Raw genomic sequence first — 57,671 nt, forward strand, 5'->3', positions numbered from 1 at the left:
TTCGCCATTGGGAAAGGGGATATCACGAATCTCTACGTTTTCTGTCCCGGAGAATTTGTTGACCTTGATTTGCATTTTTCCATTGAAAAAAACGCGCAGCTCGCCAGCACCTTCACCGAAGTTGGTGGAGAACCCCATGCTAAAAATGCCGGGATGAACGGAGGTCAGCTTGAGATTCATGCCTGTTGTAACGGTAGGGGATGGGAAGACGGTCTTGTACCCTTTGGGATCAAAGGTAAAGGTGAGATTGCTATGCTCCGTTGAGCTTCTCTCGATCATGGATAGCTTTTTGGTCAGCTCGTCTACTTTGTAGACAGATTTTGTGTGCCACGTATTATTGGTAAAGCGTTCGTCAAAAAGAGTTGCTCCTGGCGTTCCAACATAGGTGGCATCGGTTGTGACTCCTGCGCCGTTATTGGAAGAGGCAGCGAACAGATGCTTCGAGCCATTCATATAAGGAAACGGATCGATGACGGCTTGTCCGTTCCAGACCTCAAAGTGCAGATGAGCACCTCTTCCTTTGGAGCGGGGGGAATTGGGATCGTCATAGGTGCCCATGTTCGTAACGCCGGCAGAGCGGACGTCTCCTGTATTGCCGCTTTTTCCGATAATAGTGCCTTGCGTGACATAATCTCCTGTTTTGACGTGGATTTCGCTCATATGGGCGTAACGGGTCCATATGCCATCCGCATGCTGAATTTCTACGCGAAAGCCAAAGCTCGTATATTTTTCAGATACGGTCACTTTTTTTACTTTGCCAGCCCAGGCAGCTTTGATGGGCGTACCGACCGGACAAGCGATATCAATCCCTTTGTGGTTGCGGTTGTCGCCCATATAGGCTGTAATATCTCGAATGCTTTTGCCCTCGACAGGAAAGACAAAAGAAATCTTGGATAGAGCAGTTCCGCCCTCTTTTGAACTATCTTGAATGATGGTGCGGGTCAATGTTTTCTCTTCCCGCCGATCACTCATAATGAAATCGAGCTCTTCGGTACGGCCCGGCACGAAGATGAGTCGATCTATCTCGACGCGGCACGCGGGCTTCGATAATTCTCCCAGTTTGAGTCTTTCGGAGAGAATTCTGCGCAGCTCATTGGACATCGTTTGCATGAAAGCACCTCCTATTTAAACCGTTCCAGGGACCATTTTCGAAAGCGATTCAAAAAAGAGACGGCCTGTGCCCGGGTGAGCAGGGAGTAAGGCATGAACCATTTTTCTTTCTCTTCCGCATTGGATGACGATACCTCGTACATATGGTTAACGACAGCTGCTCCATCGGCGAAATTGTTGATCGCAATGCCTTCGACCAGGTAATCACCGTTGCCAAATCGCTCGTCCTCCATAGAAAGGACGGATGGTGCCCACCATGAAGGCTTGCTGCCTGTCATCCCACCGTTTAGCGCGATTTTTTCCCCGGTGTTGCTGTTGTACATATACTTTTCGCGCCCGACATCTTCAAAGCGGGTGCTCGTCTCTTTGACATAGAAGAAATGAACGTTTTTGCCCGCCTCAAGCGGTATGTTGAACAGTACCGTATGATCATCAAATTCTTGATAGTCGGAACTGTTGACCACTTTTCCATCCACTTTGACGGCAAGTAGCTTTTTACCCGCAGGATAGGTACCGTTCAGACGAAAAACACGTTGCCCCTCGTATGCCGTATGGGATTCATCCAGCCGCTGAGTGGGAGGTTGTGAATCCGTAAAGCGTTGGTAAAAAGAGCGCCGAAGCCGGTCAATGAGCAGAAAAGCCTCTGCCCGATTGATGTAGGCATTGGGAAAGAAGCGATCGTTTCGCCATACGCCAGGACTTTTCACCGAAAAATACCCACCTCGCATAAACAGAGCGCCGTTTTCGTAGCTGTTGTAGATGAAGCGCACCTGTACGCCGTTTAGATTGTAGGGGAGATAAATCGTTGCACCCGGAGCAGGACTGACCATGTAGACGTCTTGCTTGAGTCCAATATATTTTTTGGCGAGTTCTTGGGCAGGTGTCGATTTCCATTCCTCTTCTGGCACATCCATTCGCTTCAAGGAGCGACCATATGCGTACAAATACTCGTTGAATTGGCGACTGAAGGGATTGTAGAAATACGTGTCTCCGTTATCGAGGCGTTTGTTCGGGTAAGCAAAGGAAGAGGAGTTAGGGGGAATCGGTTTGCCAAAACGGTCCAAGGCAGGCTTGCCGAAGCTGGAAAAAGCGACAACCGAGTTGGCAGATGGTGCGTAATACAGCTCGACGTCCGTTTTGTTCGGGTCTGTTTGATTCGGCCGAATTTCTTTGAAAAGGGTTTGCGTGCCGTCAATATAGACAAAGAGAGGGTTATCTGCACCCGGTGTCAATTTGGCTGCGAGCGTAAAAACTTTTTGTCCGGTGGAGCCCTTGTACTCCTCATGCACGTAAGGGGCATTGCTTTCAAAGGAACCATAAGCAATTCCTTGAATGAACGGTTCTCCGTCAGCCATCACATAATTGCTTGCCTCCATTACTTCATTAAAAAACCAGTCTTTTTCATTCACATCAGCCCAGCTGATCATTTTCATCACCTCCTATATAGAGTAGACAGAAACTCGGAACAGCCTCAGCTATTCCCGAATCATCCGCTCTACCAGCCGCCTTGTCCGATTCAAAAAAGCAATAAATTCGGCGCGCGTCACAAAATCATTGGGGCGGAAGTAAATGACAGGCTTCCCATCTCGGGTAATGACTGTGATTAGTCCGAGATCGGCCATTTCCTCAATGTTTTTCTGTGCCCAATGTCCCTCAATATCTTGAAACCGAAAGCGTGATTCACGCTCAATTGAGTCTTTTTTGATGAGGATCAGATCGACGGTTACACTGTAGCGCCGTCCTGCCTCAAGGACTTGGGGGGTAATAGATTCTGCGCTTCCGAGAAAAATGCTTCCCTTTTCATCGTAAAACTTGTGGGTCCAGCCTGCGTAGCTCAAGTAATCGTTATACGATTCCTTGTCTGGAAAAAGCAAGGTCAATGAACATTGGTAGCTGCTAAAACCGGAGTGGTGGATGTGCGAGGGAGCGTTAATGATTTTGATTTCGCGCAAGGAAGGCTGGGGGCTTGGCGGAGAATACGGCTCGATGAGTCGGGCGTTTACTTCCATGAACTCAAAGCCAGTATCAAGGAACAGCTTTTTTCTGTAGCGCTGATTGGCAGTGCCAAAGGTGTATTGTTGGGTCATTTCTGTACCTCCTTACAATCTCGTGTAGCTCGTGGCGATTCCAGAGCGGACTTGTTGGCTTAATTCAGTAGAAAGGCTTGCTTGTGTATTTCGAACGGCTTCGCTGACGGTCGAGCCGAGGCGTTGGAGGTCAGCTTCCGTTCCGCTCATGTTGGCAATGGTAATGTTCACATTGCTGTCGCCGCCATAGGTAAAGTCGTAGGTGCTGTGTGTTCCATTGGCCGTTTGCATGCCCCAGTATGTCAGTGGCTGCAAGCCGTCGGGCATGTTGAAGGTTCCTTTGGTGGGCTGCTTGGACATGTGCAGAGATACGAGATTGTCGTATTTGGCTTTTTCGAGGCCTTTTTTTAAGTTCTCGATGTCTTTCTTGAATGTCTCATTCATTTGGTTCCCGGACAAAAGGCGATCCAATTCAGAACTCGTCGCTTCGAAAGTCTCATTGATACTGCGTAAATATTCTTCATCAAGCTTCTTTACTACTTCAGAGTTTGCGCTGTGGCCTGCCAAGATTGCTTTGTTTCTGTCGATCGAATATTGAAGTTCTTTACTTTCCAGCTCAGAGCTCAGCTTGTCCTTCACGGAATTAATTTTTGTGCCGGAGGTATGGTTGTTTTTATCGAAGTTATTTTGGGCGATAGACGCCTTTATATCAGCGATTACTGAGTCTACTACGTTAGAGGCATCTGAACCCTTAGGGATTTTAGCGAATACCTCTTCGAAAAAGGCTAAGTGTTCATTCCGTTTCGTATTAATACCACTGTAGTAATCATCATAGGCTTTCAGCATTTCTGGAGAATCTTCGGATTTACCTTGATTTCTAAGAGTAGCCTGCGTTCTCTCTAATTCCGATCTTAACTTGCCTTCCTCTAGAGAGAGGCTTTCCAGGTGATGACCAACCACTTCTTTGCCAAGGTCGAGTGTTTTGACCTCTTCCCATGAAGTAATTGGGGTATTGTCCAGCTTGGAGCCGCTGTCATCGATATCGATAAGCAATGAGTTCTTGTCTTTTTCCTCACGTTTTTTGTTCGCAGCTTTGTATTTATCGAATTCGAGTTGAGCTTCCTTCTTGTCTAACTGGAAGGTATTATCTAACTCATTTGTGAGGTCTTTGCCATCATATTTGGAAGCAGCTTCGAAAGCGTTATAGTAATCGCTAAATGAAGGAGTAGTGCCACCCAGTAAGTTGATCAAACCATCTGAAATACCTGTAATGGCGGTATCTACAAAAAAAAGATGCTTTAAACCAGGAGGCATTTTGTCAATACTCGTGATTTTGTCCACGAGGCCTTTTTGATTTTCCAACACTCTGCTTTGCCGCTGGGTATCGGACATAAACATAGGTTGCACCCAATCTGTGTTTAAGCCATCCAAAAATTCTCCCGCTGTCATGGCAACGCGTGCGAGAGCAACACCTTTTAACAATGCCCCGGCTTTTTTTAATCCTTTTCGCCATAGTGGTTCGTTTGGAGGGGGAGGCGGTGGGGGAGGGGGTGGATTTCTGTCTGCGCTCCCTCTCGGTGGGATATCCGGCGTGGAGCTTGACTCATCCGTATCGTCCTCCGTATCGTCCGATTCTTTCTTGTCCTCCTTCTTTTTGAGCTTTTCCTGTATCTTCGTCTTGAGATCACCTGAGAACTCCTCAAAAAGGAGAGCAGCAGCAACTGGGGGGAGTTTGCTTGCGGTAGAGGATGAACTGCTGGCGGCGGGAGCTGAGGGAGCAGCCTGAGGACCCGCTGCGGCACTCGGAGGTTTGGGTACAGCCGTGGACAGTGCTTCTGTCAATTCCCTCAAGGCTTCCCGTGTTTTCTGGAGCTGTTTTTCCTGCTGCTTTAAGTCACTGGTCATGTTCTTGATTTGCTCATCAGTAGCAACGGACGTATCAGAGAGAGCACGCAGTCTCTCGTCCAGCGAGGTGACGGCAGGAATCAAGGTGGTAATCGTGTTTTGCAAACTACCGAATGCCCGCTGAGTCAAATGAATTCGGCTGGCGAGCAAATGTGCCTGACGCTCTACATCGCGCATCTTCAGCCAGAGCAGATGTAACTGTTTCAGCAGCTTTTTCTCTTCTGCAATCAGTGCTTTTAACAATTTGTCATTGTGCGGATACAGCTCTTGGACCTTTTTCTGTTCGAGCCTGTTGCGAATCAATCGAGTGCGGGCTGCCTGATAGGAAGACAGATTTTGCAATTGCCAGGACTGGATCTCCAGCGCTTCTTGTGTAAAGGGAGAAGAGGATTGACCAAGCAGTGCGGTAACACGCTCTTGTCTTCGCTGCTCACTTCCTTCATGAAGGTTGCGCCGGGCTTTGACGTAGGCGGCTTTTCCTCCGTATTGATCCGCAGTATTTTTCAACAGACGAACAGCGAGCGATAATTGGCTCTGACTTTCCCTCATGCGCTGAAGCAGGTGTAACAAAAGCGTGGGAAAGCTACGGGGCTGATTTTTAAAAATATCGAATGCTTCAAGGGAGGCTGCCTGCCAGATGGTTTGCATCCGGGTTTGGGGAGCAAGAGGGTCATTTGGTAACATGGCTGCCTTCTCCCGAATATTGGCTACCGTTACATGCGGGTCATTTGATCGGCGAGAAGACGTATAGTAGGCTTTGGTTACTTCTTCAAGGCTGACGGCATGTGTTAGCGCGATATCTCGCAGGTCTTGTTTGACTCCTGATCGCAAGTATTCGCGCAAGCCATGTGCTTCTTCTTCCACTTGTTTTTGATTCGGCGTTCGCCCTGAAACGCGTGCCTGAGCCAAATCCATCATGTTTGTATCCTTGAACAAAAAATTGCGCTCTGCTTTTTTTATCAGGCGATTCAAAGATTTCGCTGACTCCCAATTTTCGATATCCATCGAGGCGATAAGCGTATGAAGGCCGTTGCTCATCATGTTTTGCAACACATCTACGGCAGCCTCTTCCCATGCTTGTGGGTAAAGGGTGCTTCTTTTGCCGTAGGACGTTTCTGTTCTTTTAACGGGAGCATTAGGGACAGTAGCAAAGCGGAACGGGGAAATGGCTCCTGTGCTTACGGACAGCCGGGAAGCAGGAGCAGCCTGGGAAACTGGCTGAGACTCGTACTTACGGGAAAAGCTGAGTGGCTTCGACTCGATGTCGCGTATCATCTGGCGTAATTCATACAGTTGCTGATTCATTGCTTGAAAAAATGGGATAGCTTGCTCGGCTCGAAATGGGGATGCCGACTGCTCTACAGAACTCCGTGCAGCATTCGTTATAGAGCGGAGGACATCGGTCAAACGTTGAGTTTCCATGAATATCACCTTCCTCAAAAGAAAAATCCCGTTCTGGTCTTAGAATAGACAGAAACGGGTTATAGACCACCTAACACTTTGCCAAGTACGGCAATATCGTCTTCGGAAATTTCCTGATAGTCTTGCGAACTAGATGCATGGGGAGGACTGGCAGCATAATTCGTACCCTTTCTTCTCAAAAAAGGAAAACCCATGCGTGTCTCTACCTCAAATTGAATGTATTTGTTCACTCTCTTCATTAATTCTGCTACTTGGGGAAGGGTGTACTCCCAAATATCCCATTTCTTCAAACCACAATCCTTGTGGAGATGAAAAAATAGATCGCCCCAATCAAGTGGCTCACCAGATTCCGTATCGCGAATGGCGGAACTGTCACCCTCGCCACTCTCTACTTTTTTAAGCCGTTTAGACCAATGAGAATGTTAATAAGCTTTTTGGCCGTCTCCAAATCACAATGTTCATCCAAGTACTCACGAGTAACCGTAGGGTAGTTGCGAAAGCCCAGAAGCAGGATATCGAATAAGTCTTCTTCCTTGTTTTCGTACGGGAGAAAATTAAGGATAATCGCGTCGATATGAACGGTTCCTAGCTTTTTCATCAGGATGCGGGCGTCTTTTAAGGTCACAGGCGGAATCCGGTAGGTTTTGCCGTCACGCAGCTTGATTTCACTATCATCTTCAAAGAAAATAGCCTCTACCAGATCAGCCTCCTGCTGTTTTTTGATCCGCTCTACAGCTTCCTGGTTCATCATCTCTGCGTGTTTTTTTTCCAAATCTTCTTGGTGGTTTAGCACGGAAGAATCCCTCCTAGAACAATGCTAGATTGTATTTGTTAAATATATCTACTTGCTAAAATGCGTTGTCGTTCGCTATGATTCGTTGTAAGTTATTCCCTTTGAAAAAATACAAGGCAAGAGCGAAGAGCACGGAGCTCTCCACTCAGCCTGATTACCCTCGAAAGAGTTACACTTTTTTGTTAGATACGAAGCGTTTCACACTGCCTAGCTTGCCATCTGCTCGCTCTGGATCAATAACGGACAAGGAAATAGCGGAAGTGCTGGCTGTGGAGCGTGCCGCATCGATCGAGAAGCTGCCTTTTGCCATGCAGGAGAACAGCTCTGTTTCAATGCCTGCATAGGTTCCGTCCTTTTGCAGGAAGGAGCCGTGATGGACAACATGAACCGGGAATGGCACTTCATCCATCAAAATGTCGACCACGTCTACGGTTTCGATTCGTTGATAGTTAAAGACCACATCTTCATTGAGCAGGGCAGGAGAGAAGATGAGACGAGCTTTATCTTCGCTGCCATCCTTGAATGTATCTACCATGAATTCGTCAGCTTTTGGAGCAGCAGACGTGCTCAGGTTTACTTGCTTCAACAGGCGATTGCTATTTTTCAGACGAACAGCAAATCCGCCGCCGTTGAAGAGGGTACCGCCAAAGTCAACTTCACAAACACCAGCGCCACCAGTGGATGCTGTACGATCCAGGCTGCCAGCAGTGACTGCTTTTTGCTCACCCAGTACATATACATAGTCGCTCTTTTGCTCTTGCAGCTTGGAGCCCATCATCAGCTCGAGAGCCGCCAAATCAAATTTGGCATCCGTTGCGGTAATCTCAATGCTTTTCGATTTGACGAGAGTGTCAATGGCGAAGAGTCCATCGCCGCCAAAGATATCCTCCATTTCAACATTCATGTCAATTTTCAGGTCCTGCATATTACCAAGCGTAATGACTTCGACGCCATTTCCATCCTTGGAAGCGCGTTTGGCAAGAAATTGACCGACACCTTTGATAATCATTTTTTTAGACAATGAAAGTCACTCCTTCTAGATAGGGGATTTGTGTGCTGTTGCTGAATCATGTGAAAAGGGAATCGCGATCAGCTTGTCATAGGATAGACGGGGTTTTGAAATGTCTAACAAACTTGCAAAGTAAACTTCGTGACCAGTGTGAAGCAGTACGCAGAGGAATGACCCGTATCGGATTCCTGCTGCGAGACAACGTACATGTCCAAACCTTCTATTCCATTCATCGATAAGCTTTTGCCGTCTAATAGATGGAAAAGGTGGTTCGCGATTTGATGCGCTAGCTCGATATTGCCAGGAGCGATTACATCTAATCGGAAAAAGCTGGTGAGAAGGAGCGGATTATCGGTGTCGCGCTTTCCAGAGGTTGCGTAGAAGGAAAGGAGCGGCTTCGCAACATCAGATAGCGGAGCGAGTTTTCTTCGCTTGATAATTTGCTTGGATAGGGAGTCCTTGTCTTCTGGAGCAATTCCGAGTAATGCGAGCAACTGACTATCCGTAGAAAGTAGTTCATAGAGATGGTGGTAGAGGTCGACAACCATGAATGATTCACCTCCTTTTCTAGGGATTTTTGAAACAAGATGTGCTCCTTCCACGTTCATAGATTAGACAGATAGGGAGGATGTCTCCCTTGAAATATATAATTGGTTCGTATAGAAGCCAGGAGGTCATAACATTGCGAAGTGATGGAATACAAATCATCATTAAACAAACAAAGGAAAAAGTTTCTGCGAAGGCGCTCGAAGATCATGAAGCCGTAGTTGGGATTATGGCGATGGCAAAGAACTTCATGCTGAATGAAGAAAGTGTGCGTCACATTATTCACGAGGTTTTTGATGGAGATAAGGAACGAATGGCAAAGGCTTTGACAGTAGCCAGCCATTTGATTGATGAAAGTTTGATTCAAAAAATCATTGCAGATGTAAAGTAACCCGTCCACAGCGGGCTTTTTCTTTTGAAAGGGAGATAACTCATTCCAAACTGTCTATTCTATTTCCAACGAATAAGAATGGAGGGGAAAAGAATGAGAGAATCCAAAAAAGCCGTATTGTATGTCGTAATTGTTGCTGCATTAGCTGAATTTCTGCTAGGAGAGGATATCGATCGCGAAGGCTGGGAGGAGCTCAGTGACGCGCTTGGCATGTTGGGAATGGATCTGAACGAGGTTTTCACAGAAAATGCTTCCTTACTGCTTGGACTTCAAAAAGTTTGTCAGGAATTTGGGAAGATGAATATCACAGAGGAAATGATAGAGGAATTATATGTAGAGGACCAGCTGGAATAAACGGCTGGTTTTTTTGTTTTTAAATTCCGCTTAATTCATCCCAAAGCGCTTCGTATAGATTCAACAAGAAGCAAAAGGAGGGGAGAAGCCATGTACTATCAGATTAGTTTTTCGGCAGATGGAGAGCAGGTGCAGGTCATGAAATATACGTCGACCCAAGACACCCCCATAGCCGTTTTGGAAGAGTTCTTTCGCGAGCATGTTCAAGTGAATCCTGCGTCCCTAAAAGGAATTGGGATCGTCAGGATCGGTGAGTAGCATGGCCTGTCAGGGATGTGATTATGAAAAAGCCTGCCAAAAGAAAATGACAGTCAACGACATCTTGATGTCAGCAAAGGAACAGGATGTCGTGCCCATGACTTGTCGCTGTGTGGTTCATGACATTTGCCGCGATTGCCAATGGTACATCAAGCGTCAGTGTGCCTCCTGGAAGATTTTGAATGGAAAAGTATTCACGGCTGGAACCTTGCAAACTTGCCCAAAAAAAATTTTGAAAGCTGGTTGCTAAAACCCTCCTCCCATTACCTAGTGTGATAGAGCAACTATGAATAGGAGCATGGGGAGGGGATGAAGTTCATGACAGATCAACTTCACCAAATGGACGAGTTATTTTTCGCAGGGAAAGTCGATGATTTTTTGCAGAAGGCCAAGGAAAACTGTGAAGCCAAGCTGACAGGGATGACGTTTGCTGGAATGACTCATGATGATGTCGTCCAGGAGGTTCTTTTAAAGGTGTATCGCACGATGAAGGATTACGATCAGGAAAAAGCCAGAGTGACTACCTTTGTCGATCATGTGATTACGAATAAAATTCGCGACTGCTTGCGAAAAGCTGGCACGCAAAAAAACCTGACAAACAGTAATGCAGTTCTAGTCTCTAGCGGAGATGAGAATGAAGAGGAAACGATGATCAGCCGTATTGCCGCTCCGAGTGAGGAGTTTCGATATGAGGAAGTAGAGATGATGCTCGACATCATGGAGTATATGAAGCTGTCCACGCGAGACAAGCTGATTCTCCAGATGAGAAGTGAAGGCTATTACCATGAGGAAATTGGCCAGAGATTCAATATCAGCAAGGAAAGAGTGTGTCAAATCATCAAGGCAATTTTGAAGCAGTACGGTGAGCTGTAGACATACACAAATAATCGATGAAAAGGAATGATCCAGCATGGCAGTTTTGTTGAAAAAGATGAATGAGGAATTAACCGAGGAGCTCTCCCATCAGGTCATTGGAAAATATGTACACGTTCCGACCAATATGCATACAACACCTACAGCAGAAGGTGGAGAAGAAGAGGTAAATATCTGGTTCGGCGGTTGCGTAGCGGGCATTGAAAAAGCAGTCATTGCTTTCGATTACGAAAAGCAGGAGTTTCGTGAGGAGCCGTTGACCTACACAAACTTTTTACTGACCGACGGTATGGGATACACGGTAAACCCACTCGACTCCGAGATTTATGAGATTACAAAGGAAGAATTCGAGCAAATGCTAGCAGATCATCTGGCTACTCAGGCTGCTGAGTTAGAAGCAGAGAAAAAGCTTCGTGAAGCAGCAGAGGAAATCTCGACAAATGAGGAGACGGAGTAGTGCCATGAGACAGCCCACGATTGTCGCTTTCGAAGGAATTGATGCCAATGCGAAGGAAGCCCAAGCGGCGTTGCTGGAAGAAAATTTGAGATGCCTCGGATATAAAGTGAAAAGAGTATCATTTCCGCGTTTAGATACTCCGATCGGAGCGGTCATTGGCATGTGGCTTCGCTGCGAAATTGAGCTGGATGAGAAAGCGGTAGGAAAGCTTTTTGAAGCGGACTTTCTGGACTATCAGCGAGAAATGGCGAGGCTTTCGAAGGAGAACGTTGATTTTATCATCATTGATCATTATGAACTGTCCAATTACTACTACTTCTATATAAAAGATACTCCCCTTTCCTGGTATGCCACGATGAGTGATTTGACGAAGCGACCTGATGCAACCTTTTTTCTGCGAACCGAAGTAGATGCGAATCATGTCATGCTGCTAAAGGTACAGGAAGCCTATCTTTCTCTTGCCCATGCTTCGCGCCGATCGGTACATACACTGGATACGGCAATCGGCGTGGAAAGAATGCAGAAAAACATTCTGCAAGCAGTCCATCAGCTACATCTGAAAAAGCGAGTTACGTGCTAACAAAGTTCATCGGCATTGTTGCCGCAGTGTTCATTCCCGTAAATGCTGTACTGCCAGTCGTAGAAAAGGGACTGTCGGAAGTTCATCCTGTGGTGAAGCTGGCCGGGGACATAGATAGGCAGTGGTATAGAAAAAAGGAGCTTTCCAACGTAATCACACAGGTTGCACCGAGACTTGATAAAGCTACAGTCGAGCTTTATACAGAAACAATTTTTGGATTATCTGAGCAATTTGAAATAGATCCGGTTTTGATCATGGCGATGATCTGGCAGGAAAGCCGTTTTCAGCACGACGCGATCTCCGGCAAGGGGGCAAGAGGATTATTACAAATCATGCCGCGCACAGGAAGCGGGCTGGGAGTTCACCCTGATGACCTATTTGATCCCGTGATCAATCTACAGACGGGTATCAAGTATATAGATCTCTTGCAAAAGAAATATGGAAATCTTCGTTTAAGTATCATCGCCTATAACCAAGGCGAGGGAAATGTCGACCGAAATCGTTATCACGATGGCTACTATACAAAAGTCATGGCCCACTACAAAAAAATGAGCGGCTTATTAAGAGGATCATAAAGATAGGCTGGGAGGAGGTATTATGAGTGAGCATGCTGTGTTCGTAAATCAGAGATTGGGTAAGAAAAAAGAACAATATTCCTTGTATAACATGGAGAATATTCGCCGCTGCAAGGAAGATAGTGAGTATCTTGGTGAAGTTATACTCGCAAATGAAGAGCTCATTTGGCATTCTGTGCACAAATATATCGGAAAGCCGGAGACATTAGTGAAGCAATATTGTTTGGAAAAAGCGGATATTTTGCAATTGGGGAGAATGGGCATCATCAAGGCAATCAAAGCCTTTGATATAGCAAGAGGCGTGAAGTTTTCGTCCTTTGCAGTCATAACGATTGTGAGGGAGATCAACTGCTTTTTGCGAGATAGCGGAAATATTGTACGACCGACTAGAACGGCAACAACGATTCTCCATCACATCAGTAAAATCGAAGCAGACATGGGATATCTCCCTACCATAGAAGAATTGTCCCAATTGTTGGGTGAAAATGTGGAACAGATCAAAAAAGCGCTGGATGTCGGGAGACCAGTGAAGTATTTACAAGAGCCATTTTTGAAGGCATCCGCTTCTAGCCATGAAGCTGCCACCGCTCTGGATGTCTTGAAGGACGAAGGACGAGACGTGGAAGAGTACGTGCTGGACAAGCTATATGTTACTGCTTTGCTTGCGCAACTGCAAAATCAAATTTCATTAAAAGAGTGGCAAGTCCTGCAACTAAGGATGGCAGGCTACAATCAGACACAAACCGCAGAATTTTTAAATGTATCCCAAATGTGTGTATCAAGAACTATGAAAAAAATACAGAATATTTCGAAAAATAGACTTTCCTAATCTTATTTTTCAATCCCCACCCAAATAGGAGATAATAGAGGAGCACTCCTATTATGAAAAGAGGTCGATCACAAAATGAAATACTACCGACTCGGTGGCAGTGGATTGAAGGTATCGGCATTGGGATTAGGTACGAACTCATTCGGGGGGCGTGCGGATGAGCTAACGTCAGTAAGCATCATTCATACCGCAATCGAAAACGGGATAACCTTTATTGATACGGCAAATATTTACACGCAAACAGAATCGGAGCGAATCATTGGGCTGGCTCTTGAAGGGAAGCGGCACGAGGTCGTTTTGGCGACGAAGGCTGGTTTGGTAAAAGGCGAAGGACCAAATCAGAGAGGCTCATCGCGATACCACCTGATGCTGGAGCTGGAGAACAGCTTGAAGCGTTTGCGCACCGATTATGTGGACTTATATCAAATTCATACGTTTGATCCAGAGACGCCTTTGGAGGAAACACTCCGCGCACTAGATGACATGGTTCGATCCGGGAAAGTGCGTTACATCGGGGCTTCCAACTATGCGGCCTGGGAATTGATGAAGGCAATTGGCATCAGTCAGCGGGAAGGGCTGAATCGATACATATCGACGCAGGTGAGCTACTCATTGGCAGATCGGACACCGGAGCGTGAACTCGTACCGCTTTGTCTTGATCAGGGGGTGGGAATCATTCCGTACTTCCCGCTTGCTGGCGGAATTTTGACAGGCAAATATACCTCCGCAGAACAGGCTCCGGCTGGTTCGCGGGCGGACAAGGAGCCGCGTTTCGTCCGGTTGTTAAGTGAAGACAAGCTGGAGTTTGGACGTAAAATCAGTCGGATAGCGGCGGAGCTAGGTGTATCCTCCAGTGTGCTGTCTCTGGCTTGGCTTATGCACAAGCCGGCTGTCTCTTCGGTGATCGTGGGCGCGACCAGTGTAGGGCAGCTTACGGATAATTTGCAAAGTACAGCGTTGGCGTTGGATGAAGCGACCTTGGCAGAGCTAGACCGATTGAGCGATACGTATCGAAATGGGGAACCATTTGCCGTATATCGTTTGCCGTAACAATGATGACTAACATGTTCAGTCCCAAAGCCTCCTTGAATAGGGGGGCTTTTTTGCGTTCAGCATAGACCCCGCAGCCATGAGGGATAGTAAACATATCCCGAATTGGAAAAAGAGTGATTCGAAATGATTGATACAAAAAAACAATCTGCGCTTTTTCATTGCTCGCTGGACGAAAATCTGGAAAAGGTGAAAAAAGAGCTGGGCAACAGCACGGATCTCGTGACGAGGCAAGTACGTCTGGAAGCAGTTGATCAGATTGTGGTAGGAATTTTGTACACCGAGGGCCTGGTCGATAAAAATATGATTAGCAGCCTCATGGAGTCTCTGATGCTCCATGCAAAAAAAGCGCACATCCCGGCGGAAGCCGAGTGCGAAGAAAGATCATTGATACTAATGAAGGATTTCCTGCTGACGATCGGTGGAGTGGAAGAGGTCTATGACTTTGACCATTTGTATGATGCGCTATTGACGGGGGATACCGTTATTTTGGTAGATGGATGTTCCTACGGCTTTATCGCAAATACGAAGCAGTGGGAAGACCGTGGTGTTCAGGAGACTTCTGTGCAAACGGTGGTTCGGGGTTCCAGAGAAGCGTTTTCGGAAAACCTCCGAACCAATACGGCTTTGGTGCGCAGGCGGATCAATAATCGCAAACTTTGGTTGGAGACCGTGCAGATCGGGGACATGACACAGACCAAAGTCGCCATGATGTATATAAAAGGAGTCGTGCAGGACAGCGTAGTGGCAGAAGTAAAAGAGCGGCTGGGAAAGATTGAGATCGACGGAATTTTGGAGAGCGGGAACATTGAAGAAATGATTCAGGACCATACCTTCACGCCGTTTCCGACCATCTACAATACAGAGCGTCCAGACTCGGTGGCAGCCGGGCTGCTGGAAGGGCGCGTCGCCATTCTGGTGGACGGTACACCGATTGTTTTGTTGGTACCAGCCGTCTTTGTCCAATTCTTCCAGTCTCCAGAGGACTATTACATGCGTGCAGATTTTGGGATCCTGCGTATTTTGCGGTTTATTTCTTTTTTTATCGCGTTGCTTGGTCCATCCATTTATGTTGCTATTACCACCTTTCATCAGGAAATGTTGCAAACGAACCTGCTCATGAGCATAGCAGCCCAGCGTGAAGGAGTGCCATTCCCTGCTGCAGTCGAGGCGCTGTTGATGGAGTTTACCTTTGAAATGCTGCGAGAGGCAGGAGTGCGCATGCCGAGGGCGGTTGGATCAGCCATATCCATCGTGGGAGCACTTGTGCTGGGGGAAGCGGCTGTGCAGGCAGGACTGGTTTCACCCGCTACGGTCATCGTCGTTTCCATTACGGCAATAACCAGCTTTGTCTTCCCTTCCTTTTCCATGTCCATTCCGATTCGACTGTTGCGGTTCGGCTTGATAGCACTTGCCGCCAGCTTTGGTTTTATCGGCATATTTGTGGGGATGATCGCCTTGTGCATTCACCTGTGCACCTTGCGCTCGTTTGGTGTCCCGTATATGGCTCCGCTGGCCCCAGTGAATCTGGCGGATCAAAAGGATACGCTGCTTCGGATTCCTATCTGGATGATGCATACGCGTCCCCATTTTTTGCGCCAGAAAAACAGCGTCAGAGAACGAAAAAGTAAAATATAGCGCAAGTATCGAGCCGAGGTGATGAAAAATGATGAACCGAGGTGGAGACGGCATGAAACGAAAAGGGGTGTTCCTCCTGAGCCTTGCTCTTCTCGTTTTGTTGACAGGCTGCTGGAATCGTAGAGAATTGAATGATTTGGCGATCGTCATGGGAACAGGTATCGACAAAATTGACGGAGAGTACGTGATATCCGCCCAAATCGTCAATCCGGGAGGGGTAGCGTCAAAAGAGGGAGGGGGAATGAACCAATCATCTGTTGCGACTTACAGCATGCAGGCAGCTAGCATTTTTGAGGGAATCCGGAAAATGACAACGGTAACCCCGAGAAGGCTTTACTTTTCCCATATCCAGGTGCTGGTTTTGGGGGAGCAGATAGCAAAAGAAGGGGCAAAGGAAGTGCTGGATTTGTTATTTCGCGATCATGAGGTCCGGCCTGACTTTTATGTCATTCTAGCCAAGGACGCGACAGCACTACAAATTCTCAGCATGATCGATCCACTGGAAAAAATCCCGGCGACGAAGCTTTATAAAAGCTTGGAAACAGCAGAGAGTGCCTGGGGATCGATTGTCTCCATTCAATTGGATGAATTTATTGCGGATTTGCTACGGGACGGGATCGAGCCAGTGTTGGTAGGCGTTAATCCGAAAGGGAAGGTACATATGGGGACTTCCGGGAGTAATTCCCAAAAGGAAAGCCAGTCATCGCTGTTGAGGTATCACGAAATCGGTGTCTTCAAAGGAGACAAGCTACGTGGGTGGTTTAACGAAGAGGAAAGCATCGGATTCAGCTACATCACAGACAGGGTGGACAGTACAGTAGAAGAAATTCCTTGTGATAAAAACAATAAAATTGTCATTGAGATCATCCGAAGCAAAACAACTGTCAATGGCAAGGTGGAAAAAGGAAAACCACAAGTGGAAGTGAGCATTTCCGCAGAAGGCAATGTGGGCGAGGTAGCATGCAGCAACGATTTGTCCGATCCCAAAACCATCTACAAATTGGAAGCTGACGTAGAAAAGCAGATCCGAGGCAAAGTCGTAAGCGCCATCCATAAAGCGCAAAAGCAATACCGATCGGATGTTTTTGGATTTGGCCAGTCGATCTACAAAAATGACCCCAAAGGGTGGGAAAAGGTAAAAGAGGATTGGGATTCTCAATTCCCCAACCTGAAAGTGAAAATCAAAACAGACGTGAAGATCAGGCGAACAGGAAAAGTGGGCAATTCGTTTATTCCTTTCATGAAAAAGGAGTAGAGCATAACTTTTTCCATCCATGGAAATGGTAAAGGTAATCCTGCAAAAAAAGTAGGTGCACTGCACAGCATGTGGACCATCATATTGATTTTGCTGATCAGTCTACTCATTGCCCTCTTTGAGGTGCCTTATTTGAGAAGGAACGCGATGAAAAAGGAAATGCTGGTTTTCTTCATTTTGCTTGTAGTTGGGACGGGACTTGGGATAGCCGAATCGCTTAAGGTGAGTATTCCCAACCCCTTGGACTGGATCACATTTGTCTATAAACCATTCAGCGACTTCATTTTGGGAACTGTGGAATGAAGCAGAAGCCAGCAGCGAGGCGGGGGAGCGAGAGGAATTGATAGACAACGGTCATATTAGCGCAAGGCAATTCATGATACTCGTGGCGCTCTTCGGGATTGGTGATGCGATTTTGTACGTACCATCCCTTACGGCTACCGCTGCCAAACAGGACGCCTGGATCTCCGCCTTCATGGGGTGGGGGGAAGGCTTTCTTTTAACCTACCTGTATGTTTCGCTGAGTATGCGGTATCCGAACAAGTCTATCTTTCAGTACAGCGAGGAAATATTGGGAAAGTGGATAGGGAAAGCGGTGGCTGTTTTGTTCATCACCTACTTCTTCATCGACGCTTCGCTCATGCTGATGGAGATTGGCGATTTTGTCACGACGCAGATTATGCAGGAGACCCCCATTGAAATTATTCTTGTCCTTTTTTTGGTGATCATCGTTATGGGGGTCCGCAGTGGACCAGAAGCCTTTTCTCGGGTGGGTGAGCTGTTGTTTCCGTATTTTTTGTTGCTTTTTTTTGTCTTGATCGCATTTATCTCCCCCCAGATCAAAATAGAAAATCTGAAGCCTGTGGTTGCGCATGGAATCGCTCCTGTTATCGGGGGGAACTTCCGATACGTGGGTTATTTGCTGGAAACGGTCATTCTGATCGTGATGTTTCCCTTGGTAAAAAGACCAGCGCGTGCTGCCAAAGCTTATATCTGGGGCATCCTTTTCGTGAATTTTTGCCTGACGATGATTACTTCTGTGGCAATCTTGGTTTTAGGCGCCGATATTACTGTACTACTCGCCTACCCAAGCTACACACTTGCGCAAAAAATCAGTATCGGCAATTTTTTGGAGCGAATAGAAGTGATGATGGCCGTCATCTGGTTTATCACGCTCTTTGTCAAAATTACTATTTGCTATTATGCGACGAGCTGTGGAATCGCGTATACAATGGGGTTGCGTGATTACCGCCAATTGACACTGCCACTGGGGATGATCATGATTGTGGTGGCATTGGCGACGATGCCTAACCGCTCTTATTTTGATACTTTCGTTTCAGAAATTTGGATGCCTTATTCCTTGACGTACGGTTTGTTCTTGCCCGTTCTCTTGCTGAGTGTGGGGGCCTTAAGAAAAAAACCAGTTTGCTAGCCCTGTGAGCTGCAGACTGGTTTCTTGTGATTACGCGTCGAGTGTCTTACTCAGCAGCCATGCTGCTTTCTTTCAAGATAACGTCATGTGCGCCGCCTTCTACCAAGCTGGTAGCAGAGATGACGGTGATTCGCGCTTTATGCTGAAGCTCTGAGATGGAGAGCGACCCGCAATTGCACATGGTCGATTTGATTTTGCTCAAGGTACGGTCTATGTTCTCGCGCAGGCTTCCTGCGTATGGTACGTAGGAGTCTACACCTTCTTCAAAGACGAGACTGCTTTTGCCGCCAGTGTCATAGCGTTGCCAGTTGCGAGCGCGGTTGGAGCCTTCTCCCCAGTATTCTTTCACGAAGTTGTTGCCGATCTTCACTTTTTTGGTCGGGCTTTCGTCGAAGCGAGCGAAGTAACGTCCCAGCATGACAAAGTCTGCACCCATAGCCAAAGCCAGTGTCACGTGGTAGTCGTGTACGATTCCGCCGTCAGAGCAGAGCGGAACGTAAATGCCTGTTTCCTTGAAGTACTCGTCGCGAGCTGCTGCCACTTCAATGAGGGAAGAGGCTTGACCGCGTCCGATTCCTTTTTGCTCACGGGTGATGCAGATGGAACCGCCGCCGATCCCTACTTTAATGAAATCTGCGCCCGATTCCACGAGATAGCGGAAGCCTTCCTTATCGACGACGTTACCTGCACCAATCGGAACATTGAAGTTTTCTTTTACAAATTGAACCGTCTCGCGCTGCCATTCGCTGAAGCCATCGGAGGAGTCGATGACCAGGATATCAACGCCTGCTTCCACCAACGCAGGAACGCGCTCCTTGTAGTCCTTTGTATTGATACCGGCACCTACAATATAGCTCTTGTTCGCGTCCAAAAGGGACAGCGGATTGTTTTTGCGGGAATCGTAGTCCTTGCGGAAAACGAGGAAGTCGAGATTTTGATTTTCATCTACGATTGGCAAGCAGTTGAGCTTGTGCTCCCAGATCAGGTCGTTGGCTTCGGAGAGCGTGATGCCGGATTTGCCATAGATCAGCTTCGAGAATGGTGTCATGATGTCGCTGACGAGTTTGTCCTGAGAGTCGCGGCTGATGCGATAATCGCGACCGGTTACGATTCCGAGCAGCTTGCCTTTTGCCGTACCATCTTCCGTAATGGCAACGGTGGAGTGGCCTGTCGCCTCTTTCAATTCCAAAATGTCTTTCAGCGTATGGCTTGGCGTCAGATTGGAACGGCTCACGACGAAACCAGCCTTGTAGCCTTTTGCTTTGCGAACCATGGTTGCTTGGCTCTCGATGGACTGGGAGCCAAAAATAAACGAAATACCGCCACATCTAGCCAATGCGACCGCCATATGATGGTCGGAAACTGCTTGCATGACTGCGGATGAGAACGGTATGTTTAGTGAGATGGCAGGCTTTTCACCTTTTTTATACTTGGTAATCGGAGTGGATAAGTCCACATTGTTCGGTGTGCATTCTTTTGTGGTGAGATTTGGCAACAGCAAAAACTCATTAAACGTCCGAGATGGTTCTGGGTAATAAAAAGCCACGATTCTCTCCTCCTAGGTGAAATTGATTTTTGAACTGCCTCTTTTAATAGAGAAATTTTTACCATGTTAACTGTGAAGTACGACAACGTCAATAGGGAATTGTTAGAAGGAGTGATTTCTTTGCTAAAATTGCGAACAGGTCATGAACAACGCCAGCTTTTGGAACAGATTTCGTTAGAAGATTCGTATATTTTATACGGGAATATGTACTTGCGAACGGACAGGAGCGTCGTCGTAACGGACAGCGTCCAAGGAAAATTAACGGCCATCGGGTCTTACTTGAAGGGGATGCCGTTTCACGCATTTTCTCTTCATGTGGTAGAGGGGGAGGAAAATTACGAAGTGGAACCGATGCTCTCCTATATGAAAGAAGTACTTGATGGCAGCCTGCCTGATGGACAAAAGGGCGTGATTGCACTAGCAGAGTCTTGCCAGGCGCGCGTACAGATTCCGAATATACTCGCCACACGTACTATGCATTTAATGAAATTAAAATATCCAGAGCGTCTTTTACCTGCGGGAAAATCACGGATACTGGAGTTATCCGAAGCAAAGATCGTGGAAAATATGGCGGCAGAGCTCGGCATGATTAGTTTCCGGGCGGAGGAAGTCGCAGAAATGCCACACATCGCGCTCTTTTCTGAAGGGGGAGAGCCTATGGCCGTAGCAGGCTTTCATATCTATGACGAAGCCTACGTAGAAATCGGGAACATTGGAACATCTGTTCATCATCGGCAAAAAGGGTTGGGTACGCAAATCAGTTCAGACATTTCCCGGATTGGCTTGGAGAAGTCAGCAAATGTTTATTTGATGGTCTTTGCGGATAATCCCACGGCGATACACGTATATGAGAAGCTGGGTTTTGGCATGGTGTCTTCCTTCGCTTTTATTGAATTTCTCCTTTAGAATAGAAAAAGAGAGGACAAGTGTCCCCTCCTGGTTTTGCTGTCTCCCCAGTCTCATGTTGTATGTGTAGAATCCGATTTGAAACATAAACGAAACCACTGATGATAAGCGTATTTATCTTGTCTACCAGCCGGGATCAGGGTAGTAACTTGGTTTTGTTGGTTTTGGCTCCATTGACGGTTCAGCCGTCAATGGTACTACAAATAGCGCAGAAAATACACATAAAGACAGAATCAATTTTTTCATGAGTACCCACCTTTCATGATTGGAAATTGATTCCATTATACACTTTTGACAATTTTTGGAGTAGATCGAGAGAAAATTTCTTTCCGTTTATGATGTGGTATTCCAGAAGTGTAGTGAAGCTCCGATTTACTTCTTCCAGCGCACCGATTTTCCCAAAATAATTTAGGCTTTCTATAAGACTGTTCACGCCCAACTCTTCAGAGTCTTGTTGAAGATAAAAAACACCTTTAGCTCGGTAATATAGGCCCAATTGTTCATATTTGCTTGGAGTGTTAGGGGCTGCCGGTATTAACGTAGACTCTGTCGAAAAAATATTCTGCATACCTTCTTTGTTATTCATCGTTAAATAGATTGCCAGTAGGTCATTTGCGATAGGAAGTCGGTCATTTTGATCTTGGCGCTCCAAGCACTCGTATAGAGCGGGTATCGCTTTAGTGAACTTTTCAGTCTTTACATATAGTTTCGCTCGAAGATATTGTGCGTTTTTACGCACTTGAGGGAAATTGAACTCATCGTATTTGTCTAGGTACACGTTCGCGAGGATATAGTCTCCGAGTTCCATATACGATGTGATAATTGTTAGGATAGCGGCCGCTTTTCTCTCACTCTGACTCGGATCTTGGTCTATTCCTTGTTTGCAGAGCTGGATACATTCTTCGTACAATTTTCGGCACCATGCATGTACTCCTAACTTGTAATAAGCAAGAATACGCTCGTCCTTATGTAAGTAGCCCATGTAATGCAGTAACTCTTTACCCTCTATGTAGGTTTGATCTAATTCTTTGAAATTCTCGCGGCGAATCATGTACTTTTGGTACAAAGAGCGGGCTAAATATACAGGAATTCCATGTTCACGGGAGTAGTGAGAAATGATATCGTAGATCGCCACGCGCAATTCTCCCTTTTCCATGTTGCCAGCCAGTTGGTATAGGTAATCCAGTGACAAAAATGTATTATTTTTAGGGCATTCAAGTAGTCGCAGCGCAACTTTTTGTATAAGGCTGGTATTCCCCTGTTCTAGTACAACTTCTAATAAAAATTCAAGAGTTTCTATACGCTTGATCTTATCTAAATACGGTGTAATTGCCTGAAATAAAGGTATCTTTAATTCTTTCGCTAACTCGATAACATTACGCATGTTTGGACGAGTGAGAGAATCTGTTTCGATTTTACTAATTGTAGCGGTCGATATCTCTGTCTTGTTTGACAATTCAGCCAATGTTAGATTAGCTCTTTCTCGATAAGTTTTTAGTACGTTGCCAAATGTTTTGACTTCTAACACAACTACATATCCCCCCTCAGTAAATTTCTTTTTATGGATACTATAGCATGTGGTTTTGACTGAAAGTTACATATTTAACCATTTTTTCTAATTGGAATATATTTTCTAGAAAAACCGAAATAAGGTTAATATTGGAAAATGTGATATAGTTATTCCTATCAATATAATAAGGAGTGAAAGGCTATGAAAAGATTCAAATGAGTGTTAGTTCCTTTTGTCACGTTCTTATTGTTACTAGCTCCCGTATTAGTAGTATCGACACCTGCGTTCGCTGAAAGTGCAGAGAAAATCGCTGAGATCTCAGAACATGTAACTGAGAGTACCGAGGACGCAATTGATTTTGAGAAATAAGCAGAGGGTGTAAGTTCAAATGTGTTCAGAATTGAATGGATTTTTATAATTGACTTTAAGTAAATGAGGATTGTAGTTTGAAAAAATGTAAAAAAATATAGGAGGTAAATTTAATGTTAACCAAAAAATTTATTACATTATTTTTGGCTGGTAGTCTACTGGTCTCTGGGGGAAGTTCTGCGTTTGCGGAAGCGCCAACTGTTAAATACGAGCAAGTAAGAAATGTGAAAATTAAAGAAATAACTTGGAATACGCCTGTCGAGTATGATTTTGAACCGTTACCCATAAATAATGGTAGTCCTAAGCCAACGGCAGTTCCTGATGAAACTGAGTATGAAGTAGATAGAAACGTAAGATACAAAGTCCCAGGTAAGACATTCGAATTTAGGAACGAGGGTTCATTACCGGATGCTTTAAGTAGGAGTGTTTCAAGGAAAACATTCCTGACTTTTAAGGGAAGTGCACAGTATGAGGCTAAAGTTAATTGGGGATTGATTGAGGGGAAAGTTGGGGTCAGCGCAGAGGTTTCATTCGGAACAGAGACTACGGAAACCACCACAATGACTTGGAATATTGCCCCTATGACGATCACTACTATCGAGTATGGTTCAAAGGCAATACAATCTATTGGGAACCTTGTCACGTATTCGGGTTCAAAAGTGAAAAAGAAGTCCTATGTAGATGCTAAATATTCGTATATTGAATACAGCGATAAGAAAGAAAGAAAACTCTAATGAAACCCTTTTTTACACTAATTACATCTAGTTTATTTCTGACAGTATCACTCCTCATTAGTGGTTGTGTATCAGACCAACCACCCGATTTAGTAGAAAAAAAAGCAGAGCCAACAGGTATTGGAGAAAAAACAGCTGAAAACGATGCCCCAACTAGCCCGATAAAAAACAAACCCTACCTATCAGTTACGGACTATTCAGAAGAAATTAGCGGACACCATATAAAAAACTCCATACTCAAGATCGTAAAAAAGGATGGCATTGCCAATTTAGAAATGACCATTAACATCTCAGATTATTTAATTGACAAATTGTTAAGTACTGAAAAACCTTACTACTTCACTTTTGGAGATATGCTTGGGGAAAAAACAATCGCTAACTTATTGGTTGAATCTCCGTCAGTAGTTACTATTGTGTTAAACAGAGTAGATAACAACTATATTATTTCACAACAGCTAAAGCTAAAAGAAAATCTATCGCATGAAGAGGAGCAAGCGCTTCTTTCTCCCAAGAACTATGTGTTTCAAGTGTTAAATGAAGAAAAGCTTGCGGTTTCGACCTTTATCGGTCTTGAAATTGCAACGATAATCTACGATCAGTAAAATAATTGCAGTCCGATAGCCTGTTCCCAAAGTTGTATTTCGAAAAAGAAACACGTCAGGTTCATGGACGTGTTTCTTTTATTATACATACACTTTTATACTTGCACGTGTCCTCTTCTATCAGTTCAATCTGCCTTTAAACTCAATAGGTACGATCATTGTAAAGCAAGGTCCATCTGGATCGTTGCGGGCATCAATCGTCCCTTTATGTGCTTCCAAGACGGCACGGGCAATAGCTAGTCCAAGCCCATGCTTGCCCGACTTTCCTTTGCGGAAACGCTGGAACAAATGCGGCAGCAGCGCTTCCTCAATGGGGGGACCATCATTGGAAATCGTGACGACGACGCTTTTGCCCGCTTGTCTCCCTGAGATCGTAAGTCGGCTGTTGGCGTAGCGCAGTTGATTCTCCATGATATTGACGAATGCAGTGCTCAATTGCTCGCCGTCTCCCTCCACGATCAGGTCGTCTGCCAGATTTAACTCCCACTCGATTTGCGGATTGAGCACGGAGAGCCGCTGTTTTAACAAGTGCATCATCTCTGACAGGTCGACACGGTCGACTTGCATCATTTGCGAGACAGACTCGATCTTCGTGATATACAAGAGCTGCCCGACGACCTTTTCGAGGCGCTTGCTCTCCTCCATGATGATGGAAAGCCCTTTTTCAGCCTGAGGGCCCTGGAAGACGCCTTCTATGAGTCCTTGCGTGTATCCTTGAATCGCCATGATCGGTGTTTTGAGCTCATGGGAAATATTTTGGACAAAATGCTGCTGCGACTCGTCGTATTCCTTCAGTTGGTTTTTCATCATATCGAATGAGCGGGCGAGCTGTCCGATCTCATCCCCGCGATCCATTGCAAGCGGGATATCGAACTGACGACGAGCGATCTTTTTGCAAAGCTCTTCAAGTGTGCGGAGCGGTCTGCTCAAATACCCGCTAAACCACACGGCCAAAAGCCAGCTTACAAGCAGCAGCAGACCAAAAACGAGCAAAAACTGACGAGTCAAAATCGAATTGATCTGGTTGAGCTCCTGTTCCTTGGAGAACAGCACCATGTAGTAAGGGAAGCCGTGGTAGTCCATTTTTTTGCTGACGAACAAATAGCTCTCGTCTCCACGGTCCAGCGAACCATGCTGCAGCTTTTGACTTGGGTATGTGGCTGCTTTTAGGAACAGCTCCTTGGAATCCTCATACGGAATGCGGCCATTGCTATTGCTCCGGCTGCCCAGCTCTTGACCGTTCTCGGCATAGACAATCATATCAAAGGAGTACTCATAGCGTTGGAGCAAGAGCTGTAAAAAGTATGGGGCAGCAGCCGGAACAGGCAGGAGCTCATTATGCTCATTGAAGGAGATATGCTGAGATAATGTGTAAAACTCTTCTTCCAAGAGCGAGTAAGTGTTGGATACCAGATACTGTTTGACAGCCAGTGGATACCCGATGCCAAGGCCAACCCCGAGGACGCTTGTCAGGATCATAAACAAAATGAGGATTTGCCTGGAAATCGGCAGGTTTTTCAGCCTGAATTTGCTCATATACGCGTCATTCGGTAGCCGAAGCCATAGACCGTCTCCAATGGAAACTTAGGCATTTTTTTGCGGATGCGCTTCACCAAGTCATCGACAGCTCGATCTGAGCCGATGTAGTCTTCCCCCCAGATGGAGGTTAGAATCTGCTCACGATTCAAGGCCAGACCTTGATTGTGCAAAAGGTAGACAATGAGCTCGAATTCTTTGGTGGTTAAATCAATAAGCTCGTCGCCTTCTTTTACTTGTCTGCCTTTTTCTGAGATGATATAAGGATCGATCGTTACCCAATCTTGGAAAGTCTGGGTAGAGGAAGCAGCGGCACCAGGCTTCTCATAGGTGCGCTGGAGCAGCTTTTTCGCACGGATGACTAGTTCCCGAGGGAGAAATGGCTTCGCCAAGTAGTCGTCGCTGCCTAGTTCCAGTCCGATGATTTTATCGACATCCTGATCACGAGCGGAGATGAAGATGATGGGGACATTCGACTTTTCGCGGATAAGACGCAAAAGCTCATAGCCGTCGATGTCGGGCATCATGATGTCCAAAATCCACAAATGTGGTTGTGTTTCTTCATCAAGTAACGGCAAGACGTCCTTGCCGCTAGAAAACGCTTTCACTTGCAATCCGGCATTTTGCAAATACGATTGTAGCAAGTCCAACAGGTTCGTTTCATCGTCCACCAGATAGACGAGGTAGGGGGTATTCATAGATTTCGGCCTCGCTTTGCATCTGTTTTATATCCGTATTGTAGCATAGCCCAAAACCAGATGTGTGGCACGGACGTATGAGAATCGTGGAAAACGTGTGGAAGCAGGATTCTCCTCTATCCTTCTGGAAAAAGAAACAGGGAAAAAAAGACAACGAGAGATGGAAAGGAGCGATTCATATGAAACGAACAGTCAAATCGTCTCTCATGGTACTAGCCTTCATGCTCTTAACGACGGCTTGCGGTCAAAAGCCAGTGGACACCCAACCTAGTCCGCAGATACCTGATCCGCTTGTGCAAACGCCACCGGAAACGAATCAGCCCATCGAATATGCGTATAAAGCACCGATGACAGGAATTGGAAGTCAAGAAAACCTGGGGAGCAAACGCCCGATCATGGTGATGATCAACAACGCTCCGCCAGCACGGCCACAAACAGGCATCAACAAAGCGGACATGATTTATGAGGTATTGTCAGAAGGGGAAATGACCCGTTTTCTTGCGATATTCCAAAGCCAAAAGCCGGAAGTAATTGGACCTGTCCGCAGTATCCGCCCTTATTTTATCCAGATCGGGACTGGTTTTGATGCAGTCCTCGTCCACGCGGGAGGCAGTCCAGATGCGCTGGAAACCTTAGCGCGAAAAGACCTCAGTCATCTGGATGAAATCCCGAACGGTAAATACTTTTGGCGCGAAAAATTCCGCAAAATGCCACATAACCTGTACACCAAGCCAGAGCTTTTGGAAAAAGCGATGCAGGATAAAGGCATGCGTCAAACGGCAGAGGTGCCTCGCTTCACGTTCCTGCCGGAGGATACCGAGATCAAGGAAGGCGAGTCTGCTACACAGGTAGATTTGACGTTCCACTCATTGAATAAAGCGGCTTTTACATATGATGCCGAGCAAAAAAAATACATGCGCTTTACGGCAGGCAAGCCGCATTTGGACTTGAGCGACAAGAAACAGTTGTCCACGACCAATCTATTGGTCATCTCTGCCAAACACCGCGTGCTGGATAAAGAAGGGCGTCTATCGGTCGATGTAATCGGTCCGGGGGACGGTTATTTGTTCCAGCAAGGAAAAGCGCGCAAGATCAAATGGAAGCGCAGCAATGGTGTCATCCGTGCCTATGAGGACGCGGCTTTGACGCAAGAAGCACCACTTCTTACTGGAAATACTTGGATTTCCATATTGCCGAACTCACCGGGTCTGTCAAAGTCCCTCAAGTTCCAGTAAGGATTAGGGGTTGCGGATGAAGGCGGTTTCTTCTAAGATAATTGGTGAAGCTTTAGTGCTTAAAAATTGTACAGTGAGAAATCGCTCGATAGACGTATATATAACAGAGGTGACAGACATGCAATTGGAAAAATTAAAAGGAAAAGGACTCGAACAGCTGTTTGAAGCTGTTCTTTCCCTGGAAACGATGGAAGAGTGCTATCAATTTTTTGACGATCTGTGCACAGTGAACGAAATGCAGTCACTCGCACAGCGCCTAGAAGTGGCGAGAATGCTCCGCAAAGGCTTTACTTACAATCAGATTGAAGCAGAGACCGGGGCAAGTACGGCGACGATTTCCCGCGTCAAACGCTGTTTGAACTATGGAAATGACGGGTACCAGATGGCACTTGAGCGGATCGGAAAATAGCTAGGAGGCAGGCAACGTTGATTGACTATCGTGGCTGGCGCCATACATTTAAACTAGACCCGGATAAAACAATCGATGACGAGGCCTTGGAGGCGATTTGCGAGTCCGGAACAGATGCGATCATTGTGGGCGGCACGTACGGTGTGACCTATGACAATACACTTGAATTGATGTCGCGATTGCGTCGTTACGCAGTACCGGCTGTCCTGGAGATTTCCTCGCTGGATGCAGTTGTGCCGGGATTTGATTCGTATTTGATCCCGCTCGTATTGAACGCTGGCGATCCAGACTGGATTTTTGCTCCCCATGTATCGGGGCTTCAAGCGTTTGGTGCTTATATTCATTGGGATGAGATCATTACAGAAGGATATATCATCGCCAATCCACAAGCGGGCGTAGCACAGCTGACAAAAGCACGTCCGATTGCGGATGCCACGCAGGCCAAAGCGTACGCGCAGGTAGCGACGAACATTTGTCGTTTGCCGATTGTCTACATGGAGTACAGCGGTACATACGGCGATCCGACAATCGTAAAAGCTGCCAAGGCAGGCGCGGGCGAAGCCCACCTCTTTTATGGCGGCGGGATTCGTAACCCGGAGCAAGCGGCAGAGATGGCTGCGATTGCAGATACGGTTGTTGTAGGGAATGTCATTTATGATGATCTCGCTGCTGCATTGGCTACTGTGAAGGCCGTTAAGGGAACAAGCAACTAAAAAACCACCTCCCCAACTTATGATTGGGCGAGGTGGTTTTTCATGTCTGCTTTAGTTTTTCAAGGGAAGGGTTACGCTCCAGTCGACATCTTTGTTTTCTTTCAATTGCTCTTTAATGGAAATCGTCAGTTCTTTCGGGATGGCTTTCAAATCTTTCACCAAATCGAGTGGACCGCTCAAGACAATATTGCCTTTTGCATCTCTTGTTAGTGAGCCTTTGAAATAGCCGGTGTATTTATTGCCATTTTCATCAACTGCTGCAAATTTATCTACGTCCGCAACACCTGGTGCCAAGGTTGCATCCAATTGCATGGTTGCACTCATTCTCTTCCCGTTCCTAATCGTTTCTTCTTTTACCGTAAAATTCGAGAAGGTGAACACGTTACCATCATACTCAGTCGTGACAGGCTTGTCTTTCAGAGCATCAATGGACAGCTTTTGCTCAAAGTCTGCGGAAGTGGTTTGATAGGTCGCTCCCACTCTAAAGGTCAGGTCTTTATCTGTTGGCAAGGAGTGAAATGTGAGAAAGTTAACTTTTTTGCCTGTGGATGTGTCATCGACAACACGGGCAAAGTAGTTTCTGGCTACATTTTTGTAATATGGCTGTGGGTACCTCTCCTTGTTCCCTCTGTCCATTTCGCTCCATTTCGCAAGCACCGCTCCCGTATCATCCACAATTTCATAGGTAAGATCCTGAGAGGTATACTCTGCCAAGGTGTTCTCGATGACGAGTTCCATCTGGCCTGGTGTCACCATGACTTGTTTCAGATCAATCAATTCGCCATTCGGAGCGGTGTATTGTTTATGGATGGGAACAATTCTTGTGTCTTTTTTCGCTTTGGAAATGTCAACCGGAAAGGTGACCTTCCATTTCCCGTCAATACCTTCGACGTCCTTGATCACAAGATCGATGTTCAATTCATCTGGAATTTCGCTCGTATCACTAAAATAGGTTTGGATGGGACGACTGAGCATAATGAGCTCGCTCTGTCCTTTTACTGACGTCAAATCCTTATGCCCGATTTGAAATTCCTGATCATAGTTTGTAAACGTCTTACCATCCTTATCTGTTATTTTCAATTCATAGGATGTAACATCGTCCTGCAAAACACGCGAGAACAGATCCTCAATTGGTTTTCCATTCTGATCCTTGATGGTAAAAAGAATTCTGACATCCCTTGAGTCCGCCATGACTTCTTTTACTTCAAGGGTCATTCCGTTATCGACAGCTTTCAGATCAACTTTCTGGTTATAGCCTTCTTGAAGGCCACGTTGGATGAGGAGATTTGTGGAGGCCAGTGTTTCAAAAAGGCTACTCTCTTGCGTTTGCTTCAGCTGAGGCTTGATGGTAGATGCATACAATCCATGTACATACGTTGCAAAAGAAGGGGAGGTGAGTGTGCCAAAATAGACGACTGCTGCTATTCCTGCGACGGCGATCGTTGCTTTTTTCACGATATCCAGACTCCTTTTTTTCCAATTGGTTTTTCTTTGTAATTTTTGTCTCTCTGATCGTTTCAGCACGTGTATAGGGTAAGGGGGAAGATTCGCCATGATGCCATGAATGACTGCTTCGGACGGTTCGTCTGTCGCCAGTGATTCTTCTGGGTCTTCCAGCTCGTCCAGCTCCTGTTTCAATCTACGCTGGCAATGACTGCATTCTTCCAAATGGGCGGCCATGACCTCAGCTTCCTCTGGCTCAAGAAGGTCGTACAAATACAAAGCAATTTGTCCTTTATCTAAGCATTTCATAGATGAAAGTCCCCCCCTTGCCCTGCATGCCCGATTGCTTCCCTCAGCTTGTCTTTTCCACGAGACAGGCGCGTCCGCACAGTACTCGACGGGATCGACAGTCGATGACTGATTTCCTCACAACTCAAAGATTCGAAGTAGCGCAATTCGAGGACGATCCGATACTTTTCTTCGACGGACATCATCCTTTGACGCAACAAGCGCTGCCCCTCCTTATTCAGAAAGGCAACCTCCGGCGTATGGCTATCCACTGGTTCTATCTCTTCGCTGGCGGTGAGTTGCAGCTTCCGCTTGCGCTTACGCAGCTCGTCCAGACAGTGGTTGGCCGCGATCCGGTACAACCATGCAGAAAAATCGTAGTTTGTTTTATATTCTGGTAAATGGTAATACGTCTTGATGAAAATTTCCTGCACGATATCCTGTACATCCGGTGTATGTCCCAGCATTTTACGAAGAATGGAACTTACTTTTCCGTGGTATCTGGCAATGATCTCGGAGTAGGCGTCTTTGTTCCCTTGCAAGACCCGCCCGATGATCACTCGATCTTCCTCCATTTGTGCTCCCCCTAAGCAAAAAAGGCTCGCTGCGCAGCTTTTCCTTTTTTGATCAAACAAAAGTGATCTTAGTGAAATTTTCCCGTTACATCCTAATACTACGAATTCCAAAAGGAAAGCGTCCCAAAATAAGGGGTATTTTCCAAAGAGAATCAAAAGTTTTTTCCTAAAAGAAGGAATTTTGAAATTTTTAATAGAAAATGGAAGGAAAATACTATTGCATACGAAATAAATAGTCGAATATTACCAAAATATATAAAACTTTGCTAATATTTGTAGATTTCTGTAAATTTATGAAATATAATCAACTTGTCTTTATTTTTAAATCAAAGAGAGGAGGAACTATCCATGAAAATCCAAGCGAAAAAAGTTGAAAGCGTTCGCACTACTGCAGTAGCAGCTTAATTCTCTTAAGAAGAGGGGGAATAGCACACGAGCTATTCCCTTTTTTCATCTAAAATGAGCCGGGTTAGCGAACCTACTATTGGGAGGTGTTTTGTATGGAACGTCGTCCTTTATTTAAACCAGTGCATCCCGTCTATGAAGTGACAGAGCAGATGCTCCGCTTGGGAGAGGCTCCTGGCTATACATTCGAATTGGAAGACGAGAATGGGTCCATTCGCAAGATGATCAAACTGATGGATGGTACTCGTACTGTCGGTGAAATACATACATTATTGGTTGTCGATTACCCCGAAATTACGTATGAAGAAATAGTGGAAGCAGTGGAATCACTGAGTGGTCTTGGTTTCCTGATGGATCAGGCGAAGGAAGAGGCTTCCGTTTTGACTTCGGAACAAAAGGAAAGATATAAAGCGAATATTCGCTACTTCTCCTTGTTTACCGATCTCAATCAAAGTCCAAGCGAGCTACAGGAACAGGTAAGTAGAAAAAAAGTGACGATCTTAGGGATGGGTGCCTTTGGCTCTACGCTACTGGTCAATCTGGTAGGAGCGGGTATTCAGCATATCAAGCTCGTGGATTTTGATAGAGTAGAGCTTAGCAATTTAAACAGGCAGATGGTCTTTAATGAAAAAGATATTGGTCGCCTGAAGGTAGAAGCGGCACGTGATTTCATCGGAAGGCTTCATTCTGAGGTATTGATTGAAACGGAGACGATGCAAATCAAGTCCAGCGAAGACGTGGAGCGGGTTATTGCGGGAAGTGACCTCGTGATGCTCGCAGCCGATCAGCCCTTTTTCTTTTTGCAGAGATGGGTGAATCATGCCTGCACCAAACTGCAAATCCCGTTCATTGCCGGGGGATTCAACCTCATCGAAGGACAGTTCTTCATGGTAGAACCGGGCAAGACGGGCTGTATCGACTGCATGCATTTGCATCGTTCTACACAGATCGAGGATTATCCGCAGTTGATCCAAAGGCTGCTCGATACCAACTTTATTCTACCTACTGCCACCATTGCACCCAACACCATGATGATTACAGGAATGATGGCTTCCGATGCAATCAGGTATTTGACTGGAATTGCTCCTGTACAATCGGCGGGCAAATTTATCATTTTCGATTTCAACGCGTTGGAAAAGAGCGTGTTTTTTGAGTGGGAACGAAATGAAGCCGAATGCCCGACTTGCGGAAGAGGCAGCGGAACGGAACCGATTTTTCATATCAAGAGAAATGAAGTGCTCGCAAAGTAAGGAATCGTTCCTGTAAGAGAGGAAGGTGTTTGACAAGTGAATATCTCGGGAGATAGCATTCTCAAGATGCACCCGCTTGCGCGTCGGGCGGAAAACGAGGAAGAGATCCTCATTGGACGAACGGATATCAGCAATTTCATTGTGCTTCCGGCCATTGGTGTCGAGATTATCGATATGCTGGATGAAGGGAAGAGCATTCATGAAGTCGCGACGATCATGGAAGAACAGTTGGGCGAACCGGTAGATGTGCTTGACTTTGCGCAGGATTTAATTGCTTCCTATCAATTTGTCCACATGGTAGATGGAGAAGTTGTCAACGAGCCAGTGCCGGTTGTAGATCATTTCTCTTGGATCAAGCAGAGTACGGGGCAGTTTTTCTTTAACCGTGTTGCCTTTGGATTATACGGTATCTTCTTTTTCACGGGTTTTTTCATTTGTTTGTTTACGGGCAAGTATATCCCGGTCTATTCCGATATTTTTGTTTCTTCTTCCGTGACGGTTTCGGTAGTAGTTTCATTCGTGGCCACTTGGGTTTTTCTGTTTTTCCATGAGATGGCCCACTTGATGGCGGCCCGCTCATTGGGGATCGGTAGTCGTATCGGTCTGGGGCATCGACTTGTTTTTGCCGTAGCAGAGACGAATATGTCCAATATTGTTCTTGTTGAGCCACAGCGCAGATACAGGGCGTTTTTGGCTGGAATGTCCTGGGATGCGATGTTTATGGGTATCGGTGTGATTTTGTTGTTTGCCAATGATCAAGGCTGGCTGACGCTTTTGCCCTTCATGGAAGCATTCATTCGCATGCTGAATGTCATTCTTCTCATGGCTTTGGCCTTTCAGTTCATGGTTTTCATGCAGACTGACTTGTACTACGTGTTGGCAACCAAGTTCCAATGCTCCAATCTGATGGTGAATACACGTATGTTTTTGAAAGGGAAATTCCGTTCTTTGACGCAGGAGGAGCAGGAGGAATGGGAGTACGTAGCTGACCATGAGAAGAGAGTCATCCGCTGGTATAGCTGGGTCTATTTGATTGGATCAGTTTGGGGAATTTGGTTCTTTGTCCAGTATCAGCTGCGCATGGCGTTTGATTTCATCTGGATCATCGCTGACGACATGAAAAACGCTCCGCTTCACTCGTGGGAGTTTTGGGACGGCATCTTGTTGATCCTGTTGGTGCTAGTTCCGTTTCTCATTTTGGGCTGGTCGTGGATGAGAGCCTATCGACAACGGAGAAGCGAAAGAGAGCGGACAAAATCCTTGCAAGGCACATAACTAATTTGTGTCTTCACCTTGCCAAGCTGCCCTGTTACGCTAGGGGGAAGAGAGATACCCAGGCAAAGGAAGTGCTCACATGAACCCGATGATCCAAAAAATCATTCATCTGCGAAAAGAAGGGCATCTGGACGAAGCGATCCAGCTTGCCCTTCAGCTCGTCATTCAATCTCCGACTGATCCTGTCGCCCATTATCAGTGTGCTTGGTGCCACGACGCAGCCGGATTGGAGAGGGAAGCTGTTCCCTTTTACGAAAAAGCGATTGAGCTCGGACTGTCTGTCGAAGACGACCTGCAAGGGGCATTACTCGGTCTGGGCAGTACGTATCGCACGCTGGGACAATACGAGCAGGCAGCAGCTACGCTCGCGATGGGGATGCAACAGTTCCCCAGCGACCGTTCCTTTCCGATTTTTCTTTCCATGGCGTATTACAATCTCGGGAAGCATCACGAAGCCATGAATCTCCTCCTGAAAAACCTCGCAGAAACCTCAAGCGATCCTATGATTTTGGCCTATCAAAAAGCGATTCTGTTCTATGCAGATGATCTGAATAAGACTTGGTAGCGTCATACGAATTCCATTTGCAGGAAAACAATCGCCTCCCGTTGTACAAGTACAACAGCGGGAGGTGCCTATGTATAAGCTGATATTGGTAGATGACGAAGAAGATGTAAGAGAAGGGGTTAGTCAAGAAATTGACTGGCATAGCCACGGGTACGAGGTGGTTGCCAAAGCAGAAAACGGCAGAGAGGCATTGGAGCTGGTAGAGAGGCTGCGACCAGACGTCGTCGTAACCGACATCAAGATGCCCTTTATGAACGGACTTCAGCTGGCGGAGTCCATCGGGCGCGATTACCCTGCCATTCGCATCATTATCTTGACTGGGTTTGATGAGTTCGAGTACGCGCAAAAGGCCGTGAAGCTGCAAATTGATGAATATGTGCTCAAGCCGTTTTCCGCGAGTGAGCTGATGGAAGCGCTGGACAAGGTCAAGCGACGGATGGACGAAGAGGCGGCCCATCGGGAAAACGTTCAGCTGCTGCGCGATAGCTATCGAAAAAGCTTGCCGGTTTTGCGGGAGGTTTTTTTATCATCTTTGCTGAGTCGTCAACTCGTACAGCACGATGTTTTTTCAAAAGCCTGCGAATACGGGATTGAGCTCAGGAGTCCCGAATATCTCGTGGCGGTCATCTGTGTAGACCAGCCCAAGCAGGAGGAGCAGCAGTTGTTTCTTTTTGCTGTGAAAAATATCGCAGAAGAGCAGCTGAACGCAGGCAAACAGGCGGGTATTGTTTTTCTCCATGAAGATCAGGTTGTGCTGCTCATACGAACAAAAGCAGACGACACGCAGCGAATCGAAGTGCGAGCACAAAATATGGCAGAAGAAATTAGGCGAATGATTGAAAAATATATGAGCATCACGGTAACAATCGGAATCGGGAACGCTGTGGCAGATGTAGCAGCACTCCCTTATTCGTATGAGGACGCCATGCAGGCACTCGATTACAAAAGCATCTTTGGCTGCAACAGGATGATTGTGATCAATGACGTGGAAAAGCAAGCGAGTGAACAGATACGCCTCGATGAGAGAAGGGAGCATGAATTGGTTCGGTGCATCAAAATGGGGACGAGTACGGAGCTTCGGACCGTGATTGATGAATTGTTTGATCAGGTAGCGGGTGTTCCCGTATCCATTGAGGACTACCGAATTTATTTGTTGGAAATTATGACGACCATTTTGAAGACTGCCCATCGTGCCGAAGTTGACATGGATCAACTATTTGGCGGGCAACGTTATCTGTTGCAGGTCATGACGACTTTTACCGGTATGGAGGATGCCCGAGAACAGATCACAGATATTTGTGAGCGCCTTATGGCGAGTATCGCAAGCGGACGGCAAACGACGTACAGGCGATTGATCACACAGGCATTGGACTACACCCATGCGCATTATCATTCTCCCGACATATCCATCCACAAGGTGTGCGAGCATCTCCACATCAGCCTCGGTTATTTTAGCGGTATTTTCAAGAAAGAGACGAAAACCACCTTTGTGTCCTATCTCCTATCATTGCGAATGGAAAAGGCCAAGGAGCTTTTGCGGACGACCGATTTGAAGTCCTTTGAGATCGCGGAGAAAGTAGGATATACCGATCCCAATTACTTTAGCTTCAGCTTTCGCAAGTATACAGGCATGTCCGCGAAAGAGTACCGAAGTCAGAGCGAGCAGGAAGGTTAACCGATGAAACGATTGCTAGCGGTGATCAAGGTCAAAGGCATTCAATTTATCATTACCACTTCCTTTACACTCGTGACGGTACTCGTCATGCTGTTTGTTGGGGTGATGCTCTACGAAAAATTTGCGAAGACGGCAGAGCAAAACGCCTATCTGCACACGCAGCAAATCCTGGAGCAGGTGAAATACAATCTGGACAGCTATTTGAATGGGATGACGCAAATTTTCGAACTCGTCGATGACAAGATCAGAAGAAGCAAGGGACTCACGGCTAACAAACTGGGCGAACAGCTAGAGACAATCGTAGAAACGAGAAAGGACATCGTCTCCATCGCGGTTTTTACAAGAGACGGAACGTTATTGGCCACAACTCCTTCCAAAGTACTGAGGAAAAACACTCGTTTGACGGAACAGAGCTGGTTCCAAAAGGCGATTGAGGACCCGACGAACCTGTCCTTTTCGCTCCCGCATATCCAGAACTTGTTTAAAGGAGAGTACACCTGGGTCGTTTCGATGAGTCGGGAAATTCTTCTCCACGGACCTGATGGAGAAATACCTGCCGTACTTTTAGTCGATGTGAATTTTAAAGAGATCGACGACCTATGCCAGAGAGTGGGCTTAGGGAAAAAGGGGTACGTCTACATCATCGATTTGGTCGGGAACATCGTCTACCATCCGCAGCAGCAGTTGATTTACGCCGGATTGAAAAATGAAAACCGTTCCTTGCCGCTGAAGCATTCCTACGGTAGCTATGTAGAAGAGACACCGGACGAAACGCGCTTAATTACCATCAAAACGATCGATCAGCTAGGCTGGAAAATCATTGGGGTTTCCTACATGGACGAGATCGTGACGACCAAAAAAGAAATCAGTCGCTTCATTTTTTGGTTGCTCATCTTTGTGATTGTCATGGTGTTGTTTGTACTGCACTATCTTTCTGCAAAAATATCACGCCCGATCAAGCTGCTGGAGCGATCCATGGAAAAGGTGGAGCAGGGAGACTTTTCAGAGAGTGAACCGATCCGGGGAAGCCATGAGGTCGAACAGCTTTCCTTGCGTTTTCATCTGATGGTCGCGAAGGTCAGGGAATTGATGCACCAGATCATTCGGGAACAGGAAGCCAAACGAAAAAGCGAGCTGGAGGTGCTACAGGCACAGATCCATCCGCATTTTCTGTACAATACGCTGAACTCTGTAGTCAGAATGGTCGGCAACGGAAAAAACGAGGATGTCATCACCACGATCACTTCGCTGTCAAAGCTGTTTCGGATTAGCCTGAGTAGAGGCAAAAACATTATCACGGTGCGCGAAGAGCTGGAGCACGTGAGACATTATCTCATTATTCAAAAAATGAGGTACAAACAAAAATTTGAATACGAGATCGTGGTCGAGAATGAGGATGAGGTGCTCAACTGCCTGACGCTGAAGTTACTGCTCCAGCCAATTGTGGAAAACGCTATCTACCACGGTATTGAGCATTTGGCTGATCCGGGCCGGATTCGCATATTTGCAGCGCTCATCGACGGTAAGGTGTTACTTCAGGTAAGCGACAATGGCTTGGGCATGTCCCCAGATGTTCTTGCACAAGTAAAGGCTGGCTTTTACAAAAGCGAAGAAGGCTCGGGCGTTGGAATTCAAAACGTACAGGAACGCATCCGACTGACCTTTGGCGAACAGTACGGATTGGAAATTGCGAGCGAACAGGAAGAGGGGACCGTTGTGCGAGTATGGATTCCGCGGCAGGTTGCAGAGGAGCGAGATCGTTTATGAGGACAGCAGCGGGGAAACGTTTTACCGTATACGGACTGGTCGTTTTGGTAGCGGTGACGCTTTTTTACTCGTGTAGTGCTTCGCTAACGGATGTGGTAGTAGACAAGAAAAAGACAGTGGCGCTGATCGTCCGTATGAAGCACGGTGATTATTGGCGAACGGTCAAGCTTGGCGCGGAGATGGCTGCCAAGGAATATGAGCGAAACTTGAATTTTTACGCACCGGACTATGAGGAGGATGCCCAGAGGCAAATGGAGCTGGTGCAGCAAGCAATCGCAGATGGCTCCGAGACAATCGTGGTGGCACCTAGTGACGAACAAGTTTTGCGAGAAGCCATCAAGCTGACAAGGGAGCGGGCCATCCCGATCCTTGTACTCGACACAGTCGGAAAAGATTCAGCCGTCAAGAGCTACATTGGGACGGATAACTACGATATGGGCAGGAAGGCCTTCGAAAAAATGGTGTATCTAATTGAAAAAAAGGGACAAATCGCATTGCTCGGTACAGATCGGATAAAGGCAAATGCCAAACGAAGAGAACAAGGCGTCCTCGATTTGCTCCCACGGGAAATGCAGGTTGAACTGGTTGCCAACGAAAATGTTCCCTCGGATAAAAAGCAGATTGGTGAGTGGACGCGCGAACTGTTCCGCAAACATCCGCAGTTGAAAGGAGTGATTGCACTCGATTCCAGTACAGCGATCGGTGTGGCCGAGGAAATGGAAAGCAGTGGACTACGGGACAAAGTCAAAATCGTCGCTATCGACAGTCCGCCGGAAGTGCTGGAGTATTTGCAGGAAGGAATCATTTCCGCGACGATCATCCAGAAGCCGTTATCGATGGGATATCTTGGCGTCAAGTACGCGGTCGAAGCGAGCAACGGAGAAGCAGTGCCCAGTCTGGTCGACACCGGAACAAAAGTAATCGATCGGGAGAATATGTTCTGGTCGGAGAATCAAAAGCTCCTCTTCCCCTTCGTTAAATAGGCCTCCGTAAAACAGATGAGAATTTTGATAGAAATGCGCAGGATTTTCGATGGAACACATTATGGAAAACGCTTACATTTGGTTTATATCAGATGTAAATATAGAGGATAAAGGGGGATTATCGAATGAGAAAGCTGATTGCCACTACACTGGTGGCCGCTGTTACGCTATCGGTTGTTGGATGCTCACAGTCAGGCGGTTCACAGCCGGCAGCGTCGGGGGGAGGATCGGCTCCCGCGGGGAATCCCAAAATCGGAGTCGCCATCTATAAGTTCGATGATACGTTCATGACGGGAGTACGCAATGCGATTTCAAAAGCAGCGGAGGGCAAAGCGGAGGTGGACATTGTAGACAGCCAAAATGCCCAGCCTACGCAAAATGACAAAGTGGATTTGTTCATTAACAAAAAGGTGAATGCCCTCGCTATCAATCCAGTGGATCGCACAGCTGCTGGCGTCCTTATCGACAAGGCAAAGCAAGCCAATATCCCTGTCGTCTTCTTCAACCGTGAGCCGATGCCAGAGGATATGCAGAAGTGGGATAAGGTCTACTACGTGGGAGCAAAAGCGGAGGAATCCGGCACGATCTCGGGGCAGCTGATCGTCGATTACTGGAAGGCAAACCCGGAAGCAGATAAAAACAAGGATGGTGTTCTCCAATACGTCATGTTAAAAGGCGAGCCAGGGCATCAGGATGCTGAGCTGCGGACGAAGTTTTCGGTGAAGGCGATTGAAGATGCAGGGATTAAAGTAGAGAAGGTCGCGGAAGATACGGCCATGTGGGATCGCGTAAAAGGGCAAGAAAAGATGGCAGCCTTCCTCGCAGCTTCCGGTGACAAGATCGAAGCCGTTCTTGCCAACAACGACGATATGGCACTGGGGGCAATTGAAGCGCTGAAGGCATCTGGCTATTTCGCGAATGGTAAGTACATGCCCGTTGTTGGCGTGGATGCTACAGCGCCCGCACTAAAGGAGCTCGAGGCGGGAACCTTGCTCGGAACGGTTCTCAACGATGCGAACAACCAAGGAAAGGCAACGCTTAGCATCGCGGCGTCTTTGGCCAAGGGTGAAACGCCAACAAAAGATTCCACTGGCTTTGACATTACGGATGGCAAGTACGTGTGGGTGCCCTACAAAAAAATCACCAAGGAGAACATGAGCGACGCGAAATAAAAAGCAGGAGAGTCGGTGAAGAGACGAATCCGACTCTCCTGTTTCGGTGATGGGGATGATTTTGGTAAAGAGGAGGGCATTCCATGGCCCAGCAGGCGTTTTTGTTGGAAATGAACCACATTCATAAAGAATTTCCAGGGGTCAAGGCACTCGATGATGTCACGCTAAAAGTCCGTCCGGGAACAGTCCATGCACTGATGGGAGAGAATGGAGCAGGCAAATCGACCCTGATGAAGTGTCTCTTCGGAATTTATCGGCCAGATGCGGGAGAAATCGTCTTAAACAATGAGCAGGTGACGATGAGCAGCTCAAAGGACGCGCTGGCGCACGGCATCTCCATGATTCATCAAGAGCTGCATCCGGTGCCCTTTCGCAGTGTCATGGAAAACATATGGCTAGGACGTTTTCCGGTTAAAAGAATCGGTCCTTTTCCGTTTGTGGATGAGAAAAAAATGCTCTCGGATACGGAGAAGCTGTTTGCTGATCTGGGAATGGATCTGAATCCGCATGCTGTAGTCCGTGACTTGTCTGTATCCAAGGTACAGTCGCTTGAAATTGCCAAAGCGGTCTCCTACCGATCCAAAGTGATTATTATGGACGAACCGACGTCTTCACTGACGGGAAACGAAGTGGAGCAGCTATTTGCGATCATCCGCGAACTGAAGAGCAGAGGTGTCGCCATCATCTATATTTCACACAAGATGGAGGAAATTTTACGGATTGCGGATGACGTGACGATCATGCGCGATGGCAAGCTCATTGGAACATGGCGGGCAGCTGAGCTGACGACAGACCTGATCATCTCCAAAATGGTCGGACGGGACCTGACGCAGCGTTTTCCGAGTCGCTCCAATACACCAGGGGAACCAATTTTGAAGGTAGAGGGATTGACCTCCCCGTTTTCCCAGTCTTTTCAGCATGTGTCGTTTGAATTGCGCAAAGGCGAAATCTTAGGCGTAGGCGGCCTCGTGGGCGCACAACGAACAGAGCTGATTGAGGCATTGTTTGGACTGCGTGCAGTGTCAGCAGGAAAAGTGTCGATCAACGGCCAGGAGGTACGGATCAAATCACCGAAGGATGCGAAGAAGTACAAAATGGCGCTCTTGACGGAGGAGCGGCGAGTCACCGGCATCATTCCTGTCTTATCGATTCTGGAAAATACGGTCATCGCGAATTTGGCCAGTTACCAAACACCTTTTCTGCTCCTCAATGAGCGCAAGCGTAGGGCAGATGTCAGCCGAAGCATCGAGATGCTCCGCGTCAAGACTCCCTCTATGAAAGCAATGATCAAAAATCTGTCAGGAGGCAATCAGCAAAAGGTTCTGCTGGCGCGGTGGCTTTTGACTGATCCGGATATTTTATTGCTGGACGAACCTACGCGTGGAGTCGATGTCGGCGCCAAATACGAAATTTACACCATTATCGCGGAGCTGGCGAGTCAGGGAAAAGGCATCATTATGATTTCTTCGGAAATGCCGGAGTTGCTTGGCATGTCAGATCGAATCATGGTCATGTGCGAGGGTAAGCTCTCCGGTTTTTTGTCAGGTACAGCAGCAACTGAAGAAGAGATCATGCGGCTGGCTACCAAGCATCTAGCATGAGAAAGGAGGGGAACAGGCATGTCTTCGTTGTCTGCTAAACAGGTGCAAGGCTTTGTTACGCAAAATGCCATCTATATTGTTTTGGTTTTGTTGATAGCGGGTATTGCGATTTACGATCCCAATTTTCTTTCCATTACAACGCTTCGGGATATTTTGATGCAATCCTCCACTCGCGCCATTATTGCGTTGGGTGCTGCGTTTGTTCTTATTACAGGCGGAACGGATCTTTCCGCGGGGCGAGTGGTCGGATTGACAGCTGTCATCTCCGCCTCGATGCTGCAAACTCAAGACTATCCGCGGAGGTTTTTTCCGGATTTACCCGATTTGCCGTTGCTTATCCCTATTCTCATTGCAATCGCTGCGGGCTTGCTGGTTGGCCTGATCAACGGCATCATTGTGTCTCGTTTTAGTGTGCCCCCTTTTATCGCCACGCTGGGCATGATGGTGATTGTATACGGGTTCAACTCCATCTATTTTGATAGGGAACCCAATCAATCTCAGCCAATAGCTGGATTGCGGAGTGACTTCAATCAGCTTGGGACGGGGTACATCGGCCCGAGTGGCCCGTATTCGATCCCGTATATCGTCATCATTGCGATCATGGTTGCGTTCATCGTCTGGGTGATTTTCAACAAAACACGGCTTGGTAAAAACATGTACGCCATCGGAGGCAACATGCAGGCCGCCACTGTTTCCGGGATCAACGTCGCTTTCAACCTCATGATGATCTATGCCATTGCGGGTGCCCTGTATGGACTCGGTGGTGTTTTGGAGGCAGCCCGGACAGGTGGGGCGACGAACAACTACGGTAACATGTACGAGCTGGACGCTATTGCCGCCTGTGTGGTAGGTGGAGTCTCGACGTCTGGCGGAATTGGTACCGTTCCAGGTGTGCTTGCGGGTGTCCTTATTTTTGGCGTCATCAACTACGGTCTTACGTTTATTGGAGTCAGCCCGTATTGGCAGCTCATTATCAAAGGACTCATCATTGTGGCAGCCGTTGCTTTTGACATTCGTAAATACTTGGCGAAAAAATAAGAAAACCTTTTTCGAGGCTTGCTCATGGATGAGCGACCGCGTATTGTCGGAATGTTTTCCGTAATATCGGGAGGAAACCCGAAGATGTTTACACTTTCCGATATTATAAAAACGAGACCCCGGATCAGCTGTCAACCAAGGCAGCTTTTTCTGGGGTCTCTGATTGTTTATTTTCGCAACGGTGTGATTTTCATATACGTAAATAACCGCCATACCCACTCAAGTGGTCCCATGCGGAAGACAGACAACCAGAGTACGCTTACTACCATTTGCACCACGTAGATACCGAGGCAGATCAGTGTCGTTTGCAGATAGCCGAGATTGCCAAACCAATCGAACACATAGCCTCCCACAAGGATTAATACGGTTTGTCCGACGTAGTTTGTCAATGCCATGCGCCCATAGCTGGTCAGCGGAGAGAGGATGGTCTGGACGGTTTTATTTTGCAGCAGCCGAATCAGGGTCGTCGTGTAAAAGGCAGCCATGACAAGACCAGTGGAGGTCAAGGCAATCGTGTAGTTCATCAACTGCTGGAGGGTTTCTTCTGACACGGTATCGTCTACAACCAGATTCGCGCCACTCATTGCCAGATCAGCTGGAGTCAGTCGGTATTGGATAAACAAGCCGATTAACGAAAGGGCGAAGGTCACGCCCTGCACTTTTTTAATCACGGGTAAAAATTTCGGAATATCTTGAAAGACCCCGTATTGCCCGACAGCGAGTCCCAAAATAAATAAGGGAAGCACCAAAAGCGCTTTAAAGCCAATAGAGCAGACAAGGATAGACAGAATAAGGCCGATGATCAGATTGGTTCGCGCCTTCAAGCGATAAAAGGGCAGTAAGATGAAGCCGAAAATAGCGTAGATGAAAAGTGCTTCACCAGGGTGAAACATTTTATGCACAAAGCCAAGAGCGAGTAGGGCAATCAGACGCCGAATGAACAAAACGGTGCTATTGGCCCCTTTTTCTTTTGCTCGACTGATGAAAATATAGAAGCCTACGCCAAACAAGAAGGAGAAGATCACGAAGAAGCGAGATTCCACAAAGAAATTGAAAAACTGGAACAGCCAGTGGTCTACACTTCCTATCTCAGGTGTTTGCGCATACAGTAATGCCACGATGTTGACGAGGAGAATGCCCATTAAGGCGAAGCCCCGTACAGTATCTACTGTATCAATTCGTTGGTTCAACGTAGATGCGTTTTCTTTCAATCCCATCACTTCCTTCTCTTGTTGTTCGTCGCCCGATCGCGCACTTCTCCTATCCTAGCTCAACCGGGGATGGAGGGACATGGCATTTGCTTACGTCTCGCTTACAAAAGTGTAAGAAGTGAGGGGGGCTCCCGTATTCGACCGCAACTTCATCTCAAATTCCTGCGTCTATTGTAATAATCAGGAAGTTGGGGGGCGCAATGAAACCAATCGCACGGGGAAAGTGGCGTCTGGCAGCGGGCATGGCCTATTTTCGTTGGAAAAGGTATGTACAATGGATATTTGGTCGAACGAGGTTCGCTCATGAGAAAAGAAGCGAGTGGTTGCGCTATGTCCATTATTCTCATCAAACGATTTTGTTACGCCCATTGCAGAACGTGGAAATGTGGATGCAGCATAACAAAGTGATCAATTTGCGGCTGGCCATTGCACGACTGAACGGATTGATCATCCATCCGGGGGAAACCTTTTCGTATTGGAAGCAGATTGGTAAGCCGACCCGAAGCAAAGGCTATGTAGAGGGGATGCTGCTCTCGCAGGGACGCGTCACGGCCGGAGTTGGCGGAGGGCTTTGTCAGCTCTCGAATCTGCTGTACTGGATGACCCTGCATACACCGTTGACAGTGACGGAACGACATCGTCATAGCTTCGATGTTTTTCCTGATTCGCATCGGACACAGCCGTTCGGGAGTGGAGCGACTTGTTTCTATAACTATCTGGATTTACAAATCGCCAACCAGACGCAACAGCCCTTTCAACTGCATGTCTACCTGACCGATACACATTTGGTAGGGGAATGGCGTTCCGACATGCCACCGACACGGACGTACGTCATTATCGAGAAAGAACATGAGATCCTTCCTTCGATTTGGGGAGGGTATGAACGGAAAAATGAATTGTATCGAGATGTCTACACGCTGGAAGGAGAACGGGTGGAGCAAGAATGGCTGACGGAGAATCGGGCTTATTTGATGTACGAGCCATTGCTACCGAAAGGATGATGTTTCCTGTTCGGGATACGAACTGGAACTCCACTGCGATCTGTGCGAAAATAGGAACATATGCTTTCGTCTAGGGAACGTGGAAAGGTGGATTTATACATATGTCTTTTGCAGATCGTATCACAGCTGGACTAAACCCTGAGCAGCGGGAAGCAGTCCTTACAACAGAAGGTCCCGTCTTGATTTTGGCCGGTGCGGGTAGCGGCAAGACTAAGGTACTGACACAGCGTATCGCATACCTGATCGGTGCCAAGCAGGTAGCGCCTTGGAGCATTTTGGCGATCACCTTCACCAACAAAGCAGCGCGGGAGATGCAAAACCGTGTGGCTGCCATTATTGGCGGAGCGGCAGCGCAGGATGCATGGCTGTCGACGTTTCACTCCTTGTGTGTGCGGATTTTGCGCAGGGATATCGACCGACTCGGCATCAATCGCAGCTTTTCCATTTTGGATGCGGGTGACCAGTTGTCTGTCGTCAAGCAATGTTTAAAAGAGTTGAACATCGATCCGAAGCAGTATGAGCCGCGTTCGATTTTGGCTGCGATCAGCGGAGCGAAAAACGAGCTGACCGATCCAGAAACCTATACGCGTCTTGCGGGCGATCCATTTGCACAAGTGGCAGCAAAGGTTTACACGGCCTATCAGAAAAAGCTGAGAAACAATCAATCGCTGGACTTCGACGATCTGATCATGACGACAGTTCGTCTGTTTAAAGAAGTGCCGGAAGTATTGGAGTTTTATCAAAAGAAATTCCGCTATATACACGTTGACGAGTATCAGGATACAAACCGGGCGCAATACCTCTTGATTTCCATGCTGGCAGACAAGCACCGAAATGTTTGCTGCGTGGGGGATGCTGACCAAAGTATTTATAAATGGCGCGGTGCCGATATCTCGATCATTTTAAACTTTGAAAAAGACTATCCCGAAGCCAAGCTCATCAAGCTCGAGCAAAACTATCGCTCCACCAAAACGATTTTGCAGGCAGCGAACCAGGTTATTGCCAACAACAAGCTGCGCAAAGAAAAGAAACTCTGGACAGAGAATCCTGGCGGCGACAAGATCATGTGCTTCCAGGGTGATTCCGAGCACGACGAGGCGTACTTTATCGTCGATACGATTCGCAAGCAGATGGCCCAGTACAAGAGCTACGACAAATTCGCGATCCTGTATCGGACGAATGCCCAGTCTCGTGTGGTCGAGGAAGTTTTCATCAAATCGAACATGCCGTACACCATCGTCGGCGGAACCAAGTTCTACGATCGCAAAGAGATCAAGGACATCTTGGCTTATTTGCGTCTCATCTCCAATCCGGATGACGATATCAGCTTGCAGCGTATTATCAACGTACCGAAGCGAAATATCGGGGATACCACGGTAGACAAGCTACAAGCGTATGCGAACGCAAATGGTCAGTCCCTTTTCCAAGCGATTCAGGAGACGGCTTACATGGGGCTGCCTTCGCGCACGACGAATGCGATCCTGTCCTTTAATGATCTTATCTCGAATTTGATGCAAATGACCGATTACTTGAGTGTGACAGAGCTGGTGGAAGAAGTGCTGAAGCGCTCTGGATACCGCGATTCTTTAAAAGAGGAGAAAACGCTGGAAGCACAGGCACGTCTGGAGAATATCGAGGAGTTCCTGTCTGTAACCCAGGAGTTCGAGCGCAAAAATGAAGACAAAAGCTTGCTTGCGTTCCTGACAGACCTCGCGCTGGTAGCAGACATCGATTCCTTGGGAGATGACGGTGCCCAGGAGGAAGTATCGGCAGAGGGACAGGTTGTATTAATGACCTTGCACAGCGCCAAGGGACTGGAGTTCCCTGTGGTGTTTCTGGTAGGTTGCGAAGAAGGTGTTTTCCCGCATAGCCGCTCTTTGTTTGACGATGCGGAGATGGAGGAAGAACGCCGTCTGGCTTACGTGGGAATTACACGGGCAGAGGAGCGTCTGTACATGACATGTGCCCGTATGCGGACGTTGTTTGGACGGACGAATGTGAATGCGCCGTCTCGCTTTCTGCAAGAAATTCCGGCTGAGCTGTTGGAAGGAAATCCAGCGACAGCGGACCGAGGATTCTCCGGCGGTGGACGCAGTAGTTCATTTGGACAGCGGGATGGCAGTGCATTCGGACGTGACACGGGAGCGAGACCGTTTGGAGCGTCCTCCTCACAAGCAGGTTCTGCTCCGAAATTTGGCAGTGCTCAGCGAACCCCAAGCAGCACACCTGCTACATTTACCCGTCCAGCGGGTGAAAAACTGCCTGGACATGGTCAAGGAGCAAGCGTTGATTGGAAGGTTGGCGACAGAGTGGCACATGGCAAATGGGGCAACGGTACGGTCGTCAAAGTAAAAGGAACAGGTGACGACATGGAGCTCGACATTGCTTTCCCAAGCCCGACTGGCATTAAAAAGCTTTTAGCGAAGTTCGCCCCTATTCAAAAAGGATAATGTGCAAATACAAATACAGGCCAATCGCAAAAAGGTAGTTCAAAAAGTCGTCTTTTGATCACGAAGCAATCCGGGAAGCTTATTCGCATCGATAATGGCGTTCACCTTCGAAGTCCGGTGCTCATGTAGGTACCTACACTCCGCTCCTCCTTCGTGCGGTTCTCGCCACTATCTCGGTGCTGAAAAGCCAACTTTTTGAACAGGTATGAGTATGAAAGGATGAACGAAATGGATCGATTGACGGCGGAAACAAAAATTAAAGAATTAGCGAAACGAATTGAGCGGCATAATCGTCTTTACCATGAAGAGGATCGACCTGAGATTTCTGACCAGGAATACGATCAATTGATGCGGGAGCTAAGGGAGCTTGAAACCAGCTTCCCTGATTTGCAGTCACCTGATTCTCCTTCCTTGCGTGTAGGGGGAGAACCGCTGCCCTTCTTTGAAAAGGTCGTTCATAAGACACCGATGCTCAGTCTCGGCAACGCCTTTAATGAGGAGGACATCAGGGATTTTGACCGCCGGGTGCGTCAGGCTGTTGGCAGTCAGGCTGTCCGATATGTAGCTGAACTAAAAATTGATGGTTTGGCCGTGTCGCTTCATTATGAAAATGGGCTGTTCGTCCGCGGGGCTACTCGTGGAGACGGAACAACAGGCGAAGACATCACACAAAACCTGAAAACGATTCGTTCCATTCCTTTGCGGCTGACGAAGCCGTTAACCCTTGAGGTTCGCGGTGAGGCTTACATGTCCAAGGGAGCATTTGAAAAGCTGAACAAAGAGCGCGAGGAGCGTGGAGAAGCCCTATTTGCCAACCCGCGCAATTCCGCAGCAGGCTCGCTCCGTCAGCTTGATCCCAAAATTGCCGCATCCCGTCAACTCGATACGTTTATTTACGGCATTGGCGATTTGCAAGGGGAAACAGTGGAATCACACAGTGAAGGGCTTGATTTGCTGGAGACGCTCGGCTTCATGGTGAATCAGGAGCGACGTGTATTTGACGACGTCGATGAACTGCTCGCTTTTATTGCGGGCTGGACAGAAAAGCGTCCTCATTTGCCTTATGAAATCGATGGCATGGTGATCAAGGTCGACAGTTACGCTCAGCAGGAGGAGCTTGGTTTTACTGCGAAAAGTCCGCGTTGGGCTATCGCATACAAGTTCCCTGCCGAAGAAGCGGTTACGATTCTAGAAGGTATTGAAGTATCTGTGGGGCGTACAGGGAATGTCACCCCGACTGCTTTATTGAAGCCAGTCAGCTTGGCAGGTACGACCGTAAAGCGCGCTTCCTTGCACAACGAAGACATTATTCGGGAAAAAGGCCTCCTTATCGGCGATCATGTTGTCGTCAAAAAAGCGGGGGACATTATCCCGGAAATTATCGCAGTCTTGCCAGAGCGTCGTACTGGAAATGAAGTGCCATTTGCCATGCCAACGCATTGTCCTGAATGCGGGAGTGAGCTGGTACGCTTGGAGGAAGAAGTGGCTCTGCGCTGCATCAATCCAATGTGTCCGGCCCTAATCCGTGAAGGCATGATTCATTTCGTGTCCCGTACGGCTATGAACATTGACGGCTTGGGAGAAAAGGTCGTGGCCCAGCTGTATCGCGACGGTATCATCCACAGTGTCGCTGACTTGTATTATTTGCACCAGCAGCGCGATGCTCTATTGGGCATGGAGCGCATGGGTGAAAAGTCCGTAGATAATTTGCTTGCGGCTATTGAAGCGAGCAAGGAGAACTCGCTGGAACGCGTATTGTTCGGTCTTGGCATTCGTTTGGTCGGAGCCAAGGCGGCACGTGTTCTTGCGGAGCATTTTGGCAATATCGATACCATTATGCAGGCTTCTGAAGAAGAGATTACGCAAATCGATGAGATCGGGCCGAAAATGGCGGCGAGTCTCGTGAACTACTTCGCACAGCCGCAGGCTCAGGCAGTTATTGAGCGACTGCGAGCGGCCGGAGTAAACATGGAGTACAAAGGAATCCGCATTGAGAGTGGCGCAGACCTCCCATTCTCAGGCAAAACAATCGTTTTGACCGGTACCTTGACGCAAATGTCGCGGCAGGAGGCAGAGGAAGCGATTGCGCGCTTGGGTGGCAAGGTAACAGGCAGCGTCAGCAAAAAGACAGACCTGGTGATTGCAGGTGAAAAAGCCGGCTCCAAGCTGGAGAAGGCAGAAAAACTAGGCGTGGCTGTTATGGACGAAGCAGGCTTCCTGCAAGTATTGGAGAGCAACGCCTAAGAAAACGGTGGCGACAAGGGATGAGTAAGGGAAGGGACGTGAAGAGCATGAATAGCTTCCTGAAATGGGGAATCGGTGTAATAGCCATGCTGCAATTGGTTGGCTGTGGAAATAACAGCAGTACTGGCAGTAAAGAAATCAATGCGAATCCTCCAACAGTTACAGCTGCTGCTCTACAAGGGAACTTGACCTATCAGGACGTATTGGAACTGGGAGCAACCATTCACAATCTGATGATGACTGATGATGCTCGTCAAGTATGGGTTGGTACGAATGCTGGGTTGTATAGCTCAACTGGCGGTGGAACGTGGGGATCTCTCTCGACAGATTTAGAGCAGTATGCGATTGAAGGATGGTTTGTGGACCCGGATGATCCGAAGCGAATATTTGTCGGTGGAATTGATGGGGTTCTTCATTCAACAGATGGTGGTAAAAAGTGGACTTCAGTCAACAAGGGGTTACCAGAGCCAGCGAATATCACCAGCTTTGTGGGGAATCGCCGAGGAGACGAAGTACGTCTGTTTGCCTTTGTCTCGGGTGAAGGCATTTATCAATCGACAGACGGGGCCCAATCTTGGAGTCTGTGGCAGCCAATGGACCAGGAAGTATTTGCCATGGACTTTGATCCCGAACAAGACCGACTCTATGTAGCGGCCCAATTCAGCTTGCTCTATAATGAAGAGGGGCAGTGGAAGACAGAGGAGATTCCCGGAGCACAGCAGATCTATTCGCTCGCCATTAACAGACGAACTGGTACTCTCGCTGTCGCAACCGAAAAAGGTATCTATGAGAAAATCAAGGGCGAATGGCGTTTGCTGGATGCTCGTTCACCAGAAAAGCTGATTGTCATTGCTTCAGGTGGCGAGGATACAAAATGGGTGGGAATTGGCGAATCGGCATTGATCTACAAGCTCGAAGACAATCGATGGATCAAGTGGAACGAATGATTTGTACATCGCCCACCTTTGGATACGAAAAGGAGTAATCTATGAAAGTGAAGTTTTTGGCAGGATGCAGGTTCTTGACAGCTGTACTTCTTGTGATGGCATTGACTGGCTGCTCGCTGATACCTGGGGGCAAGGACAAAGCTCCTGAGCCTACTACACCGTCCTTGTCGGAGGTAGTGGAAGTATCCGAGGATTACTACGGAAGCATTACCCCGTACAAGCAAAACCAGACACGAGGAATGCTTGCTGATACGAAATATCGCGTCGATTTCAGTCACCTTGAATTAGGCTTGATGGAGTTTGCTCGGGAGACATACTCGACGTCCGATTATTATTTCCAAGAAGGTCAAGTGATAAAAAAAGAGCAAGTCACCCAGTGGATTGCACAGGAAAAGACGGCTGGGGCCAACGGGAAAAAGAAAAACGGAATTCTCGTGCACGTATTGGAGCATGATTACCTGAGCAAGAAGGATAAGAGCCTTGCTGGCATGGTGTTGGGCTTGTCGCTTTCGCCGAATTATCAGGATGCAACCGGTCAGGACAAGGTGTACACGGCACAAGAACTACAAGCAAAAGGTCAGCAGGTTGCAGCTCGTATCGTGCAGTCTGTACGTGCAACCAATTCGGAAGTTCCGATCCTGATTTTGATGTATCAAGTACCGGAAGTGAATTCTACTCTGGTGCCGGGGCACTTCATCATGTCAGGTACAGTAGGGGCGAATGAAGCAACGATATCCAAGTGGCTGCCGATCGAAGAAGAATATTTCCTGTTCCCGAGTTCAGAGGTTGAGCAGAAATACCCAGAGCAGTCGTTGCAGTACGACAAGCTCATGCGCCAATCCAAGGGCTATTTCCCTGAATATATCGGAATGACTGGCCTGGGACGTTTCATGGACGGCAAGCTCACTGAGATTACGATTACCGCCACTGCAGAGTATGACTCCAGAACAGAGGCATTGCAGTTTACGCAATTTGCAGCAGGAAGCATCAATCAGCTCTTCGACAAAAGCGTTCACGTCAACCTGTATGTACAGTCGATGAACAAACCATTGTCGATCTACATTCGACCGACAAGTGGAGAGCCGTATATGCATATTTACAGACAATAAGGAAAAGCATAAAACACCCGAATGATCAGGTCGGGTGTTTTTTTGTACACAAAAAATAACAGGTTGAACAAATGTGTGAAATGTTGAACGGTGTGTGAACAAAAGTGTCCGAGATACTTCTTGAATCTTGTCGGTGATTTTTCTGCAAAAATGCAAACACTAATAGAGTCGAGCCTTAAATGGTTTTGTTGGTATGATCCTTGCATATGTTTTATGAGTGATCCGAACATGGAAGATATCGATAAGGAGGCGTCACAAGATGCAAGTGGAATTCAAAAACGAGGCGTTTACCAATTTTAGTCTGCCAGAAAATAAAAAGGCATTTGAAGAAGCTCTCGCTAAGGTAGAAAGTGAGCTTGGGCTTGAGTATCCGCTTATCATCGGCGGAGAACTCATCACAACTGAAAAGAAATCCAACTCCTTCAACCCTTCTAATAAAGAACAAGTAGTGGGCGTTGTTTCCCAGGCTGACCAAGCACTGGCTGAGAAAGCGATCCAAACAGCTGCTAGCACTTTCGAAACATGGAAAAAGGTGCCTGCACAAGCACGTTCCCGCTATCTGTATAAAGCAGCAGCAATCATGCGTCGCCGTAAGCATGAGTTCTCTGCTTGGCTCGTAAAAGAAGCAGGAAAAAGCTGGGCAGAGGCTGACGCTGACACAGCAGAAGCAATCGACTTCATGGAATACTATGGCCGTCAAATGGATAAGCTGTCCCAGCGCCATGATCTGCCTCGTATCCCTGATGAAGACAACGAATTGTACTACGTTCCACTCGGTGTAGGTATCGTTATCCCGCCTTGGAACTTCCCTCTTGCGATCATGGTTGGTATGACGACAGCAGCTCTCGTAGCGGGTAACACTGTCGTATTGAAGCCTGCTTCTACCACTCCAGTAATCGCTGCGAAATTCATGGAGATTCTCGAAGACGCTGGCGTACCAGCTGGTGTTGTAAACTTCGTACCAGGATCCGGTAGCCAAATCGGAGATTACCTCGTAGAGCACAACCTGACTCGTTTCATCAGTTTCACAGGTTCCCGTGACGTAGGTCTTCGTATCAACGAACTGGCTGCGAAACATCGTCCAGGTCAAAAATGGATGAAGCGTCTGGTTGCTGAAATGGGCGGTAAAGACTCCATCGTTGTTGATAACGACTGCGATATCGAGTTGGCTGCACAGTCCATCGTGGCTTCTGCATTCGGCTTCTCCGGTCAAAAATGTTCCGCTTGCTCCCGTGCTATCGTTCACCAAGACGTGTACGACCAAGTACTGGGCCGCGTAGTAGAGCTGACCAAACAACTGACTGTGGGCGACATCAGAACCAACGATTTCTACACAGGTCCTGTGGTTGACGAGAAAGCATACAACAAAATCCTCGAGTACATCGAGATTGGTAAAACAGAAGGCAAACTGGTTGCAGGTGGCGAAAAAGGTCCAGAATCCGGCTACTTCATCATGCCAACTGTATTTGCAGATGTAGATCCACAAGCTCGCATCATGCAAGAAGAGATCTTTGGCCCAGTGGTAGCATTCTGCAAAGCTAACGATTTCGATCATGCAATGGAAATTGCGAACAACACTGAGTACGGCTTGACTGGCGCTGTCATCAGCCGCAACCGTGAGAACCTGGAGCGCGCTCGCGAAGAGTTCCACGTAGGTAACCTGTACTTCAACCGCAAGTGCACAGGTGCTTTGGTAGGTGTACATCCATTCGGGGGCTTCAACATGTCCGGTACAGACTCCAAAGCGGGTGGACCAGACTACCTCCTGCTCTTCACACAAGCTAAAATGGTTTCCGAAAAACTGTAAGCTACACAATAAAAAAAGCTGCCTCTTTACAGGGGCGGCTTTTTTGTTCCTATTTTGTCCACACTAAAGACAAAATGATGGGCAAAGCAGGTGAGGGTAGCTGTTTACTTATATCGTGTCAGGACTCTCCTCGTTTTTTGTTGTGTATTTGTTGATGCCAGCAGCAAATTGGCTAGCTTGGAAAACAAAGCTGCTGGATATGCCAAAGGGGAGAAAGGGACATAGCAGGCCAATCCCATTATCTGGTGGATTGGCGATGTTTGTCGGTCTCTTGTTGGTGTCAACTTTTTTTGCAGGGGCGCAAAAAACCGTTGCAGTTTTGGCAGTTGGAGGGGCCGTGTTGGTGGCCATTGGATGGATAGACGATACGTACAAGTCACAGAAAAAAGAATTTCCGGCACTGCCGAAGCTAATGGTGCAGTTACTGGTAGCGATGATGACATTCCTCATGGATATTCGCTTTCGGGGAATCAATTTGATGTGGCTGGGGGGAGAGGAAGGGACGTATATCTCATTTCCAATCCTTGTTTCCCTGCTAATGACCGTGCTGTGGATCGTTGGCTTGATCAATATGGTGAATTTTTTGGATGGAGTCGACGGGCTTGCTGCTGGTGCTACCGCGATCTCAGCGGTGACCTTGTTCTTTTTGTCGATGCTCAAAGGTCAAGAATTAACCGCATTATTGGCAGTTGCACTGGCAGGTGCTGCACTCGCTTTTCTACGTTTTAATTTCTATCCGGCGAAAATTTTCATGGGTGATGCGGGATCGATGTTTTTGGGATTCGCTCTCGGCGTGATCTCTTTGGAAGGAACGATGAAAGGGGCTACGGTCATTTCATTAGTTGTGACTGTCCTGGCAGTAGGCTTGCCCGTCGTAGACACCGTGCAGGTCATCATCAGTCGGCTTTTGGCAGGCTCCCCCATGTACCAAGCGGATCGCCGACATGTCCATCATCGGCTTATGTCCCGGGGGTTGTCAACGAAGCAGACGGTCATCATTTTGTATATGGTGAGCTTGCTGTTCTCCGTCTTGGCAGTGTTTTTGTTTTACAGTCAATAATCAAATGGGGTCAAAGAAAAAGAAACGATTACGCCCTGTCTTTTTGGCCTGATAAAGTGCTTTGTCTGCATTGCTCAACAGTTGTTCAGCTTCGCTTGCAGATGCCGGATAGAGGGCAATGCCTATGCTCGTCGAAAACGGTATGATCCGGTTCTCAATCATCCATGGCTCTTGCGTCGCCAGCAGGATACGATTCGCAATTTTTTCAACCTGACGTTCAGAGTGAATGCCGGTCAGGACGATGACAAACTCGTCTCCACCCAGACGTGCGACGATATCGCCATCTCGAACAGATGACTCGAGGCGTGTAGCGAGCATTTGCAAAAACAGATCTCCTGTGTCGTGACCCCATGTATCGTTGATTTCCTTAAAGCGGTCACAGTCCAAATAGAGGGCAGCGACCATCTCCTCTTTTGATTGGGCAGCACGTAGAGCTTGCTGGAGCTTTTCGGAGAGGAGGCGCCTGTTCGGCAATCCCGTAAGCACATCATGATACGCCATGTAGGCCAGCTGTGACTCCAGGTTTGTGCGCTCAGTAACATCGCGGGTAATGGAAAAGACATGCGTGCATACACCATTGCTATCGTAGACAGGAGAAAGAATAGATTCGCCAATGATGTCGCCATTCGCAGTAAAGTGGATCGGACTCCCGCTTTTTACTGCTTGTGTGTACATGTGCTGTAATAAGCTGGCTTTTTCATGAGGATACACGTCGTCAAACGTTTTTCCGTAAGCTTCCTCGCTTAATAGGGCGACGTGCATAGCGGATGGATTCATCAAAACATAGCGAAACAGATACTCCCCGCCCGCATCTTGTTCGACAGCCATGAGAAAGAACATGTCCGACATATGGTCGAATAGACTGGTTAGGATATCACCATGCTGACTGATAAGTGTAGTAATATCGAATTTCTTCACCATAACCGATATCTCCTGATAAGTGGCTTCTAAGAATGATTATAGTATAGTAAGACTGCCGAAGAAAATGATGAACCTCTGGTAATAGTGCGGGGTTTACTGGCTGTTAGCAGAAGTGGTAAAGTAAGGGTATTGTTGTTTTACGAAGGAGCATATTTTCTTATGGGCAAAAAGCTGCTCCCAGGTCTCATCCATCGCTTGCCACAAAACGCGATGTCAAGGACTATGGGCAAAATTACCGCTACTCCCTTTAGTCGATTAGCCATTCAACGATACATAAAGCACTATCAAATTGATACGTCGATCATAGAAAAGCCGGCGTCAGAATACCGCACGCTGAAGGAGTTCTTCTCCCGACGCCTGAAGCCCGCAGCGAGACCGATTGCATCTGGCCCAGATACCATCGTCAGCCCGGTAGATGGAACCGTTTCGCAGCTGGGGGATATTTGCGAAGGTACCTTGATTCAAGCAAAAGGAAAAGATTTCAGTGTGAGTGAGCTGTTGGGCGGTTCGGAGGAAGAAGCCAAGCGTTACTACGGTGGCAAATTTATCACCATTTATTTGAGTCCAAGGGATTACCACCGAATTCATATGCCAGTAACGGGCGATTTGAGCAGTTACTGCTATTTGCCTGGCAGACTCTATCCCGTTAACAAGCTCGGGATTGAAAACGTAGACCGTTTGTTTGCTCGCAATGAACGCTTGGTAACTCACATCAAAACAGATAGCTTGGGCGATATGGCTTTGGTAAAAGTAGGAGCCTTGTTTGTAGGCAGCGTGAAGGTCTGCTACAACACAGCTACGACGAACATCAAGCACGGTCGCCAAACCCACGAGAAGATTGCTGGGACACCTCGTTATGAAAAAGGCTCGGAGCTGGGCTGGTTCGAATTTGGATCCACCGTCATTTTGCTGTTGGAGTCCAACGAGCTCGAATGGGCAACAGGCGTTGAAAAAGGGAAGTCTCTCTTGATGGGGCAGGCGCTCGCGACAAAGAAGGCGGAATAGCGAACGAGAAGCACAACAGTCCAGGGCTAATGCCTTGGACTTGTTTTTTCTTAGGAGATGAAGATGTGGCTGCGGTGGGGAGAAGAATATTTCCAGTCTAGGCTCAGTGCTCCGTCCCCGCTGAGGGTAAGTACTGTCCGCTCCGAAGGAATTCGCGGGAAAACGCAAAAGTGGTAGCCGCTACGTCGTATGGGCACGGTTGCGTTTCTTTTGCCCGCGAATCCCTTCTCCGCTTGGTAGGACTTCACAAGTCGCTACGTCTGGAAATATTCTTCTCTGGCGTAACTTCTTACATTCTTCAATCTTTTAAGTTCGTAAAAGATCGGTAAACACGGAAAGCTCGTAGAGGAAACAGGAGAAAACAGCGAAGATCTTAGGGACGCCGACCGAGGCGCAATGAAAAAAAGAGAAACAAGCCCTTAGCGTCCACCTCTGAGATCCCCCTTGAATGGACGACTTTGGACGCGGGTTTCGCTTTTTTTCATGGAGCCGGGCAGTCAATCCCCCAGCGGGTGGACCTAGAAGCTGAGCGTTTTCTCCTGTTTCCTCCCCACCACTACAGCAAGACAAAGTCTTTCTAGGCGAATAATCGATCAATATTTTTTTTCCGAAAACATTATTTGTTTTTCCTGACGAAATCCCCGTGAAAATTGACTGAACCCGCTCTTTTCAAGTAAGATCAAAGTTATGTGATACGATTCGGAGGTGGAAAGAATGAGTGCCATTACTCGCAAAGAAGTGGAACACGTAGCTAATTTGGCCCGTTTGCAGCTCACTGAGGAAGAAGCGGAGCGGTACACAAAAGACCTGAATGCGATTCTCGATTTTGCAGCCAAGCTGAATGAGCTCGATACATCCAATATTGAGCCAACCAGCCATGCTACAGACGTGAAAAACGTCATGCGCGAAGACGTAAACAGACCGTCCCTGCCGCGTGAGGACGTGCTGAAAAACGCACCGGATCACGAAGACGGACAGTTTAAAGTTCCGGCTGTATTCGAATAACCTACTGGATAACGAGAAGGGAGGAACCCACTGTGTCGCTGTTTGACAAGCGATTGTCTGAGATACATAGCGCTCTGCGCGCAAAAGAGATTTCGGTAACGGATCTGGTGCA

General features: G+C 47.3%; 54 protein-coding genes (2 of these 54 cut by a window edge). 38 read left to right on the plus strand and 16 right to left on the minus strand.

Going from position 1 to position 57,671, the window contains the following annotated elements; all coding sequences use genetic code 11:
• The 8 genes from ODZ53_RS20290 to ODZ53_RS20325 form a co-directional block, all read right to left on the minus strand.
• Window positions 1-1,110, minus strand: partial view of a M23 family metallopeptidase gene (locus tag ODZ53_RS20290; protein ID WP_372679521.1) — the beginning only. The gene continues 1,926 nt to the left of window position 1, outside the view; only the first 1,110 of its 3,036 coding nucleotides appear in the window; it begins with the start codon at window positions 1,108-1,110; the stop codon falls past the left edge of the window.
• An 11-nt stretch (window positions 1,111-1,121) separates the two neighbouring features.
• Window positions 1,122-2,537, minus strand: a complete 1,416-nt coding sequence (locus ODZ53_RS20295; protein ID WP_372679523.1) for a hypothetical protein — start codon at window positions 2,535-2,537, stop codon at window positions 1,122-1,124.
• A gap of 48 nt (window positions 2,538-2,585) precedes the next feature.
• Complete coding sequence (locus ODZ53_RS20300; protein WP_372679525.1) at window positions 2,586-3,197, minus strand: S-layer homology domain-containing protein; 612 nt, start codon at window positions 3,195-3,197, stop codon at window positions 2,586-2,588.
• 12 nt (window positions 3,198-3,209) lie between these two features.
• Window positions 3,210-6,464, minus strand: a complete 3,255-nt coding sequence (locus ODZ53_RS20305) for a hypothetical protein (RefSeq protein ID WP_372679527.1) — start codon at window positions 6,462-6,464, stop codon at window positions 3,210-3,212.
• Window positions 6,465-6,523: 59 nt separating this feature from the next.
• Window positions 6,524-6,754, minus strand: coding sequence for a hypothetical protein (locus ODZ53_RS20310; protein ID WP_372679529.1), 231 nt, complete (start codon window positions 6,752-6,754; stop codon window positions 6,524-6,526).
• Window positions 6,755-6,852: 98 nt separating this feature from the next.
• Window positions 6,853-7,257, minus strand: a complete 405-nt coding sequence (locus ODZ53_RS20315; RefSeq protein WP_372679531.1) for a hypothetical protein — start codon at window positions 7,255-7,257, stop codon at window positions 6,853-6,855.
• Window positions 7,258-7,426: 169 nt separating this feature from the next.
• Window positions 7,427-8,278 carry a hypothetical protein gene (locus tag ODZ53_RS20320; RefSeq protein ID WP_372679533.1) on the minus strand — a complete coding sequence of 284 codons (852 nt, stop codon included), beginning with the start codon at window positions 8,276-8,278 and terminating at the stop codon, window positions 7,427-7,429.
• 104 nt (window positions 8,279-8,382) lie between these two features.
• On the minus strand, window positions 8,383-8,814 hold the full coding sequence (locus ODZ53_RS20325) for a hypothetical protein (RefSeq protein WP_372679535.1): 432 nt from the start codon (window positions 8,812-8,814) through the stop codon (window positions 8,383-8,385).
• Window positions 8,815-8,948: 134 nt separating this feature from the next.
• On the opposite strand from ODZ53_RS20325, the gene ODZ53_RS20330 reads away from it, so the two are divergent.
• From ODZ53_RS20330 to ODZ53_RS20390, 13 genes are all read left to right on the plus strand, one after another.
• Window positions 8,949-9,203, plus strand: a complete 255-nt coding sequence (locus tag ODZ53_RS20330) for a hypothetical protein (RefSeq protein WP_173626883.1) — start codon at window positions 8,949-8,951, stop codon at window positions 9,201-9,203.
• A 93-nt stretch (window positions 9,204-9,296) separates the two neighbouring features.
• Complete coding sequence (locus tag ODZ53_RS20335; RefSeq protein WP_372679537.1) at window positions 9,297-9,557, plus strand: hypothetical protein; 261 nt, start codon at window positions 9,297-9,299, stop codon at window positions 9,555-9,557.
• 90 nt (window positions 9,558-9,647) lie between these two features.
• Window positions 9,648-9,815: a hypothetical protein gene (locus ODZ53_RS20340; RefSeq protein ID WP_012684395.1), complete on the plus strand. Its 168-nt coding sequence runs from the start codon at window positions 9,648-9,650 to the stop codon at window positions 9,813-9,815.
• Between the two features lie 318 nt (window positions 9,816-10,133).
• Entirely contained in the window at window positions 10,134-10,688 is a 555-nt protein-coding gene (locus ODZ53_RS20345) for a sigma-70 family RNA polymerase sigma factor (RefSeq protein WP_012684397.1), read from the plus strand.
• Between the two features lie 37 nt (window positions 10,689-10,725).
• Window positions 10,726-11,145 (plus strand): hypothetical protein, encoded by a 420-nt coding sequence (locus ODZ53_RS20350; protein ID WP_087342257.1) that lies wholly within the window; start codon window positions 10,726-10,728, stop codon window positions 11,143-11,145.
• A 4-nt stretch (window positions 11,146-11,149) separates the two neighbouring features.
• Window positions 11,150-11,725, plus strand: a complete 576-nt coding sequence (locus ODZ53_RS20355) for a dTMP kinase (RefSeq protein WP_372679540.1) — start codon at window positions 11,150-11,152, stop codon at window positions 11,723-11,725.
• Complete coding sequence (locus ODZ53_RS20360; protein ID WP_372679542.1) at window positions 11,719-12,300, plus strand: lytic transglycosylase domain-containing protein; 582 nt, start codon at window positions 11,719-11,721, stop codon at window positions 12,298-12,300. The genes ODZ53_RS20355 and ODZ53_RS20360 overlap by 7 nt, the downstream gene beginning before the upstream one ends.
• 22 nt (window positions 12,301-12,322) lie before the next feature.
• Complete coding sequence (locus ODZ53_RS20365) at window positions 12,323-13,129, plus strand: sigma-70 family RNA polymerase sigma factor (protein WP_372679544.1); 807 nt, start codon at window positions 12,323-12,325, stop codon at window positions 13,127-13,129.
• 75 nt (window positions 13,130-13,204) lie between these two features.
• Window positions 13,205-14,179: an aldo/keto reductase gene (locus tag ODZ53_RS20370; RefSeq protein ID WP_372679546.1), complete on the plus strand. Its 975-nt coding sequence runs from the start codon at window positions 13,205-13,207 to the stop codon at window positions 14,177-14,179.
• A gap of 126 nt (window positions 14,180-14,305) precedes the next feature.
• Window positions 14,306-15,817, plus strand: a complete 1,512-nt coding sequence (locus tag ODZ53_RS20375) for a spore germination protein (RefSeq protein ID WP_372679548.1) — start codon at window positions 14,306-14,308, stop codon at window positions 15,815-15,817.
• A gap of 52 nt (window positions 15,818-15,869) precedes the next feature.
• The gene (locus ODZ53_RS20380) at window positions 15,870-17,072 is read left to right on the plus strand and encodes a Ger(x)C family spore germination protein (protein ID WP_372679550.1); all 1,203 of its coding nucleotides are present in this window, start codon (window positions 15,870-15,872) and stop codon (window positions 17,070-17,072) included.
• A 69-nt stretch (window positions 17,073-17,141) separates the two neighbouring features.
• Window positions 17,142-17,375, plus strand: coding sequence for a hypothetical protein (locus tag ODZ53_RS20385; protein ID WP_372679552.1), 234 nt, complete (start codon window positions 17,142-17,144; stop codon window positions 17,373-17,375).
• A gap of 37 nt (window positions 17,376-17,412) precedes the next feature.
• Entirely contained in the window at window positions 17,413-18,504 is a 1,092-nt protein-coding gene (locus ODZ53_RS20390; protein WP_372679554.1) for a GerAB/ArcD/ProY family transporter, read from the plus strand.
• Between the two features lie 46 nt (window positions 18,505-18,550).
• Here the strand turns inward: ODZ53_RS20390 and ODZ53_RS20395 are convergent, their stop codons facing one another.
• Window positions 18,551-20,050: an IMP dehydrogenase gene (locus ODZ53_RS20395; RefSeq protein ID WP_372679556.1), complete on the minus strand. Its 1,500-nt coding sequence runs from the start codon at window positions 20,048-20,050 to the stop codon at window positions 18,551-18,553.
• Window positions 20,051-20,161: 111 nt separating this feature from the next.
• Between ODZ53_RS20395 and ODZ53_RS20400 the strand changes: the two genes are divergently transcribed.
• Window positions 20,162-20,956, plus strand: coding sequence for a GNAT family N-acetyltransferase (locus tag ODZ53_RS20400; RefSeq protein ID WP_343206980.1), 795 nt, complete (start codon window positions 20,162-20,164; stop codon window positions 20,954-20,956).
• 259 nt (window positions 20,957-21,215) lie between these two features.
• Here the strand turns inward: ODZ53_RS20400 and ODZ53_RS20405 are convergent, their stop codons facing one another.
• A complete protein-coding gene (locus ODZ53_RS20405) occupies window positions 21,216-22,484 on the minus strand; it encodes a helix-turn-helix domain-containing protein (protein WP_372679558.1) in 1,269 nt (422 codons plus the stop codon).
• 464 nt (window positions 22,485-22,948) lie between these two features.
• Here ODZ53_RS20405 and ODZ53_RS20410 point away from each other — a divergent pair, with 464 nt between their 5' ends.
• Window positions 22,949-23,569, plus strand: coding sequence for a hypothetical protein (locus ODZ53_RS20410; protein WP_372679560.1), 621 nt, complete (start codon window positions 22,949-22,951; stop codon window positions 23,567-23,569).
• On the plus strand, window positions 23,569-24,171 hold the full coding sequence (locus tag ODZ53_RS20415) for a hypothetical protein (RefSeq protein ID WP_372679562.1): 603 nt from the start codon (window positions 23,569-23,571) through the stop codon (window positions 24,169-24,171). The genes ODZ53_RS20410 and ODZ53_RS20415 overlap by 1 nt, the downstream gene beginning before the upstream one ends.
• Before the next feature lie 120 nt (window positions 24,172-24,291).
• Here ODZ53_RS20415 and ODZ53_RS20420 read toward each other — a convergent pair whose 3' ends face one another.
• Together ODZ53_RS20420 and ODZ53_RS20425 are read right to left on the minus strand one after the other, a co-directional pair.
• Entirely contained in the window at window positions 24,292-25,707 is a 1,416-nt protein-coding gene (locus ODZ53_RS20420) for a HAMP domain-containing sensor histidine kinase (protein ID WP_372679564.1), read from the minus strand.
• Entirely contained in the window at window positions 25,704-26,405 is a 702-nt protein-coding gene (locus ODZ53_RS20425) for a response regulator transcription factor (RefSeq protein WP_012684409.1), read from the minus strand. Before ODZ53_RS20425 ends, ODZ53_RS20420 begins: the two co-directional genes overlap by 4 nt.
• 179 nt (window positions 26,406-26,584) lie before the next feature.
• On the opposite strand from ODZ53_RS20425, the gene ODZ53_RS20430 reads away from it, so the two are divergent.
• The 3 genes from ODZ53_RS20430 to pcrB all read left to right on the plus strand — a co-directional run bounded on the left by ODZ53_RS20430 (window position 26,585) and on the right by pcrB (window position 28,762).
• On the plus strand, window positions 26,585-27,640 hold the full coding sequence (locus tag ODZ53_RS20430; protein ID WP_372679566.1) for a DUF3048 domain-containing protein: 1,056 nt from the start codon (window positions 26,585-26,587) through the stop codon (window positions 27,638-27,640).
• 118 nt (window positions 27,641-27,758) lie between these two features.
• Window positions 27,759-28,049, plus strand: coding sequence for a YerC/YecD family TrpR-related protein (locus ODZ53_RS20435; RefSeq protein WP_007717484.1), 291 nt, complete (start codon window positions 27,759-27,761; stop codon window positions 28,047-28,049).
• Between the two features lie 17 nt (window positions 28,050-28,066).
• Window positions 28,067-28,762 (plus strand): heptaprenylglyceryl phosphate synthase, encoded by a 696-nt coding sequence (gene pcrB, locus ODZ53_RS20440; protein WP_372679569.1) that lies wholly within the window; start codon window positions 28,067-28,069, stop codon window positions 28,760-28,762.
• A gap of 51 nt (window positions 28,763-28,813) precedes the next feature.
• Here pcrB and ODZ53_RS20445 read toward each other — a convergent pair whose 3' ends face one another.
• Together ODZ53_RS20445 and ODZ53_RS20450 are read right to left on the minus strand one after the other, a co-directional pair.
• Window positions 28,814-30,514 carry a DUF4179 domain-containing protein gene (locus ODZ53_RS20445; protein ID WP_372679571.1) on the minus strand — a complete coding sequence of 567 codons (1,701 nt, stop codon included), beginning with the start codon at window positions 30,512-30,514 and terminating at the stop codon, window positions 28,814-28,816.
• Complete coding sequence (locus tag ODZ53_RS20450; RefSeq protein WP_372679573.1) at window positions 30,511-31,068, minus strand: RNA polymerase sigma factor; 558 nt, start codon at window positions 31,066-31,068, stop codon at window positions 30,511-30,513. The genes ODZ53_RS20445 and ODZ53_RS20450 overlap by 4 nt, the downstream gene beginning before the upstream one ends.
• 500 nt (window positions 31,069-31,568) lie before the next feature.
• Here ODZ53_RS20450 and ODZ53_RS20455 point away from each other — a divergent pair, with 500 nt between their 5' ends.
• From ODZ53_RS20455 to mglC, 9 genes are all read left to right on the plus strand, one after another.
• Complete coding sequence (locus tag ODZ53_RS20455; protein ID WP_372679575.1) at window positions 31,569-32,723, plus strand: HesA/MoeB/ThiF family protein; 1,155 nt, start codon at window positions 31,569-31,571, stop codon at window positions 32,721-32,723.
• Between the two features lie 36 nt (window positions 32,724-32,759).
• Entirely contained in the window at window positions 32,760-33,998 is a 1,239-nt protein-coding gene (locus ODZ53_RS20460) for a PqqD family protein (RefSeq protein WP_372679577.1), read from the plus strand.
• 79 nt (window positions 33,999-34,077) lie between these two features.
• The gene (locus ODZ53_RS20465) at window positions 34,078-34,563 is read left to right on the plus strand and encodes a tetratricopeptide repeat protein (RefSeq protein ID WP_372679579.1); all 486 of its coding nucleotides are present in this window, start codon (window positions 34,078-34,080) and stop codon (window positions 34,561-34,563) included.
• A 70-nt stretch (window positions 34,564-34,633) separates the two neighbouring features.
• Window positions 34,634-36,238 carry a response regulator gene (locus tag ODZ53_RS20470; RefSeq protein WP_372679581.1) on the plus strand — a complete coding sequence of 535 codons (1,605 nt, stop codon included), beginning with the start codon at window positions 34,634-34,636 and terminating at the stop codon, window positions 36,236-36,238.
• Between the two features lie 3 nt (window positions 36,239-36,241).
• On the plus strand, window positions 36,242-38,005 hold the full coding sequence (locus ODZ53_RS20475; RefSeq protein WP_372679583.1) for a histidine kinase: 1,764 nt from the start codon (window positions 36,242-36,244) through the stop codon (window positions 38,003-38,005).
• On the plus strand, window positions 38,002-38,988 hold the full coding sequence (locus ODZ53_RS20480) for a substrate-binding domain-containing protein (RefSeq protein WP_372679585.1): 987 nt from the start codon (window positions 38,002-38,004) through the stop codon (window positions 38,986-38,988). The genes ODZ53_RS20475 and ODZ53_RS20480 overlap by 4 nt, the downstream gene beginning before the upstream one ends.
• Window positions 38,989-39,113: 125 nt before the next feature.
• A complete protein-coding gene (locus ODZ53_RS20485) occupies window positions 39,114-40,160 on the plus strand; it encodes a galactose ABC transporter substrate-binding protein (RefSeq protein ID WP_372679587.1) in 1,047 nt (348 codons plus the stop codon).
• Between the two features lie 83 nt (window positions 40,161-40,243).
• Window positions 40,244-41,761, plus strand: coding sequence for a sugar ABC transporter ATP-binding protein (locus ODZ53_RS20490; RefSeq protein ID WP_372679589.1), 1,518 nt, complete (start codon window positions 40,244-40,246; stop codon window positions 41,759-41,761).
• A gap of 18 nt (window positions 41,762-41,779) precedes the next feature.
• On the plus strand, window positions 41,780-42,799 hold the full coding sequence (mglC, locus tag ODZ53_RS20495; protein ID WP_016741215.1) for a galactose/methyl galactoside ABC transporter permease MglC: 1,020 nt from the start codon (window positions 41,780-41,782) through the stop codon (window positions 42,797-42,799).
• 167 nt (window positions 42,800-42,966) lie between these two features.
• Here mglC and ODZ53_RS20500 read toward each other — a convergent pair whose 3' ends face one another.
• Window positions 42,967-44,016: a DUF418 domain-containing protein gene (locus ODZ53_RS20500; RefSeq protein ID WP_372679592.1), complete on the minus strand. Its 1,050-nt coding sequence runs from the start codon at window positions 44,014-44,016 to the stop codon at window positions 42,967-42,969.
• 194 nt (window positions 44,017-44,210) lie between these two features.
• On the opposite strand from ODZ53_RS20500, the gene ODZ53_RS20505 reads away from it, so the two are divergent.
• The 7 genes from ODZ53_RS20505 (at window position 44,211) to ODZ53_RS20535 (ending at window position 54,628) form a co-directional block, all read left to right on the plus strand.
• The gene (locus ODZ53_RS20505; RefSeq protein ID WP_372679594.1) at window positions 44,211-45,011 is read left to right on the plus strand and encodes a VanW family protein; all 801 of its coding nucleotides are present in this window, start codon (window positions 44,211-44,213) and stop codon (window positions 45,009-45,011) included.
• A gap of 101 nt (window positions 45,012-45,112) precedes the next feature.
• Complete coding sequence (gene pcrA / locus ODZ53_RS20510; RefSeq protein ID WP_372679596.1) at window positions 45,113-47,461, plus strand: DNA helicase PcrA; 2,349 nt, start codon at window positions 45,113-45,115, stop codon at window positions 47,459-47,461.
• A 228-nt stretch (window positions 47,462-47,689) separates the two neighbouring features.
• A complete protein-coding gene (gene ligA / locus ODZ53_RS20515; protein ID WP_172141804.1) occupies window positions 47,690-49,705 on the plus strand; it encodes an NAD-dependent DNA ligase LigA in 2,016 nt (671 codons plus the stop codon).
• Between the two features lie 20 nt (window positions 49,706-49,725).
• Window positions 49,726-50,652, plus strand: coding sequence for a WD40/YVTN/BNR-like repeat-containing protein (locus tag ODZ53_RS20520; protein WP_087342316.1), 927 nt, complete (start codon window positions 49,726-49,728; stop codon window positions 50,650-50,652).
• A 41-nt stretch (window positions 50,653-50,693) separates the two neighbouring features.
• Complete coding sequence (locus ODZ53_RS20525; protein ID WP_372679599.1) at window positions 50,694-51,761, plus strand: CamS family sex pheromone protein; 1,068 nt, start codon at window positions 50,694-50,696, stop codon at window positions 51,759-51,761.
• 259 nt (window positions 51,762-52,020) lie between these two features.
• The gene (gene pruA / locus ODZ53_RS20530) at window positions 52,021-53,568 is read left to right on the plus strand and encodes an L-glutamate gamma-semialdehyde dehydrogenase (protein ID WP_372679601.1); all 1,548 of its coding nucleotides are present in this window, start codon (window positions 52,021-52,023) and stop codon (window positions 53,566-53,568) included.
• A 154-nt stretch (window positions 53,569-53,722) separates the two neighbouring features.
• On the plus strand, window positions 53,723-54,628 hold the full coding sequence (locus tag ODZ53_RS20535) for an MraY family glycosyltransferase (RefSeq protein WP_256973618.1): 906 nt from the start codon (window positions 53,723-53,725) through the stop codon (window positions 54,626-54,628).
• Here ODZ53_RS20535 and ODZ53_RS20540 read toward each other — a convergent pair whose 3' ends face one another.
• Window positions 54,629-55,549: a diguanylate cyclase domain-containing protein gene (locus ODZ53_RS20540; protein WP_372679604.1), complete on the minus strand. Its 921-nt coding sequence runs from the start codon at window positions 55,547-55,549 to the stop codon at window positions 54,629-54,631. It lies immediately after the preceding gene.
• 159 nt (window positions 55,550-55,708) lie between these two features.
• On the opposite strand from ODZ53_RS20540, the gene asd reads away from it, so the two are divergent.
• From asd to gatA, 3 genes are all read left to right on the plus strand, one after another.
• The gene (asd, locus tag ODZ53_RS20545; protein WP_372679606.1) at window positions 55,709-56,554 is read left to right on the plus strand and encodes an archaetidylserine decarboxylase; all 846 of its coding nucleotides are present in this window, start codon (window positions 55,709-55,711) and stop codon (window positions 56,552-56,554) included.
• A gap of 714 nt (window positions 56,555-57,268) precedes the next feature.
• Window positions 57,269-57,559 (plus strand): Asp-tRNA(Asn)/Glu-tRNA(Gln) amidotransferase subunit GatC, encoded by a 291-nt coding sequence (gatC, locus tag ODZ53_RS20550; protein ID WP_007717539.1) that lies wholly within the window; start codon window positions 57,269-57,271, stop codon window positions 57,557-57,559.
• 32 nt (window positions 57,560-57,591) lie between these two features.
• A protein-coding gene (gene gatA / locus ODZ53_RS20555; protein WP_173605895.1) for an Asp-tRNA(Asn)/Glu-tRNA(Gln) amidotransferase subunit GatA crosses the window boundary here: on the plus strand, window positions 57,592-57,671 show its 5' end (the start). 1,393 nt of this gene lie beyond the right edge of the window; only the first 80 of its 1,473 coding nucleotides appear in the window; it begins with the start codon at window positions 57,592-57,594; the stop codon falls past the right edge of the window.

Origin of the sequence: Brevibacillus sp. BD137 (assembly GCF_041644655.1) — a bacterium.
Classification (GTDB): Bacteria; Bacillota; Bacilli; order Brevibacillales; family Brevibacillaceae; genus Brevibacillus; species Brevibacillus brevis_D.

Bases quoted from the DNA above. Each gene is read 5' to 3' on its own strand.
- ODZ53_RS20295 (WP_372679523.1), bottom strand. From the start codon at position 2,537: ATGATCAGCTGGGCTGATGTGAATGAAAAAGACTGGTTTTTTAATGAA.
- ODZ53_RS20300 (WP_372679525.1), bottom strand. From the start codon at position 3,197: ATGACCCAACAATACACCTTTGGCACTGCCAATCAGCGCTACAGAAAA.
- ODZ53_RS20305 (WP_372679527.1), bottom strand. From the start codon at position 6,464: ATGGAAACTCAACGTTTGACCGATGTCCTCCGCTCTATAACGAATGCT.
- ODZ53_RS20325 (WP_372679535.1), bottom strand. From the start codon at position 8,814: ATGGTTGTCGACCTCTACCACCATCTCTATGAACTACTTTCTACGGAT.
- ODZ53_RS20335 (WP_372679537.1), top strand. From the start codon at position 9,297: ATGAGAGAATCCAAAAAAGCCGTATTGTATGTCGTAATTGTTGCTGCA.
- ODZ53_RS20340 (WP_012684395.1), top strand. From the start codon at position 9,648: ATGTACTATCAGATTAGTTTTTCGGCAGATGGAGAGCAGGTGCAGGTC.
- ODZ53_RS20345 (WP_012684397.1), top strand. From the start codon at position 10,134: ATGACAGATCAACTTCACCAAATGGACGAGTTATTTTTCGCAGGGAAA.
- ODZ53_RS20350 (WP_087342257.1), top strand. From the start codon at position 10,726: ATGGCAGTTTTGTTGAAAAAGATGAATGAGGAATTAACCGAGGAGCTC.
- ODZ53_RS20355 (WP_372679540.1), top strand. From the start codon at position 11,150: ATGAGACAGCCCACGATTGTCGCTTTCGAAGGAATTGATGCCAATGCG.
- ODZ53_RS20365 (WP_372679544.1), top strand. From the start codon at position 12,323: ATGAGTGAGCATGCTGTGTTCGTAAATCAGAGATTGGGTAAGAAAAAA.
- ODZ53_RS20370 (WP_372679546.1), top strand. From the start codon at position 13,205: ATGAAATACTACCGACTCGGTGGCAGTGGATTGAAGGTATCGGCATTG.
- ODZ53_RS20375 (WP_372679548.1), top strand. From the start codon at position 14,306: ATGATTGATACAAAAAAACAATCTGCGCTTTTTCATTGCTCGCTGGAC.
- ODZ53_RS20380 (WP_372679550.1), top strand. From the start codon at position 15,870: ATGAAACGAAAAGGGGTGTTCCTCCTGAGCCTTGCTCTTCTCGTTTTG.
- ODZ53_RS20385 (WP_372679552.1), top strand. From the start codon at position 17,142: ATGTGGACCATCATATTGATTTTGCTGATCAGTCTACTCATTGCCCTC.
- ODZ53_RS20410 (WP_372679560.1), top strand. From the start codon at position 22,949: ATGTTAACCAAAAAATTTATTACATTATTTTTGGCTGGTAGTCTACTG.
- ODZ53_RS20415 (WP_372679562.1), top strand. From the start codon at position 23,569: ATGAAACCCTTTTTTACACTAATTACATCTAGTTTATTTCTGACAGTA.
- ODZ53_RS20420 (WP_372679564.1), bottom strand. From the start codon at position 25,707: ATGAGCAAATTCAGGCTGAAAAACCTGCCGATTTCCAGGCAAATCCTC.
- ODZ53_RS20425 (WP_012684409.1), bottom strand. From the start codon at position 26,405: ATGAATACCCCCTACCTCGTCTATCTGGTGGACGATGAAACGAACCTG.
- ODZ53_RS20430 (WP_372679566.1), top strand. From the start codon at position 26,585: ATGAAACGAACAGTCAAATCGTCTCTCATGGTACTAGCCTTCATGCTC.
- ODZ53_RS20435 (WP_007717484.1), top strand. From the start codon at position 27,759: ATGCAATTGGAAAAATTAAAAGGAAAAGGACTCGAACAGCTGTTTGAA.
- ODZ53_RS20445 (WP_372679571.1), bottom strand. From the start codon at position 30,514: ATGAAATGCTTAGATAAAGGACAAATTGCTTTGTATTTGTACGACCTT.
- ODZ53_RS20450 (WP_372679573.1), bottom strand. From the start codon at position 31,068: ATGGAGGAAGATCGAGTGATCATCGGGCGGGTCTTGCAAGGGAACAAA.
- ODZ53_RS20455 (WP_372679575.1), top strand. From the start codon at position 31,569: ATGGAACGTCGTCCTTTATTTAAACCAGTGCATCCCGTCTATGAAGTG.
- ODZ53_RS20465 (WP_372679579.1), top strand. From the start codon at position 34,078: ATGAACCCGATGATCCAAAAAATCATTCATCTGCGAAAAGAAGGGCAT.
- ODZ53_RS20470 (WP_372679581.1), top strand. From the start codon at position 34,634: ATGTATAAGCTGATATTGGTAGATGACGAAGAAGATGTAAGAGAAGGG.
- ODZ53_RS20475 (WP_372679583.1), top strand. From the start codon at position 36,242: ATGAAACGATTGCTAGCGGTGATCAAGGTCAAAGGCATTCAATTTATC.
- ODZ53_RS20480 (WP_372679585.1), top strand. From the start codon at position 38,002: ATGAGGACAGCAGCGGGGAAACGTTTTACCGTATACGGACTGGTCGTT.
- ODZ53_RS20485 (WP_372679587.1), top strand. From the start codon at position 39,114: ATGAGAAAGCTGATTGCCACTACACTGGTGGCCGCTGTTACGCTATCG.
- ODZ53_RS20490 (WP_372679589.1), top strand. From the start codon at position 40,244: ATGGCCCAGCAGGCGTTTTTGTTGGAAATGAACCACATTCATAAAGAA.
- mglC (WP_016741215.1), top strand. From the start codon at position 41,780: ATGTCTTCGTTGTCTGCTAAACAGGTGCAAGGCTTTGTTACGCAAAAT.
- ODZ53_RS20500 (WP_372679592.1), bottom strand. From the start codon at position 44,016: ATGGGATTGAAAGAAAACGCATCTACGTTGAACCAACGAATTGATACA.
- ODZ53_RS20505 (WP_372679594.1), top strand. From the start codon at position 44,211: ATGAAACCAATCGCACGGGGAAAGTGGCGTCTGGCAGCGGGCATGGCC.
- pcrA (WP_372679596.1), top strand. From the start codon at position 45,113: ATGTCTTTTGCAGATCGTATCACAGCTGGACTAAACCCTGAGCAGCGG.
- ligA (WP_172141804.1), top strand. From the start codon at position 47,690: ATGGATCGATTGACGGCGGAAACAAAAATTAAAGAATTAGCGAAACGA.
- ODZ53_RS20520 (WP_087342316.1), top strand. From the start codon at position 49,726: ATGAGTAAGGGAAGGGACGTGAAGAGCATGAATAGCTTCCTGAAATGG.
- ODZ53_RS20525 (WP_372679599.1), top strand. From the start codon at position 50,694: ATGAAAGTGAAGTTTTTGGCAGGATGCAGGTTCTTGACAGCTGTACTT.
- pruA (WP_372679601.1), top strand. From the start codon at position 52,021: ATGCAAGTGGAATTCAAAAACGAGGCGTTTACCAATTTTAGTCTGCCA.
- ODZ53_RS20535 (WP_256973618.1), top strand. From the start codon at position 53,723: ATGCCAGCAGCAAATTGGCTAGCTTGGAAAACAAAGCTGCTGGATATG.
- ODZ53_RS20540 (WP_372679604.1), bottom strand. From the start codon at position 55,549: ATGGTGAAGAAATTCGATATTACTACACTTATCAGTCAGCATGGTGAT.
- asd (WP_372679606.1), top strand. From the start codon at position 55,709: ATGGGCAAAAAGCTGCTCCCAGGTCTCATCCATCGCTTGCCACAAAAC.
- gatC (WP_007717539.1), top strand. From the start codon at position 57,269: ATGAGTGCCATTACTCGCAAAGAAGTGGAACACGTAGCTAATTTGGCC.